Here is a 56,834-nt window from a genome sequence, read left to right as displayed (position 1 = left end):
AGCAGGTTAAGCGCGAATTGCCGCTCGTCTGGCTTCAACTGGTCGATTAAGAATTTTACCAGTTTGTTGCCGGTCAGCCCGCTGGGGCTGAGTGAGTGTGAGAACGTCGCGTTAAAAACGAAGGTGTGGCCGCACTCAACCTCTGAACAGGCACAGTATAAATCGGCCAGTTTCTTGTCTTTCCAGTCAGATTTACGAATGATGGCCGGTGACCCGCATTCTGGACAATTAATTTTAAAAATGCGCATGTTTACTACCCCGCACGCCAGCGCCAACAATGGGGATGATTTTAGCTCATTTGTGCTCATTTCTCGCCCTTTTCAGCGTCAATTACTGGGATTTCAACGTCAAAATTTAGATGCAGGTGCGCGGGGATCTCCTTGTCGCTGTTAATCCCGTTCATAAATTTGCGCTGGAGCGGGATAACTTCATCTTTGCGGTAGGTATTACGGGCCGTTTCGGGATTGCCCATGACCGCGCCGTTGGCGGGAATAATTCCCGCCAGCCCAGCCGGGAAGCGGTGCGCGGTGAAAATATCCTGTGCGGTAATGCCTTTCACGTTGGCAAACTCATCCTTTGCACTGACCTCACCAACCGGCAAAAGCTTTAACCCCTCCGCGCTACCGTTAGGAATATTCACAAACATATTGCGGAAGTTACCCAACCCTTTTGACTGCTCAATCTTTTCTTTAATTTCCGCTTCCACCTCGCCGGTGATGTTGGCGTCGTTGGCATACAGGATGAAGCCCATGTGTGCGCCGTTGTGGTAATAGCGACGACGGAAAATGGTTGATTCGCTGTTAAGCAACACCGAGTGGATGCCGCCAATATAATCCGGCAGGCCGTAAACCTGTTGGCGTGGGTCATACATTTTAAAAAACACCACGTCGCGCGGGTCATAAATCAGCGCAGGCCCTTCCTGCAACACCACGAAATCCCCATCCTTTCGACAACGCAGATAGAGCGACGGCAACGGCAGAAGGTCGATAACCTGCCCGAAGGCGTTACGAATTTTCAAGACGGCCACGTCGCCAAACAGCAGATAATCAAACGCCATTTGCTCAACCTGATCCGTTGTCAGCCCGCCGCCCAGGTAGCCACCGGCCACCATATTGCGTCGAGCGTACAGCACGCCGCCGTGCTGGCCGTTGAGGTTCGGCAACTGCGCCAGCGCCAAACGGTCAATAGGTTGCCGCCAGTGGTCATAGTCGTTGTCGTACCAGATGTTGTGATAGTCGGTACCGGTGGTAAGTATGGGTTCCGGTTCGCGTAAAACGATCTGTAACGCCCACCATTGAACGCAACACCCCAAGGCCGACACCGTTCGGCCTTTTTTGCGTTCGTCTTACCACGGCCCGCAGCGCTCACAGAAACGCGCAGACGGAAGCGCATACCAGACGGAAACGGCGCTACACCGCACCCGCCTGCACTATTTGGATCATAAAAATTTTGCAAAGGAATTTTTGCGCAAACCCTACCGCCAGCCCGCGCAGCGTCTGGGGTTGTGGCTTCGGTAAGGTTTTGCACACGTCGCCAACTTTTGCAGCCGTTTGCAAAAATCAGGGGCAACGCAAAAACTAACCGATTGTTTAAGTTGATGTTTTAAAAGGATCTCCGGTGCTTTCCGTTTGGATCGCATCGGTATCAGAGCAGGTTTCAAAAATTACTGAGGGATTACGGGAAGCCTTGCGGCGCAAGGGCTGGCGGGGATTTTCACAGTGCAGTGGGTTTTGCAAAATATCGCGCGTTTGGATCCGTTACCGATCTCACTAACCGTTATGAATATTTCGTTATCCGTGGTCATTTGGCTGTAATCCGTGATGATTTTCGCCTGCACGTCAAAAGAGAAAAGCCCGCGAAATGCGGGCCTTATATCGAAGTGTGGTCGCGTTGTGGACAGCGTTGATAAAAATCCTTTTACATCAACATAATATTCTCTTGACCTTCCCCTGACTGGAAGGTCTAAGCTTCCTGCAACACATCATGTTCAAGGAGTAACATCATGGCTCTTCCATCTAGCTCCACCCTATCCACGCGTCTGAGTTTGCCGGTCGAAGGGATGACCTGCGCCTCCTGCGTTGGCCGCGTTGAGCGGGCATTAAAAGCCGTGCCCGGCGTGGAGACTGCGGCAGTAAATCTTGCCACTGAACGTGCCGATATTACCTTCAGCGAACAGGCTGACCCGCAGGCGGCGATTAAAGCGATTGAAAATGCGGGGTATGAGGTTCGCGAAGAAACCACCGAACTGGCTATCGAAGAGATGACCTGCGCGTCCTGCGTCGGTCGGGTGGAAAAGGCTTTCCGCAAACTGCCGGGAGTGCTGGAAGCGAGTGTCAATCTGGCGACCGAACGCGCGCAGGTACGCCATCTGGCGGGCGTGGTGACCATCCGCGACCTTGAAAATGCCGTCGAACAGGCGGGTTATAAATCACATCGCTTATCGGAGAAAACGGCCGATTCGGCTGACCAGGACAGCGAACGCCGGGAAAACGAGGCCAAGTCGCTGCGTCGTTCGCTGCTGATTGCCTTCGTGCTCACCCTGCCGGTATTTATCCTTGAGATGGGGTCGCACCTGATCCCGCCAATGCATCACTGGGTGATGACCACTATTGGCGAGCAGAACAGCTGGTATCTGCAGTTTGTACTCGCCACGCTGGTGCTGTTTGGCCCCGGCCTGCGCTTCTTTCGCAAAGGGATCCCGGCGCTGTTGCGCGCTGGCCCTGATATGAACTCGCTGGTTTCGGTGGGGACGGCGGCGGCTTACGGCTACTCGGTGATTGCGACCTTTGTGCCACAAATTCTGCCGCAGGGCACGGCGAACGTCTATTTCGAAGCCGCCACGGTTATCGTCACGCTGATCCTGCTTGGCCGCACGCTAGAGGCCCGCGCTAAGGGCCGCACTTCACAAGCGATTAAACGTTTAGTTGGCCTGCAGGCCAAAACGGCACGCGTCGAGCGTCAGGGCGAAACCCTTGAAATCCCTCTCGATCGGGTCACCACCGGCGACATCGTGCTGGTGCGTCCCGGCGAGAAGATCCCGGTCGATGGCGAAGTGGTGGAAGGCTCCTCCTACGTAGATGAAAGCATGATCACCGGCGAGCCCGTACCGGTCTCGAAAAATGCCGGAGCCGAGGTGGTTGGCGGCACAATTAACAAAACGGGTGCCTTTAGTTTCCGCGTCACCAAGGTCGGTTCCAACACCGTGCTGGCGCAAATTATTCGTCTGGTAGAGGAAGCTCAAGGCTCGAAACTGCCGATCCAGGCGCTGGTTGATAAAGTCACCATGTGGTTCGTTCCGGCTGTCATGGCGGCGGCGCTGGTCACCTTCCTGCTCTGGCTGTTCCTCGGCCCGACGCCTGCCCTGACCTTCGCGCTGGTTAACGCCGTGGCGGTGCTGATCATCGCCTGCCCTTGCGCCATGGGATTGGCAACGCCGACCTCCATCATGGTCGGCACTGGCCGGGCGGCCGAACTGGGCGTACTGTTCCGCAAAGGGGAAGCCTTGCAGGCATTGCGCGACGTGAGCGTGATCGCCCTCGACAAAACCGGCACCCTGACCAAAGGCCGCCCTGAGCTGACCGACCTCGAGCCAGCCGCAGGTTTTGAGTATGACGAAGTTCTGTCACTGGTCGCCGCCGTGGAAACGCGCTCCGAGCACCCTATCGCCGAGGCTATCGTCGCCGCCGCCAAGCAGCGTGATATCAAACTTGCCGCCATAGAGAGCTTCGAGGCGACGCCGGGCTTTGGTGTCTCCGCCAAAGTAGATGGCCGCACCATTTCGGTCGGTGCCGACCGGTTTATGACCCAACTGGGGCTGGACGTGGCGGGCTTCCAGTCCACCGCAAAACGCCTTGGCGAGCAGGGAAAAAGTCCGCTGTACGCCGCCATCGATGGGCGTTTAGCGGCAGTGATTGCCGTGGCTGACCCTATCAAGGAGAGCACCCCGGAGGCCATAAAAGCTCTGCACGCGCTGGGTCTGAAAGTGGCGATGATCACCGGGGATAATGCGGCAACGGCAGCGGCCATTGCCAAACAACTGGGGATTGATGAAGTGGCCGCCGAAGTCCTGCCGGACGGCAAAGTCGCCGCCCTGAAGCAATTCCGCACCGGCGGCGCGCGCGTGGCCTTTGTCGGCGATGGTATCAATGACGCCCCGGCGCTGGCCGAGGCCGACGTCGGTCTGGCAATTGGCACCGGCACCGACGTCGCCATTGAGGCAGCCGACGTGGTGTTGATGTCAGGCGACCTGCGCGGCGTGCCGAATGCTATCGCGCTCAGTCAAGCCACCATTCGCAACATCAAGCAGAACCTGTTCTGGGCATTTGCCTATAACGTGGTGCTGATTCCGGTCGCGGCAGGCGCGCTCTATCCCGTCAATGGCACCCTGCTGTCGCCTATCTTTGCCGCTGCCGCGATGGCGCTTTCCAGCGTGTTTGTACTCGGCAACGCCCTGCGGCTGAAAGGCTTCCGGGCACCGATGGCGGTGGAAGGCTCGAAAGACGCGCGGTAAGGCAATTCAGCTTTAAAAAGGGCTTCTTCCTATTTTGCGGGAGAAGCCTGCTCCCTCATTTTCAGATCTTTATCCAACTGGATGCCCAGCGTGCGCATTAACTCTCGAGCACTCATCCCAACCTAACCCAAGGATTTGCCCCTAAGATTGATGTGGATAGCCCTTTAAACACGAAGACAAAATCCCGCCCCGCTCCCGCTCTTGGGCCCTGCTGCTACAAAACGCGCTGACATTCGTCGAGGTAATCCGTATTATACGCGGCACACTTATGCGTGATGCATAACCAGAATCTCGCGGGATAGGCGTTTGGCCTGTGCTGCCCATGAACGAATCGGTCACAAAATAAAATGTTAGATAACGCAACTGCCAACAAGAAAGAACAGTACAACCTCAACAAGCTGCAAAAGCGTCTGCGCCGCGATGTCGGTAAGGCGATTGCGGATTTCGGTATGATTGAGGAAGGCGATCGCATTATGGTTTGCCTGTCCGGCGGCAAGGACAGCTACACCATGCTGGATATTCTGCGCAATTTGCAGCAGAGCGCGCCGGTGAATTTTGAACTGATCGCGGTGAACCTTGACCAGAAACAACCGGGCTTCCCGGCGCACATTCTGCCTGAGTACCTTGAGCAGCAGGGTGTGGAATATAAGATTGTCACCGAAGACACCTACTCCATCGTTAAGGATAAGATCCCAGAGGGCAAAACCACCTGCTCACTCTGCTCGCGTCTGCGTCGCGGAATTTTGTATCGCACCGCCACCGAGCTGGGCTGTACCAAGATTGCCCTTGGCCACCACCGCGATGACATCTTACAGACCCTGTTCCTCAATATGTTCTACGGCGGCAAGCTGAAAGGTATGCCACCAAAACTGATGAGCGACGACGGCAAACACATCGTTATTCGCCCGCTGGCCTACTGCCGCGAAAAGGATATTGAGCGTTTTGCCATTGCGCGCGAGTACCCAATCATCCCTTGTAACCTGTGCGGATCGCAGCCGAACCTGCAACGTCAGGTGATTGGCGACATGCTCAAAGACTGGGACAAGAAGTATCCAGGCCGTATCGAAACCATGTTTAGCGCGATGCAAAACGTGGTGCCCTCCCACCTTAACGACACCAGCCTGTTTGATTTTAAAGGCATTAAGCATGGTGACGCCGTGGTGGATGGCGGAGATTTAGCCTTTGACCGTGAAGATATTCCGATGCAGCCGGTTGGCTGGCAGCCGGAAGAAGATGACAATGCTGCGCCGATGGAGCGCCTGCAGGTGCTGGAAATTAAGTCATTCTAAGCCATAAAAATAGCCGTAACTCGAATTCGCCCGCCTCATCTTGATGCGGGCTTTTTTATCGCTGCCGCTAGGCCAGCGTGAACAGCCGCTGCCAGTTATAGCTGCACAGCACCAGTCGCACTGGAAGCTGGACTTGGCCAAAATCCAGGTGCTGGAAGCGTTTAAAGGTTTCGCGGATCTCCGGCGACACCACGTCGGCGCTGTAGCGCATCAGGGTACTGTGCCAAAACAGCTGCGGGATATCGCCAGAGGGATAACGCGCCCTGACCTTCTCGCGCCACGGGGAGTCCAGCAAAACATCGGCCAGACGCTGGCGCACTCGCAGGCTTTTCTCATCGGGGATGCCCGCCAGCAGAATCTGATTGGGCAGCGCCACCAGCCGCAGTTGGCTGATATGCATCACGTGGTCGGCACAGCACTGGGTGAAAATCGCCTGAAGCTGCTCAATGCTCTCGACCTCTTGCGGGCTATCGTAAATATCGCGGGTGATGGGGAAGAAGCTAAAATGCACCCCCTGCGGCGGATTGACGTCCACCAGCGGGTCACTCTGCGCCACCTGATTGAGCGCCATCAGCAGCTCTAACAGTGAATCACACAGATGCGGCCGGTTGCCGCTGGACACCGCCAGCCTGGTCGGATGGTAAAAAGGGGTCTCGATGGGAGTGCCGCGGCCAGCCGAGGTTTCCCACAATGCCAGCGAGTTATTAGTGACCTTCTCATATGCCTGATGAATAGCATCCTTCGACTGCATGGTATTTTCCTGCACAGTAATCGTTTTTCTTGCACGACAGGCGTCGCATAACCCACCGTCCGACTAACAAATCATCAAACGCTGGCAAAAATCCCCAAAAGGTTGAGCGAAATCAACATAAGGCCCGCTCAACAGGTTCAGTATCTATTTCGCAGGTGAATGCAACGTCAAGCGATGGGCGTTGTGCTCCATATTGTCTTATTTACTTATTTTAGAATTAAGCGAGTACACTTTAATTCGAACAGCGCCGGTCTTATGACCGGCTTTTTTTTGTCTTTTTTCAGCCACTTCCCGCTATAACCACTTACTCTTCTTAAGCCACCAGGCCACGCCAAGTACCAGAATCAGCAGCGACAGGCAGAAGATACCGAAGCCGTAAGGCGAGGTATTACCCGGGATGCCGCCGAGGTTGACCCCAAACAGCCCGGTGAGGAAAGTGGTAGGCAGAAACACCATCGCCAGCATCGACATGGTATAGGTGCGGCGATTCAGCGCGTCGGCCATCAGCGAGCCAATTTCATCCGCCAGCACGGCGGTACGGGCGATGTTGGCGTCTAAATCGTCCAATCCGCGCCCCAGTCGGTCGGCAATCTCCTGCATGCGGCGGCGCTCGTCGTCATTCATCCACGGCAGGCGCTCACTGGCTAACCGGGCGAAAACGTCGCGCTGCGGAGACATGTAGCGGCGCAGCACAATCAGCTGTTTACGCAAGAGTGCCATCTGCCCACGCTCTGGCACCTGCTGGTCCATCAGGTCATCTTCGATATCGATAATTTTGTCATGCAGATCTTCAATGAAATCACTGGTGTGATCGGTCATCGCATCGCACATCTCCACCAGCCAGCTGCCGGTGTCGGTCGGCCCCGTGCCGTGCTGCATGTCGTTAATCAGCTCATCCATCGACAAGATTTTGCGATGGCGAGTGGAGACAATCATTTTGTCAGTGAGGTAAACGCGAATGGTCACCAGCTGGTCGGGTCTGGAATTGGCGTTAAGATTGATGCCGCGCAGGGTGATCAGCGTCCCCTCGCCCATGCGCACCACTTTCGGGCGAATGCTTTCCCCCGCCAGCGCTTCACGCACGTTATCAGGCAAGACGGGCGTGCTGTTAATCCACTGTTCGCTGGCCGGGAGTGTGTAATCCAGATGCAGCCAGCAAGGCTGTTGGTCACTGGCGACACATTGGGTATTGATTTCACTTACACCGCCTTTGCCGTCGAGCTGGTAGGCGTACACCGCATCAGAAACCTGGAGTTCTTTACCCTTAATCACTTCCACGACATTCCTCGCTGTTGTCTTTATTGACTTTTATGCTGTTAATTCTAACGCTCGCCGCTGGGGATGGCTATTTCTGCAAACTTTGGCACCACCTCACGGATCATGGCGATGAAAGTGCGCAGCCTGGCGGGATAGTAGCTGGAATAGGGATAAACCAGATACACCGGCAGCGCCACGGCTTCCCACTCCGGCAGGACATGCACCAGTTCGCCGCAGGCCAAATCGTCGGCCACAATCCACGACGACACCATCGCCACGCCCAGCCCCGAAAGCGCCGACATGCGCAAGGCGTTGAGGCTATCTGTCGCCATTCTTGGCCGGATATTCAGATGCTGCATCGAGCCGTCCGCGCCGTGGCGCAGCACCACTTCATTGCGGTAAAACAGGCTCAAGGCCACCCAAGGTGCCTGAGCCAACTCCTCGAGCTGGCTCACCGGATGCTTCTCCAGCAGCGACGGCGCGGCTACCACAATGCGCGGGATTTCCGCTAACAGCACTTTGATGGTCGCAGGATCATTGTCATGCCCGACCTGAATAACACAATCCACGTCCTCGGCGATGAAATCTGGTCGGGTGTCATTCAGGATCCAGTCAACGGTGACGTGCGGATAGCGTTGCAGATAGCGCGTCAGAGGCTCAATCAGCTGGTTTTGTCCAAACGCGTGGGGCGCGCGCACCCGCAGCCTGCCCACCGGCTCGGCGTCGCCCACCCGCAGTTCGTCCTCCAGCGCCGCCCAGCGCTCAAGCAGCTGTTTGGCCTGCTCGTAGCAGCGTTCGCCATCGTCGGTGAGTTTCATGGCGTGGGTGCTGCGCAGGATTAACGTCACCCCAAGCATGCGCTCCAGCGTCTGCAACCGGCGGCTCACCGTGGGTTGGCTGGTATTAAGCTGTAAGGCCGCCGCGGATAAGTTTCCACTCTCGACGATACGAACAAAAGTTCGCATCAGGTCTATACGGTCTGTTCCGGAAGAATTCATCATGTTCATACGTTAAGTGTATAACAGTTTTACCTGTTAGCTGGCTACCACTTGCCTTTCTAATCATTAAGAATGCCGATCAAATTCACCGTTGAGAAAATAGCATGTCTGATACTTCGCTTATCGCGTCCTCGCCGAGTGCCGAATCTTTGCCACTTTCGGCCAAAATGATCTTCACCCTAGCCACGGCCGGTGGCCTGTCGGTGGCCTCGATTTATTACAGCCAGCCTATGCTGGGTCTGATGGGTAACGGCGTTGGCGCGTCGGAAGCCAGCATCGGCATGGTGCCGATGTTGACTCAGGCGGGCTACGCCCTGGGGATTTTATTGCTGCTGCCGCTGGGCGATCGTTATGACCGTCGTGCGATTATCCTGCTGAAAAGCCTGTTTTTAACCTTGGCTTTGCTGCTGTGTAGTCTCGTGCCCTCCATTCACGGCCTGCTGTTTGCCAGTCTGGTGACCGGGGTTGCGGCCACCATGACGCAGGACATTGTCCCGGCCACGGCGGCGCTGGCTCCAGAGGCCCAGCGAGGGAAAACCGTGGGCACCGTGATGTCCGGCATCTTGATTGGGATTTTGCTATCGAGAGTAGTCAGCGGCTTTGTGGCGGAATATTACGGTTGGCGAGTGATGTACCAACTGGCGGCTTTCAGCATTGCGCTGATTGGCATTGCGCTATGGCGGATCCTGCCGCGCTTCACGCCGGGCGCGCGTCTGGGCTATGGCACCTTGCTGTTATCCATGTATCACCTGTGGCATCGCTACCCGACGCTGCGCCGCGCGGCGATTGCTCAGGGGTTGCTGTCGATGGCGTTCAGCGCCTTCTGGTCAACGCTGGCGATCATGCTGCATGACACTTATCACCTTGGCAGTGCGGTAGCCGGAGCCTTCGGCTTAGCCGGAGCAGCAGGCGCATTGGCCGCGCCGCTGGCCGGCGCCATTGCGGATAAATCGGGTCCGTCGCGGGTCACGCAGCTGGGTTCTGGAATTGTGATGCTGTCGTTCGCGGCGATGTTCCTACTGCCGCTGCTGTCGACAAATGCCCAACTGGTGCTGATCGTTCTCAGTGCGATCGGCTTTGACTTGGGCGTACAGGCCACGCTGGTTTCCCACCAAAGTATTGTGTTTGGGCTGGAACCGGCGGCGCGCGGCAGGCTCAACGCCGTGCTGTTCACCATCATGTTTATCGGCATGGCGGTGGGATCTTCGCTGGGCAGTATTGCGCTGCAAAGCGGCGGTTGGTCAGCCGTGGTGCTGGTCGCCACCCTCGCCGCCGCTGCCAGTCTTTGGGTGCGATTGAGAAGCCATCACCTGCATAACTAAATCTTCAAAAAACAGCGCTTTTATGCGCAAAACCTCCCAAGGCTATATATTTCGGTATATAGCCTTTTTTTGGCAATTCTTAGAACCATGATGGATTTGTGAATGCGATCGACTCTGTAATACTGCCCCGAATAGCGCACTGAAACTTAAGGGAAATCCCTGAGTTTTCAAGCACCGGCAGGGCAGTATGGGAAGTGAAAACGCATTATGATCCAACTCGAAAATATCAATAAGACCTATCCGGGCAACGCCCAGCACGCCATTCACTCGCTGAGTATCACCATTAATGATGGCGAGTTCTGCACCTTTGTCGGTCCCAGCGGCTGTGGCAAAACCACCACGCTGCGCATGATAAATCGTCTGGATATTCCCGACAGCGGCGAGGTCTATGTTCAGGGCCAGCCGCTGTCGACTGCCGATATTATTCAAGTACGGCGCAAAATCGGTTTTGTGATGCAAAGCCCGGCGCTGTTCCCCCATCGCACCGTGGCGGAGAACATTGCCACCGTGCCGCGCCTGCTCGGCTGGGACAAGCGCACTATCGCCCGCCGTATCGACGAGCTGGTGGCGCTGATGTCCCTCGACCCTTTTGTGCTCAAACGCTACCCCCACCAGCTCTCTGGCGGGCAGCAGAGCCGGGTGTCAATCGCCCGCGCGCTGGCCGCCGACCCGCCGGTGCTGTTGATGGATGAGCCTTTCGCCGCCATCGATCCCGTGGTCAGAGATAAGCTGCAAGGCGAGCTGCTCGAGCTTCAGGGGCGGCTGCGTAAAACCATTATTCTGGTCACCCATGACATTAATGAAGCCATTCGTTTGGGGGACCGCATTGCCATCTTCCAACAGGGTGGGCGTCTGGCGCAGTTCGACACGCCGGACAATATTCTCTCCTTCCCGGCCAGCGATTTTGTCCGCGATTTCATCGGCCCGGAGCCGAATCTCAAACGCCTCGGCATGATGCGCGTCGGCGACTTGCCGCACCACGGCGTCTCTCTGTTAACCCAGAACGGGCAGCCGCTGACCGGGGAATATCCCCTGCTCGGCCAGCCACGTGCTCTGGTGCTGGATAACAAGCGCCGACCACTCTACTGGCAGGAGAATGGCCAGCAAGTTGCGGTACAGGTCGCGGAGGAGCACCACTCATTGCGCAAAGCCTACAGCGATTTGCTGGAGGTGCCGCAGGGCGTGCTGGTGCGCGTGGCGGCCGACGGCACCTACGCCGGAGCCATCGACACCAGTTTGCTGAGTCAGGCGTTAAGCCATCATCAGGAGCTGCACACCCATGATTGAATGGCAGTGGATATCCGATAATTCGGCGATGATTGGCGAACTGACGCTGCAACATCTGCAAATGGTGCTGCTCTCTTTGGCGCTCGGCACCGGCATCACCGCGCTCATGCTGCTGGTTTCTATTGCCTGGCCCGCGGTGGCTGGCCCGCTGATTTCAGTCAGCGGCGTGCTGTTTACCATTCCCTCGCTGGCGCTGTTTATCCTGCTGCTGCCGTGGACCGGGCTGTCGATGACCACCTCGGTGATTGGCCTGACCCTCTATTCACTGCTGATCCTGCTGCGTAACGTGCTGGCGGGCATGCAGAAGCTCCCCGCTGAAGTGCTGGAGTCGGCCCGCGCCCTTGGCTATACGCGCTTTGGTCGCTTTATCGACATCGAAATCTTCCTGATCCTGCCTTCTCTGTTTGCCGGGCTGCGCGTGGCCTCGGTGACGCTGGTCGGGCTGGTGATCGTCACCGCGCTGATTGGGCAAGGCGGTCTGGGGCAGCTAATGATCCTCGGCTTCAACCAAAACTTCCTGACGCCCATTCTGGTCAGCCTGTTGCTCAGTCTAGTGCTGTCGCTGACTCTCGATTTTGCGATAACCCACCTCGGCTATCGCCTGACAGGGTGGACGCGCTGATGAACATCATTACTGAAACCTGGCACTGGTTCTTGCAGGCTGACCACTGGTCCGGCGATTTGGGTATCTGGCAACGCTTTGGGCAGCACCTCTATTACGTGCTGGTCAGTCTGGTGATTGCCGTGCTGATCGCCCAGCCGCTGGGTATTCTGTTTGGTTACTGGAAGCGCGGCGGTTTTCTGGTTATCAACCTGTTTAACATCGGCCAGGCCTTCCCCTCGCTGGGCATTATTCTGCTGTGCATCATGCTGTTTGGCTTTACCGACGTGCCGGTGTTTATCGCGCTGGTGGCGCTGGCTATTCCGCCGATGCTGACCAACACCTATGTGGGCATCAGCAATGCCGACCAAACCCTGTGCGACGCCGCCAAAGCCATGGGCATGACGCCGTTACAGAGCCTGCTGCAAGTGCGCATCCCGCTGGCGATGCCGCTAATTTTCGCCGGTATTCGCACTTCGCTGTTGCAGCTGATCGCTACGGCGGTGGTCGCCGCCTACGCCGGGCTGGACGGGCTGGGGCGTTTTCTGATCGACGGGCTGGGCCAGCGCGACTTTCCTCAGGTCGTGGCGGGTTCTCTGGTGATTTCACTGCTGGCGATTATCTGCGAGCTGCTGATGTCTCTGGTGGCGAAACGCTGGCTGCACTTTTCGGTTTCAAACGCGGGTTAGCCGCCTGCACCTAGTTCCACAAAAGCATTCACAACAACATCCACCCATAAAAGAGAAGACAATGATGATGATAAAAAATTGGTTGTCCGCAACAGGTAAAGGTTTCCGGCTGAGTCTGTTAGCCGCTGGGATGGCAAGCGCAGCCTTCGCGGCCCACGCCGAGACGGTAACTATCGGCGGCGCCAACTACTCCGAGCAAACCATTCTGGCTAACATCTATGCCAGCGCCCTAAAACAGCAAGGGATTGAGGTGAAAACGCGCCTGAACTTGGGTAACCGCGAAATCATTATTCCGGCGCTGAAATCTGGCGAGCTGGACGTGGTGCCGGAGTATCTCGGCGCGCTGCTCAACTACTACCACGGCGGCAGCAAGGCCACCACCGAGCAGGAAGTCTCTGACGAGCTGAAGCAGACGCTGCCCGCCGACTTGCAGCTGCTCAACGCCTCTCCGGCCAGTTCTATTACGGCTTGGGCGGTGCGCGCGGAAACCGCCAAGAAATACAACCTGAAAACCCTGTCTGATTTGGCAAAAGTCGCCCCTGAGCTGGTGGTCGGCGGCCCGCCAGAAGTGGCCACCCGCGCCCTTGGTCTGCCGGGTCTGGAGCGGGTGTATGGCATCAAATTTAAATCTTTCAAATCGCTGGATATCGCCGGGCCTCTGAGCCGTCTGGCGCTTAATTCGCGCAAAATTGACGTGGCGACCATCATCTCCACTCAAGGCGATTTGGCGAAAGAGAACTGGGTGGTGCTGGAGGACGATAAGCACGAGCAGCCCGCGCAGAATCTGGTGCCGCTGATCCATAAAGGCGCGGTGTCGCCAAAAGTGGAAGAGGTGCTGAACAACGTTTCTGCGCACCTGACCACCCAAGACATTATCCAACTGAACAAGCAGGTGGACGTGGATCATAAAGATCCGGCCAAGGTCGCCGAGCAGTGGGTTAAAGACAAACTGGCGGCGAAATAGCGCCGTCCGCGGGCCAGGGACGGCCCTCATCTTCACAGCGAGTAGCCGACATGTCGCAACAAACCGCCATATTCAATCTGTTTTTCTTCAATCCTCAGGGGGATTATCGTTTCTCATGGCGCCACCCCGACGCGCCGGGAAAAGAGATCTTCACGCTGAAATATTTCGCCGATCTGGCTCGCAAAGCCGAGGCGGCGACGCTGGACAACATTTTCATCGCCGACCACGTGGCCGTCTGGGACACCGTGCCAAGCGGCATGGCCCACTACGCCAATCCGCGCCTGGAGCCGATCACCCTGCTCGCCGCGCTCTCGGCCGTCACCGAGCACATTGGCCTGATGGCCACCGCGTCCACCTCCTACAACGAGCCTTACAATCTGGCCCGCTATTTTGCCTCGCTGGACTTTCTCAGCGAGGGCCGCGCCAGCTGGAACGTGGTCACCTCGTGGCTGCCAGAAGAAGCCGCTAACTACGGCTTAGAGCAGCTGCCGAAGCATGACACGCGCTATCAGCGCGCCGCCGAATTTATCGATGTCGTACGCAAACTCTGGGACTCGTGGCAGGATGACGCGGTGCTGATTGACAAGCAGAGCGGCTATTTCACTGACCCGCAAAAAGTGCATCAGTTGAACCATGAAGGAGAATTCTTCAGGGTGCGCGGCCCGCTCAACCTGCCGCGCCCGCCGCAGGGCCACCCTATTGTGGTACAGGCGGGCTCTTCGGAATCCGGCAAACAGCTGGCCGCTGCGCAGGCTGATATTCACTTTGTGTTTATGCGTGATATCGAAAAGGGGCTGATTTACCGCGCCGACATGGACCGCCGCCTGCGCGAAAACGGCCGCGATCCGGCGCATTTCAAAATCCTCGGCGGCGTGCTGCCGGTGGTGGTCAACAGTGAAGAAGAGAAACAGCAGCGCCAGGGGCTGATCGAATCGCTAATGAACGACCAGATGGCGCTCGACCTGCTCAGCACCTATCTGCGTATGGATCTGAGCGTGTACGATCCTCACGCCCCGCTGCCGCCGTTGCCGGATGAGCAGGACTTCGATGGCCTGCGCACCGCGCTGAGCATCATTCGCGGCTACGACAAGAAGCTGACGGTGCTGGAGCTGGGCCGCCTGCTGCTGCAAAGCTCCGACAGCTGGCTAGTGCTGGGAACTGCCGAAGAGGTAGCCGACAAACTGACCGAGGCCTTCCACGCCGGTGCCGTCGACGGCTATAACCTGATGTTCCCCTTCCTGCCGGTGGATCTTGACAACTTTATCGAGCAGGTCGCGCCCCTGCTGAAAGCCCGTGGCGTGATGAAACAGGCCTACCAGCCCGGAACCCTGCGTGAAAAGCTGGGACTGCCGCCGGTGGTTAATCAGTTCGCTAAACCTCAGTAAGTCTTCGAATAGAAAGCAAAAAGGCCCGACATGGGCCTTTTTTATCACCAGAGTGTAGTTCACTCCTCCTGCGCCTGTTCCTGCTGCTCAACCCGTCCGTGAGGGAAATAGGTATTGATTTCCACCTTGATGGGTTTAATCAGGTGTTCACGCATCAGCTCGCCATAGCCGTTGACCAGAAAACCCTGATTACGCGCCAGATAGTCAGCTTTATTGGCGCGGTAGACCTGCGGCAAGCCGTACCACGGCACGCGCGGCAGGTCGTGATGCACCGAGTGGTAGTTGAGATTAAGGAACAGCAGCCGCCAAAACCAGCCCGCCTCGTTGATCACCGTGCGGGCTTCGGGATCCTCCGCCGCGCGGTGCTCGAAGAAAGATCGCACTTTGGTCATCGCCAGCATCGGCCACGTCACTGCCAGCAGATAGTAGATCACCCCAAAGTCGTGCTTCACCAGCCAGCCCAGCACCGGAATCAGTAACAGCAGATGCACCGACCACATCGCCATCGATGCCGGGCGGCGATAGCGAAAAGAGTGCCAAATATTGACGAAGGTAAAACGCATGGTTAGCAACGGCGTTAACAGCAGTCGCCCCGGAAAGGTATTGCGCAGTCGCACCAGCTGGCGCTGTAGGCCGTTAAAATGGTGCCATCGGCGCTCGGTAAAATAGTAACTCTCGGGGTCGGTTTCCGGCACGGTGAGATCTTCATCAAAATGGTGCTTAAGGTGCAGGTCGCGATAGGTGCCGTAAGGGTACCAGATGGAAAATGGCAGCAGGCCGAACAGCTGGTTAAGCCGGGGGAAACGGGTCGGATGGCCGTGCAGCAGCTCGTGCTGTAGAGACATATACCAGGTGCTGAACCAGATAAGCAGCAGGGTCGCGGGTAGCCGCCCCAGTGTCTGCCAGTAGGCCACGGTAACAAACCAGCCGCTATAAATGGTGATGATCAGCAGCCAGGTTGGCAGCTCCGTGCGCCACAACCAGCTGCGATGCAGCGCCTGCACCGCCTCGCGCTGCTGCTCATTTATATAAACCGATGCCCTTCCACTCATGATGATCCACTGGCAAATGTGATGAATTAATCAGCCAGAGATTAATCAGCGAGGGGGAAACCACAAGTGATTTGAATTGCTAAGCTTAGTCACTGAATTGCTTAGAAGAATCCCCCGTAAATGCATGGTTTTACGGGGGTGAAAATAGCGGGGAAAATCCGTGCTGAATTCTCGACTACGCAGCTTTGAAAGCTTTGAGCTTTTTCGAGAAATAGAGATAAATAATGGTCAGAATATAGATCAGCTCGGCGCCCAGCATTTGCGGGTAGAACTCTTTGGGGATCGCCTTGCCGCTGAAGATGATGCCAATAATCGACATATCGAGCAGGATGACTATCGCCACCAGCCCCATCAGCAGGTTAATCGCTTTCACGCCCCCGCCGCGCGTGTTCATTTTAAATACCACGTACGCCACGATCAGCAGCTGTAGCGCCACGATATACACCGTCGGCCCCGATGCCTTCATGACAAAATCCCAGCCAGAAAGCATTTTTAAAACCAAGAATACCGCCAAAACCATCGCTAGTATCGGGCGCTTGGCTTTACTCACTTCTTCCATTTTCTAACTCCGTTTTATTATGTTCTCGTTCATCACCATAAAGAGAAAAGAGCACCATCATGACAGGGTGCTCTTCTTTGCTGCGTTAGCCGCTATGAGCCAAATATCAGTGCTTAATAATGTACATCTCTTGACTGTAAGCCACGTCTTCCGGGTTGGTGATCGGATAGCCTTTCACCCAAGGTTTGATCAGGCGGCCGTTGGTGTACTGGTAGATCGGCGCGATCGGAGCCTGCTCGGCGATGATCTGCTCGGCCCGGTTGTAGTCGTCGTTGCGGCGCGCGTCGTTGGTTTCACGGCTGGCGTCACTCACGGCTTTGTCGTAATCGGCGTTACTGAATTTGCTGATGTTACTGTTGTGGGTAGAGGTCAGCAGCGACAGGAAGGTGGAGGCTTCATTGTAGTCGCCGACCCAAGAGGCGCGGATCACGTCGAAGTTGCCGGTATTGCGGCTGTCGATGTAGGTTTTCCACTCCTGATTGACCAGCTTGACGTCGGCCCCCAGGGTTTTCTTCCACATTGAGGCCACGGCGATAGCAATCTTCTGGTGGCTCTCAGAGGTGTTGTACAGCAGGGTAAGCTTTAGCGGCTTGTTAGGGCCATAGCCCGCCGCCGCCAGCAGCCCTTTAGCCTGCGAGTCCAGCTCTGCCTGCGAGTATTGCTGGAGAATACTTTTGCTCGGCTTGAAGCCGTTAGTGACGTCTGGCGTGAAGTGATAGGCCGGGATCTCGCCGGTGCCCAAGACTTTCTCTGCAATAATTTTACGGTCGATGCTGTAGGACAGGGCCTGACGCACGCGCGGGTCATCGGTCGGCGCGCGCTTGGTGTTAAACGCGTAGTAGTAAGTCCCCAGCTGGAATGGCGTGTAAACCTGCCCCGGAATGTCCTTCAGCAGCTTCTGATACTGGTCTTTCGGGAAAGATTCGGTGATGTCGATATCATCGGCCAGATAGCGTTTGGTGGCATTGGACTCTTTGTTAATCGGCACAAAGGTCACTTTGGTCAGCACCGTATGGGCGTGATCCCAGTAGTGCGGATTCGGCTCGAGCACCAGCTTTTCATTCACCACGCGGTCTTTCAGCACGAAAGCGCCGTTACCCACCATATTGCCGGGCTTGGTCCAGTCTTCACCATATTTCTCAACTGTGGCCTGATGTACCGGGAACAGGCTGAAATTCGCCAGCAGGCTGACGAAGTAAGGCACCGGGCGGTCAAGCTGCACTTTCAGCTGGGTGTCGCTGACAGCGGTCACGCCGAGCTTATCCACCGGCATTTTGCCCGCAATAATGGCGTCAGCGTTTTGAATCCCGGCGAGGCCAGCAAACCATGCGCCGGTGGACAGCCCTTTCGGGTCCACCAGTCGACGCCAGCTATAAACGAAATCTTTCGCAGTGACAGGGTCACCGTTTGACCAGCGCGCGTCTTTGCGCAGATTGAAGACGAAGGTTTGGTTGTCCTGCGTGTGCCAGCTTTCGGCGACGCCCGGCACGCTTTTGCCATTGGCATCCTGATTGACTAACCCTTCGAACAGGTCGCGCACCACCTGAGCTTCAGGCAGGCCAATGACCTTGGTCGGGTCAAGCGAGGCGGGTTCATCTTTGATATGGCGGACAATTTCTTGCTTATCGGTCAACTGGGTCCCGGCCGGAACCTGCGCGGCGCTTGCGGTTCCTAGTGACAGCGCCACTAAACCGGCGCAAAGCGAATAAGCGAAGAGATGAGACTGTTTTCCCTGAGGCATGGTCGACTCCCGACAAGCAATTGATTTAATGATGTTACTGAGTTGTACCATTCATTGAATTCATACCCTATAAAAATTCGTTACAGATTTGTCTTGGCGCACAAAACTTCGGCAAGCCGGCGCAGTTTGCAGAAAAAAGGTGATTCGCGCCCTGCTGTCGACAATAAAACTACATTCAACGGGCAAACTGCGGTAAAAAAAGTTATTCAAACCTCTAATAACGGAACTGTTATGAGCGCCTTAATTCCCCGTCCCCTGCGCGGAAAACTCAGTAATCTTGGATTGCCCTACGGCAAGTCGCTGCTTGGCGCGCCGCTGATCTATTTTCCAGCGGCCCAGCCCGATGCCAGTACCGGGCTGATTCTGGCGGGGACTCACGGCGATGAAACCGCCGCCGTGGTCTCGCTCTCCTGCGCGCTGCGCTCGATTAAACCCGAGCAGCTGCGCCATCACGTGGTGTTGGCGGTGAACCCTGACGGCTGCCAGCTGGGGCTGCGCGCCAATGCCAACGGGGTAGATCTCAATCGCAACTTCCCCAGCGCTAACTGGAAAAGCGGCGACACGGTTTATCGCTGGAACAGCGCGGTGCAGGAGCGTGACGTAGTGTTGTCGACTGGAGAAAAGGCTGGCTCAGAGCTGGAAACGCAGGCGCTGTGCCATTTGATCCACCAGCTTGCTCCGAAGTGGGTAGTGACGTTTCACGAGCCGCTGGCCTGCATTGAAGACCCGCACACTTCGCCGCTGGGGGCTTGGCTGGCTAACGCCTTCAGCCTGCCGCTGGTGACCAGCGTGGGTTACGCCACGCCCGGCTCTTTCGGCAGCTGGTGCGAGGACCTGGGGTTGCACTGTATTACGGCGGAATACCCGCCGGTGTCGGCGGACCACGCCAGTGAAGTCTACCTACAGGCGCTGATCGACCTGCTCACCGGCGCGGCGGACGAGCCTTAACTTTTTTACTGGGCGGAGCCTGCGAGGTCAATCACTCCGCAGTGGAAAGCCAGCGGCGGATCGACGTCCTGCGCGAGCCAGGTTGGGCCGTCGAGGTCAACAAACTTCGCCCCGGCGGCCAGCGGCAGCGCGGCGCGCACCGCCCGTGACGTACACAACATGCAGCCCAGCATGATGTCAAAACCTAGCGCATGGGCCCCTGACGCCAGCCTTAGCGCCTCGGTCAAGCCGCCGGTTTTATCCAGCTTGATGTTGACCATCTCATAGCGACCTTGCAGCGCCTCCAGCCCTTCCAGCGTGTGACAGCTTTCATCGGCACAAATTGGCAGCGGATGGATGAAGTTCTCCAGCGCGGAGTCCTGCCCGGCGGGAAGTGGCTGCTCAAGCATCATGACGCCTAAATCCGCCAGCAGCTGGCAACGCGACGCCAGCCCTTCGCTCTGCCACGACTCATTGGCATCAACGATTAACGTCGCGTGCGGCACGGCGCTGCGGATCGCCACCATGCGCTCGGCAATCATGCGATCGTCGAGTTTCACCTTCAGCAGGGTTGCGCCATTCTTCTGGTGAGTCAGCGCCGCGGCGGCCATCGCCTCGGGCGTATCCACGCTTAGGGTCTGGGCCATGCTGATGGAGGAAAGCGGCTCAATGCCGGTGAGATCCCAAAGGCTGCGCCCGGTCTGCTGACTCTCCAAATTCCACAGCGCGCAGTCGAGGGCGTTGCGCGCCGCTCCGGCGGGCAGCAGGCGCTGTAGCTCGTCGCGGCTGGCGCCCTGCTCGATAGCGGGCAGCACGCTGGCTATCTGCTCCATGACGCTGGTTTCGCTTTCGCCATAGCGCGGATAAGGGGTGCATTCGCCGACGCCGCGCACGCCATTGTGTTCAATTTCTACCGTGACCACTCTCGCCTCGGTTCGACTCCCGCGTGAAATGACAAAGGCCGTGTGTAACGGCCAGGCTTCTGGATAAAAGCGCACACTTCTCATAACGGCTCCCAATTTTCCTCTGCCACCTTCGGCCCATGCTCAAAGGTTTAACACCGCGTCTCTTTTTCCAAAGTAGTTGAAATTGGCGCTTTTCAGCAAGTCACAAAATGACCTGAAGTTAATTTGGATCAGTAACTTGGGATATCGCGCACAGCCCGCGCGGCTTCGCCCAAAACTTCGACGGGAAAACAATTATTTAGCAAACTTTATATATCCAATTCACAATTGTTATCCTAAACTGAGGGCCGTTTGTCTCATCTGTACAAAGGAAAATATTATGACCCAGACAGTACATTTTCAGAGCAACCCGGTTAGCGTTGCTGGCCAAATCCCACAGGTCGGCGATAACGTTAAGCCTTTTACTTTAGTCGCAAAAGATCTCTCTGATGTCAGCCTGAGCAGTTTTGTAGGTAAACGCAAGGTGCTGAACATCTTCCCAAGCATTGATACCGGCGTTTGTGCGGCTTCCGTGCGTAAATTCAACCAGTTGGCGGGCGAAGTAGACAACACCGTGGTGCTGTGTATTTCTTCCGACCTGCCGTTCGCGCAGTCACGCTTCTGCGGCGCGGAAGGCCTGTCTAACGTCGTGACCCTCTCCACCCTGCGTGGCGGCGAGTTCAAGAATGACTACGGCGTGGCGATCACCGATGGCCCATTGGCGGGTCTGACTGCCCGTGCCGTTATCGTTCTGGATGGTCAGGACAACGTGCTGCACAGTGAGCTGGTTAACGAAATCACCACTGAACCTAATTACGAAGCTGCCCTGGCCGTACTGAAATAGTCCGCCCTGGCCTAAGGCTTACAAGACAAAGCCCTGCGTTTGCAGGGCTTTTTTATGGTTTTGTTAAAGCTGAATACGGCGATTATTCGTCGCTGCCGTCGGGCTTGCGGCTGCTCAGACCGTACTCGCGCAGCTTGTTGGCAATCGCGGTGTGGGAGACGCCAAGGCGTTTCGCCAGCTTACGTGTACTTGGATAAGTGCGATAAAGCCGGGTTAACACCGAACGCTCAAAACGCTTACTGATGTCGTCCAGCGAGCCGTTCAGCGCCTCTTCCCCCAGCGCCACTTCGGCATCAAAGTCAGGCAGAACCACGTCCTGCGGGCGCAGCTCGCCGCCTTCTAACTGGGTTAACGCCCGGTAAATGGCGTTTTTCAGTTGGCGAACGTTGCCCGGCCAGCCGTAGTGCGTGAGGTAATTGGCCAGTTGGGAAGAGAGCTTCGGACGCGGCATCCCCTGCTCGTCGGAGAAACGCGCCACGAACAGCTCGGTGAGCGGCATCACGTCGGCCTGACGTTCGCGCAGCGGCGGCAGCGTCACGGTCAGCACGTTGAGGCGATAATAGAGATCCTCGCGGAATTCGCCGCGCTGTACCAGCTCCACCAGATTCTTCTGGGTGGCGCACATCACGCGCACATCCACTTTCACCTCATGCTCTTCACCCACGCGACGGAAAGTGCCGTCATTGAGGAAGCGCAGCAGCTTGATCTGCATTCTTGGCGACATTTCGCCGATTTCATCCAGCAACACCGAGCCGCCGTTAGCCTGCTCGAAGAAGCCTTTTTTGCCTTCTACCGCGTTTGGGTAAGCCCCGGCGGCGTAGCCAAATAGCTCACTCTCCACCACTTCGTCCGGCAGCGAGGCGCAGTTCAGGCCCAGGAACGGCTTCTTGCCGCGTGCGCTGCGCAGATGGCAGGCGTGGGCCAGTAAATCCTTGCCGGTGCCGGTATCGCCAACAATCAGCAGCGGCGCATCGAGCATCGCCAGCTTGCGCGCCTGCTCCAACACCTGACGCATTTTGCTGCTCACCGCCACAATGTGGTCAAACTCGCTGTCATCGTTAACGGTTAAGTCTTGCAGCTGGCGGCCCATGCGCGCCGTGGATTTGAGCATCACCACCGCGCCGACCATTTCGCTGGCCTGCTGCTCGTCGTTCAGCTCAATCGGCGTCAGGTCCATCAGGAAATCCTGACTGCGGATAACCACGCGCTCGGAGTGCGGGCGGCTGGATTCATTCTCCAGCCAGCGGGTAATGTTATAGCCGGTGATCAGGCTGGCGGCGGGCTGTTGGCGAATTTTATCTTCGTCCATTTCAAACAGCGCCAGCGCGGCCGGGTTGGCAAGATCAACCTTGCCTTTCATATCGATGGAGAACACAGGTTCTGGCATGGAAACCAGCAAGGCGCGCAGCGCACGGTGCTCGCGCTCGGAGGGCATAAACGCCACGGTGCGGACATCCGTCACACCGTCGATGCGCCGAATTTCGGCCATCAGCGCACGGAAAGTGTCAAAATCCAGTTGGGAGAAATTAAGGTAAATACGACCACTGGCCGCAATCTCAATGCCGCGCAGATCAATGCTACGCAGAACCAATAAATCGAGTAACTCTCGGGCAAGACCCAAGCGGTCTTCGCAAAAAACTTCCAGACGCATCAGTGTTGACCTTTTTCTGCCGGTGCGGAAATCGCTGGTGAGAATAATACTCTCTCAAGTACAGCGGAAGAAGAGACTGTCACAAAATGTTGACAGAAAAATGTAATAATTAGCAGAAAAATCTTATGCCAAGGGTCAATAACCTTCAAATTTTGAAAATATGTTCAAAAGTCGAGCAGCACCGCCCTCGTACCATTGGCAAAAATTATCTGCTAACATCGGCTGCTGATTTCACCGTCTAAAATGGTTCCCGACTATGAAGTTCGTCTCCTTTAATATCAACGGATTGCGCGCACGTCCGCACCAACTCGCCGCCCTTATCGAGCAACATCAGCCAGACGTTATCGGCCTGCAAGAAACCAAAGTGCATGACGATATGTTCCCGCTGGAAGAGGTTAGCCAGCACGGCTACCACGTTTTCTATCACGGCCAAAAAGGTCACTACGGCGTGGCGATGCTCACCAAGCAGGAGCCGGTTGCCGTGCGCCGCGGCTTCCCGGGCGACGAAGAGGACGCCCAGCGCCGCATCATCATGGCGGATATCGAAACCCCGCAAGGTCTGCTGACCGTGATCAACGGCTACTTCCCGCAGGGTGAGAGCCGTGACCACCCGACCAAATTCCCCGCCAAAGCGCGTTTCTATCAGGACTTGCAGGATTACCTGACGAATCACCTGTCGGTGCAAAATCCGGTGCTGGTGATGGGCGACGTGAATATCAGCCCAACCGATTTAGATATCGGCATTGGTGAAGACAGCCGCAAACGCTGGCTGCGCACCGGCAAGTGCTCCTTCTTGCCAGAAGAGCGCGAGTGGATGGATCGCCTGAAAGGCTGGGGCTTGGTGGATACTTTCCGCTTCGCCAACCCAGAGGTGAACGATCGGTTCTCGTGGTTCGACTATCGCTCAAAAGGCTTTGACGAAAATCGCGGCCTGCGCATTGACCTGCTGTTAGCCAGCACCCCGCTGGCGGCGCGCTGCATCGCCACAGGCATCGATTACGACATTCGTGGGATGGAGAAGCCTTCCGACCACGCGCCGGTGTGGGCCGAATTCGACCTGAAATGACCGACAAGACGGCTTTGCCGATAGTGGACGTGGTGGCGGCGATCATTGAGCGGGATGGCAACATTCTGCTGGCTCGCCGCGACGGGTCCAGCGATCAGGCAGGCCTGTGGGAGTTCCCCGGTGGCAAAGTGGAAGCCGGGGAAACTCAGCCACAGGCGTTGATTCGTGAGTTGCAGGAAGAGATGGCCATCGATGTACAGGTGGAAGCATGGGTTGCCAGCCACGACACTCCCCAGTCGGCGCGGATCATACGCCTGCACGCCTGGCGCGTTTCGGCTTTCCATGGTGACATTACGTTACGTTGTCACTCGGAATATGTTTGGGTGACGCCGCAACAGGCGTTTAGCTACGCGCTGGCTCCGGCCGATGTTCCCTTGCTGGAAGTCTACTGCGCTACGCTGTCAGGCTAGATGAATAAAACGAAGGGCGCCCTCTCGGCGCCCTTTTGCTTTGACTTATGGCTTGCGAAGCGGCCTGCATTACTTCTTCATCCGTTCCCATTTCAAATCGTTAGTGCCCACCACCTGCGGGTCGCGCACGCACTGCAATACAATGCTGTCTGCTGTTACCACCGCCCCTTCGGTGTAGCTTTTGTTATTGTAAATGCAGCAGTTATGACAGGTCGGCGCGCTGTTTTGATTGGCATTGGCGCTGTTCTCCCACACCTGCGGCGGCAGGGGTACCACGATATCTGCACCATTGCCGATGCCAGGACGATTGGCCATCGCGGGCGCGGCCAGCAGCAGCGAACTGCCCAACACGGCCATTATCAGTTTATTCATCATGGGTCGCTTCCTTACCTTTTGGCGGTGCCTTACGGCGTTTAGGGGCGCTCTTCGCGCCTTTGGCACCTGTCGCCGCCTTGCCCGTTCCCGCCGGTTTGGACGGAATACTGCGAAACGCCGAGGATACCCTTGTGGTTTTCGCCTGAATAATCAGGTTCTGTAAGGTCGCTACCAGAGGTTGCATAAAGTCCTGGTAGCGGCAATTTTTCTCACTGATGCGAGTCAGCGTCGACTCCCAGTCGGCGGTCATATCCGGGCGCCCGGCGATGTCCGGCAGCGAGTGGATCAGCGCCCGGCCAGTGTCGCTAGAGTGAATATAGCGCCCCTTCTTGTAGAGAAACTCGCGGCGGAACAGCAGCTCGATAATCCCCGCGCGGGTGGCTTCAGTGCCCAAGCCGTCGGTAGCGCGCAGGATTTTCTTCAATGCCTTGTCCTGCACGAAACGGGCGATCCCGGTCATGGCCGAGAGCAGCGTGGCGTCGGTAAAAGGCCGTGGCGGCTGGGTTTGCCGCTCGACCACTTCACCCCGTTCGCACAATAGCTCATCGCCCTTGGCGACCACTGGCAGCGGCGTGCCCTCGTTCTCTTCGTCACGCTCTTTGCTGCCCAACAGGGTGCGCCAGCCCGCCTCAGCCAGAAAACGCGCCTTGGCGATAAACTTGCCGCCGGCGATATCCAAATCAATCACGCATTTGCGGAATACGGCGTCCGGGCAGAACTGCATCAAGTATTGCCGCGCCACCAAATTATAGATTTTCTGCTCGTCGTCGGTGAGATTCACCTTGCTGCTGCGCGCCGTCGGAATAATCGCGTGGTGAGCATCGACCTTTTTGTCATCCCAGCAGCGATTGCGTTTGTCGACATCTACCACCGGCTGCGGCAGTAAATCGGGTTGGTGGATGCTGATGGCGTTGAGTACCGCGTGTCGTCCGGCAAAATGCTCTTCAGGCAGGTATCGGCTATCCGAGCGCGGATACGTAATCAATTTGTGCGTTTCATACAGCCGCTGGCAAATATCGAGGATTTGCTGGGCGCTGAGACCAAAGGCTTTCGAACCCTCAATCTGTAATGAGGAGAGAGAAAACGGCAGCGGCGCGGTGTCGTTTTCGCGCTTATCGTTGTACCCGGTGACCAGTGCGGGCTGGCCCGCAATGCGCGCCACCACGTGGTCGGCCAGCGGGCGGTGCAGCAGGCGGCCCTCTTCATCCTGATAAGGCTCGCAGGACTCGCTCGGCTGCCACAGCGCCACAAAACGCTCATCCAGCGGCGTCACGATGTGGGCTTTGACTTCGAAATAATCTTTGGGAACGAAGTTCTCAATCTCTTCGTCGCGGCGCACCACCAGCCCGAGCACCGGCGTCTGCACCCGTCCGACGGAGAGCACGCCGTTATAGCCTGCGTTGCGCCCCAAAATGGTATAGGCGCGGGTCATATTGATGCCATAAAGCCAGTCGGCGCGGGAGCGCGCCAGAGCCGAGACGCAGAGCGGAATAAAGTCGCGATTATCGCGCAGGCGCTCAACGGCGCGTTCGACGGCCTGCGGGTTGAGGTCGTTTATCAGGCAGCGTTGCACGCTTTGGCGTTTTTCCGGCGTCAGTTCGAGGTAGTCCAGCACCTCGTCCACCAGCAGTTGCCCTTCGCGATCCGGGTCACCCGCGTGGATAACCTGAGTGGCTTCCAGCAGCAGTTTTTTAATCACATTCAGCTGCTTAGCGACCGAAGAGCGCGGCTGAAGCTGCCATTTTTCGGGGATGATCGGCAAGTCGTTGAGGTTCCAGCGCGCATAGCGGCTGTCGTAGGCATCGGGCTGCGCCTGCTCCAGCAAGTGGCCGACGCACCAGGTAACGACCTGATCGTTGCCGCAGGCGATAAAACCGTCGCCGCGACGATGAGGTTTTGGCAAAACGTCAGCGATAGCGCGAGCCAGGCTGGGCTTTTCGGCAATAAATAAACGCATCAGGCAGCATCCTTAACTGTCGGATTGGGTAAAACCGTTTTTATCGCCCTGAGTCTCATCGTCCATCCTTTGTTCACAGCATCGTTGGGGGTGCAGGTAGGACTATGTTAGCCGTTGGCGGAGGAATTGGTAAGTCACGAAGGGGTCGAGAGTAGAATGGTCGCTCACAAAGTCAGCGAAATACCGGTTTATCGGAATAATGCCCGCTAAACCGGCGAATTTCAGAGCAGCGAATGGCGGTTTATCTGCCACTGCAGCCCATTACAGATAAGAGACGAAAGCGCTGCTGTCGGCCGGGATCACCTGAGTGCTGGACTTCAGCTGCGGCGTGCCGAGGTAGAGGAAGCCGACGATTTTGTCGGTTGGTCCACATTTGAACGCGGCGCGAACGTCTGGGTGATCGGTCCACGCGCCGGTGCGCCAGATGCCGTTAAAGCCCTGAGCCAGCGCGGCCATTTGCATCGCCTGCACCGCACAGCCGGCAGAAACCACCTGCTCCCACTCTGGCACTTTGGCGCTCTCTTTGCAGTTGGCGATAATGGTGATGATTTGCGGCGCACGCAGCGGTGCCTGAGTGGCTTTTTCAATCGCCTTCTCATCGGCACCGTCTTTGATGGCGGCGGCGCGCAGCAGTTCGCTAAAGCGCGTTAGGCCGTCGTTTTCGGCGATAACAAACTTCCACGGCTGCAAGGCTCCGTGGTCAGGGGCGCGCATACCCGCATTAATGATGTTTTGCAGTGCCTCGCCCGCCGGGGCTGGAGCCGCCAAGCGTGAAGCCGAACGGCGATTCAACAATAAGTCTAGAGCGTCCATTTAAATCTCCCTAAGCGCTTTTGATAATGATAGGCATTTACCTAACGTTAACATAAGCAGTCAGCCTTTTGCTAACCACAGATTTCGCCATAGCACCGCGTGATTACTGCCCCTTTGCCAAATTCTGACATGATTTAAAGCTGACATTTCTCCGGCGGGTCATTAGGATAGCGATACTTTTCCCGTCTTGTTGGAGAGACCATGCGCACATTGTGGCGAATAATCGCCGGTTTTTTTAAGTGGACCTGGCGTCTTCTTAATTTCGTCAGAGAGTTCATCCTCAACGTATTCCTCATCCTGCTCATTTTGCTGTGTGTCGGAGTCTATTTCTCATTCCAATCCAAACCTGCGGATACCACCACTAAGGGTGCCCTGCTGGTTGATTTAAGTGGAACCGTGGTGGATAAGCCGTCGGTGAACAACAAGGTTCGCCAGTGGGGACGCGAGCTGCTGGGTACTTCCAGCAACCGCCTACAGGAAAACTCACTGTTTGATTTGGTCGACACCATTCGTCAGGCCAAAGATGACAAAAACATCACCGGCATGGTGCTGCAACTGAGTGATTTCACCGGCACGGACCAGACGTCGCTGAACTATATCGGTAAAGCCCTGCGCGAATTCCGCGACAGCGGCAAGCCGATTTACGCCATCAATGACAGCTATGACCAGTCGCAATACTATCTGGCGAGCTATGCCAACAAGATCTACCTGTCGCCACAGGGCGCGGTGGATTTACACGGTTTCGCCACCAATAACCTCTACTACAAGTCGCTGCTCGACAAGCTGAAGGTCACCACCAATATCTTCCGCGTGGGGACCTACAAGTCGGCGGTTGAGCCGTTGATTCGCGATGACATGTCCCCTGCCGCGCGTGAAGCCGACAGCCGTTGGATTGGCGCACTGTGGAACAACTACCTCAATACCGTGTCGGCTAACCGCCAAATCACCCCTGAGCAGCTGTTCCCTGGCGCGGCTGGCGTTCTGGCCGGTATGCAGCAGACCGGCGGCGATATGGCGCAGTACGCGCTGAAAGCTAAGCTGGTTGATACTCTGGCTTCGCGCAATGAAGCGGACAACGACATGGTGAAAGCCTTCGGCTGGAACAAGCAGGCCAAAGACTTTAACTACACCAGCATCTACGACTACTCCACCAAGTCGAAGCCGGATAATAACGATCCGCAAATCGCGGTTATCTTCGCTAACGGTGCAATTAACGATGGTGAAGAGCAAGCCGGTGCAGTGGGTGGCGACACCACCGCTCAGCAAATTCGCGATGCGCGCCTTGATCCAAAAATCAAAGCCATCGTGTTCCGCGTAAACAGCCCGGGCGGCAGCGTCAGCGCCTCTGAAGTGATCCGCTCTGAACTGGCAGCAGCGCGCGCGGCGGGCAAACCTGTAGTGGTTTCCATGGGTGGCATGGCGGCATCGGGAGGCTACTGGATCTCAACGCCAGCGAACTACATTATTGCCAGCCCAAGCACGCTGACCGGCTCGATCGGTATTTTCGGGGTAATTAACACCTACCAAAATACCCTCGACAACTTTGGCGTGCATACCGACGGCGTGGCGACATCGCCGCTGGCCGACGTTGCCGCGACCAAAGCCCTGCCGCCGGAGTTCTCGCAGATGATGCAGTTGAACATCGAGAACGGCTACAAAACCTTCATCGGTTTAGTGGCAAAAGCGCGTAATAAAACCCCTGAGCAGATCGACCAGATTGCCCAAGGCCACGTCTGGATTGGTTCTGATGCCAAAAATGACGGTCTGGTGGACCAACTGGGTGATTTCGATGATGCCGTGAAGAAAGCCGCCGAGCTGGCGAAACTGCCAAAATGGCAGCTGAACTGGTACGTCAACGAGCCAAGCTTCACCGATCTGGTGTTCTCACAGGTGAGCGCCTCGGCGCACGCCATGCTGCCAGCGGCGGTTCAGGCTTACCTGCCTGCGCCGGTGACCAAAATGGCGCTGGAGTTGAAATCTCAGGCTGATTTGTTCAATAACATGAACGATCCGCAAAACCGCTACGCGCTGTGCCTGACCTGCGGCGACGTGAAATAAGTTTCTCCTCGCCCTGCCAAAAGCCCGTGCTTAACCGCCGGGCTTTTTTATTTTTGAGACAAACACCTTGTTGCCCTTATACTTCCAGCCATCGCGTTTTGTATTTCTGAAAAGCTCTATATTCCGAAAGCAATCTTTCTAAAAAAACAAAGAATCCTGTCATGACCAAAAAATCAATTTATGTCGCCTACACCGGCGGTACCATCGGTATGCAACGCTCTGAAAACGGCTATATCCCGGTCTCCGGCCACCTGCAGCGCCAGCTGGCGCTGATGCCTGAGTTCCACCGCCCGGAGATGCCTGAGTTCACTATTCAAGAATACGCGCCGCTGATGGACTCCTCCGACATGACGCCGGAAGACTGGCAGCACATCGCCGACGATATTCTAGCCCATTACGATGAGTACGACGGGTTCGTTATCCTGCACGGCACGGATACCATGGCGTTCACCGCCTCGGCGCTCTCCTTTATGCTGGAGAACCTCGGCAAGCCGGTCATTGTGACAGGGTCACAAATTCCGCTGGAGGCTCTGCGCTCTGATGGCCAAATTAACCTGCTGAATTCGCTGTATATCGCGGCGAACCACCCGGTAAATGAAGTCTCGCTGTTCTTCAACAATCGCCTCTATCGCGGCAACCGCAGCACCAAGGCCCATGCCGACGGCTTCGACGCCTTTGCGTCGCCAAATCTTGCGCCGCTACTGGAGGCCGGGATCCACATTCGCCGTCTGTCTACGCCTTCTATCCCGCCCGCCACTGGCCCGCTGAAGGTGCATGACATCACACCGCAGCCGATTGGCGTGGTGACGATTTATCCGGGGATCTCTGCCGAAGTGGTAGAAAACTTCCTGATGCAGCCGGTGAAGGCCTTGATCCTGCGCTCCTACGGCGTGGGTAATGCGCCGCAGAAAGGCGACTTGCTGAAAGTGCTGAAAGACGCCTCCGAGCGCGGCATCGTGGTGGTTAACCTCACCCAGTGTATCTCCGGCCGTGTGGATATGGGTGGCTATGCCACCGGCAACGCGCTGGCGCACTCCGGCGTGATCAGCGGCTTTGATATGACCGTGGAAGCCACGCTGACCAAACTGCATTACCTGCTGAGCCAGCCGCTGTCGGCTGAGGAAATCCGTGTCTTGATGCAGCAAAACCTGCGCGGTGAACTGACCGAATAACAGGAGTGCCCGATGAAAACCGCATTATTGTTGATCGACCTGCAAAATGATTTCTGCCCCGGCGGCGCGCTGGCGGTGCAGGAAGGCGATGCCACGATTAGCGTGGCGAATCAGGCTATTGAGACCTGTAAGTCACAGGGCATTGCCGTGGTGGCGTCGCAGGACTGGCACCCGCAGGCCCACGGCAGCTTTGCCATAAACGCCAATGAAGAGCCGTGGACGCTGGGTGAACTCGACGGCCTGCCGCAGGTGTGGTGGCCGGTACACTGCGTCCAGGGCCAGCGCGGCGCGGAATTCCACCCGCAGCTTGATAGCCAGCAATTCGATCACGTGGTGCGCAAAGGTCAAAACGTCGCTATCGATAGCTATAGCGCGTTTTTCGATAATGCTCATCGCGCCGCCACCGGATTACACCAATGGTTGCAAGAAAAGCAGGTGCAACGCCTGATTGTCATGGGACTAGCGACGGATTACTGCGTCAAATTTACCGTGCTGGACGCGCTACAGCTGGGCTATGAAGTGGCTTTGTTGGCCGAAGGCTGCCGAGGGGTGAATCTTAACCCGCAGGATAGCCAGCAGGCGATTGATGAGATGCAGCAGGCCGGGGCTGAGCTTATTACCCTCGCTGATCTGAGCTAATACCTCTGACCACCAGACATGACAAAGGGCACATTTGCGCCCTTTTCTTATTGCTCATAGTGCTGCGCGCTTATTCCGGTTTGATGCGGATTAAGGCTTCCTGAGCAAACTGCTGCTTCAGCTCCTGCTTGCTCTTGGTGACGATTTGGCCGTCAGTGCCAATGCTCATGTGCTGGGCATCGGTGTTGTGGCGGGCCTGATAGAGCATCACCATTTGCAGACTGTTCTCTTTCTGCTCCGGCGTCAGCTTCACGCCGTCCGGCCACTTCCCCAATTCCACGGCTTGCGCCAGTCGCTGGTAAATCTCCGGCGTCATCACGCCGACCAAATCATTAATTTCCATCAACCGCTCTCTCGTCTTGGCTAATTATTCATCGGGTGGTGAATAATGGCTGAATCGATTTTGTCGTTTAAATTACACCGCAGCTTTAACGGGTGTTTATCCCACCATTTAGCCCGCTGTTTTGTCGCCGTTTTCACCATCGATAAAGCTCATCGAGGCCGAGTTTACACAGTAACGGTCACCGGTTGGCTCTGGGCCGTCTGGAAAAACGTGCCCCAAATGGGCGTCGCAGTTGGAGCAGCGGATTTCCACCCTTTCCATATTGTGAGAATTATCAGTCAGATACGTGATGGCGTCGTGGGTCACTGGCTGATAGAAACTCGGCCAGCCGCAGCCGGAGTCATATTTGGTATCGGAGTAGAAAAGCGGCGAATTGCACACCAGACAGTGATAGATCCCATCACGTTTATTGTGCAGTAATTTACCGGTATACGGGCGTTCGGTACCGCGCTCTTGCGTCACATAATGCTGGATTTCAGTGAGTTGTACTGAAGAAGATGGATCTTTGGATTCATTGGCCATGGTTGTCATTCTCTGCCAGATAGGAAAATCAACTAAAATAACAGCTTATTATAACAATAAATTAACAACGAGTCTGCACGTTTTGGCTTAAACTGTATGCCATCGGCGTTGGGCCAAAGGGCAATGTGATGCAGATCACATATTTGTACTCGATGCACTTTATATTCGGCGAAATGGCCCCCATGTCTTTTCTAGCCGATTAGAAAACGGAATGTGCAATATCCGAGCAAAAGTGAGTCTCAGCTTTGACTTACAGCAAGTATTGACACGATTCCGCTTGACGCTTAGGAAGGTTTTTGTAATTTTACAACCAACCTTTTATTCACTAAATAATAGCTGGTGGAATATATGACTATCAAAGTAGGTATCAACGGTTTTGGCCGTATCGGTCGCATTGTTTTTCGTGCTGCTCAAGAACGTTCTGACATCGAGATCGTAGCAATCAACGATCTGTTAGACGCTGACTACATGGCATACATGCTGAAGTACGACTCAACCCACGGCCGTTTCGACGGTACCGTTGAAGTTAAAGACGGTCATCTGGTTGTAAATGGCAAAACCATCCGTGTTACTGCTGAGCGTGATCCAGCTAACCTGAAATGGAACGAAGTTAACGTTGACGTTGTTGCTGAAGCAACCGGTCTGTTCCTGACCGACGAAACTGCACGTAAACACATCGCAGCTGGCGCTAAGAAAGTTGTTCTGACTGGTCCATCTAAAGATGACACCCCAATGTTCGTTATGGGCGTTAACCATAAAGAATACGCAGGTCAGGAAATCGTTTCTAACGCTTCTTGTACTACTAACTGCCTGGCACCACTGGCTAAAGTTATCAACGACAAGTTCGGTATCGTTGAAGCGCTGATGACCACTGTTCACGCAACTACCGCTACTCAGAAAACCGTTGATGGCCCGTCTCACAAAGACTGGCGCGGCGGCCGCGGCGCATCTCAGAACATCATCCCTTCTTCTACCGGTGCAGCTAAAGCTGTAGGTAAAGTTATCCCTGCTCTGAACGGCAAACTGACTGGTATGGCGTTCCGCGTTCCAACCACCAACGTTTCTGTTGTTGACCTGACTGCACGTCTGGAAAAACCAGCTTCTTACAAAGAAATTTGTGAAGCGATCAAAGCCGCTGCTGAAGGCGAGCTGAAAGGCGTTCTGGGCTACACCGAAGATGAAGTGGTTTCTACCGATTTCAACGGCGAAAAACTGACTTCAGTATTCGATGCTAAAGCAGGTATCGCTCTGAACGACAACTTTGTGAAACTGGTTTCTTGGTACGATAACGAAACTGGCTACTCAAACAAAGTTCTGGACCTGATTTCTCATATCTCCAAATAATTGGCTGATGTGAAGAAATGATTGAAGGGCGACGCTAAGTCGCCCTTTTGCTTTCTGCCGATCAAGGATTCAACTCATGACCGCAAAACTCTTTACTCTACCCGTCTTAAAACAAATCACGCCGGCAATCAGCCAGCGTCAGATTGATGAATTACCGGTTCTGGTTATCACCCATCCTAAATTACGCGCAGCCATCACCTTACAAGGTGCTCATTTGGTGGCGTGGCAGCCTGAAGGCGAAGAACCTATTATCTGGCTGAGCAAAGAAACCGCGTTCAAGCCTGGCGTGGCTATTCGCGGCGGCGTGCCAATCTGCTGGCCTTGGTTCGGCCCGGCGGGTAAACCTTCGCACGGCTTTGCGCGCAATTTGGCGTGGGAACTGACTTCTCATAGTGAAAATGAGCAAGGCGTCGAGCTGGCTCTGACGTTGAAAGACAGCGCAGAAACCCGCGAACTCTGGCCACACGAGTTCCAGCTGACCGCCAAATTCACCCTCGGCGAGACCTGTCACATTGAGCTGGAGTCCACCGGTGATTTCGAAACCACCAGCGCCCTGCACGCCTACTTCAACATTGGCGACATCGACAAAGTAAAAGTGACCGGCCTCGGCCAGCCTTTCATCGACAAAGTGAATGGCGGGAAAGAATCTGAGCTGCAGGGCGATTTGACCTTCAACGGCCAGGTTGACCGCATCTTCACCCAGCCACAGGCCACCAGCCTGATCGTGGATTCAGCATTCAACCGCACGCTGGTGGTAGAACATCACCACAATAGCGACGTGATTGCCTGGAACCCGGGTGTGGAATTGTCCACCAGCATGAAAGATATGGCGGATGACAGCTACAAGACCATGGTGTGTGTGGAAACCGGCTGCGTCACGCAGGCGCAGAAGAGCACCGCGTCTAAACCAGCCAAACTGGCTGTAACTATTAGTAAAAAATAGTGCCCTGACTTTTTGTCGCACTGCAGATGTGCAAATGGGGCGAATCGCCCCATTTTGTAGCAAACTACGCCCCATTTTGGGGCGTGTCTGTTTTTAGAAGCTGTAAGTCACACCGGTCCACAACATCCCTGAGTAGGATTTATCCACCATCGGGCTGTCTTTCACTTCGCTATCCAGACGGATGTAACGGCCCATGAAGAAGGCCTGCCAGTCTTTGTTGAAGTTATATTTGGCAGACAACTCCAAATACGGGCTGAAGCTGTCATCCGGCGAGTAGCTGCTCAGGCCGCTACGGCGTGATTCGTTGCTGTTAATACCGTAGTAGTATTGGTTTTCGTTACTGCTGCTCCACTGCACACCAATACCCGGTACCAGCGCCCAATTGTCCTGGTGGAAGGTGTAGAGGTAAGCCAGATCAGCCACCATGCCATCACTGTTATCCAGCACGTCGCCGTTGAAGGTGGTACGGATAGTACCCCAGTCTTCGATATGTGAATAAGCCAGACCCGCCATCAATGTCCCACGGCGTTTATCTAAACGCTTCATCTGGGAATCATCAGAATCGTCAGGCTTAAAGCCGAACGGAATGTAAGTCGCGGTCAGGCTGAATTTGTTCTGATCGTCTTTCCACAGGTAATAACCGGCAGTCAGCGTGTGGAAATAAAAATCATCGCCTTCATAACTGATGATCGGAACTGGGAGAACTTTAGTGTCATACCCTTTATACGGATTTACGTCGACTAATGCTGATGCACCCAGCGACCATGTCCCCGCCGCAGCGGCGTGGCTAAACAGGACGGCTGCGGTTGCGATGGACAATGTTTTGAAATGCGAAATTTTCATTGTTATTAATTCCCTTAATTTAAAAACCGCCAGTAGTGTAAGCGAAGAATAATCGCTTCGCTTAGCATTTACAGTTGTCGTGAATAACTTACGCAGAAAAACCAAGGCGATCGCATAATTTATATGCAAAGTATGAAATAAAAATGACTAAACGCGAGGCATTACCCGCGCAGCCCACGTCCTACAAGGCTTCAAAGTAGAATGCCCTGAAGTGAGTCATTGATATGTCTTAAAAAATGGGATCTGAGGAGAGGAAATTTTTGTAATGCCAAACTACGCTTATTTATAGATGAAAGACTTCATCTGAGGCACTTCCCGACCCGCTGGTTCACGGCAGTCGCAATAATTTAAATCTGTTCGTGTGAAAAATGGGTTTCTGCAAGTTGGCATAAGGGTTGCTGCACTGAGATGGAGAGCTTTTTTCCGGGAGCTGTTTTTGATTTCCAACGCTCTCATTAACCTGTGCTATATCCAACGTCATTGAAGTCTCGGTTTCAATTGCCGCGGATAAATTAACGAAGGACGGGCAACGTATGAACATATTTGACCATTATCGCCAGCGTTATGAAGCTGCCAAGGACGAAGAGTTCACACTTCAGGAATTCCTTACCATTGCGAAGCAAGACAAAAGTGCTTACGTCAATGCCGCGGAACGCCTGTTGATGGCGATCGGTGAACCAGTGATGGTAGACACCGCGCTAGAACCACGCCTGTCGCGTTTATTCTCCAACCGGGTTGTTGCTCGTTACCCCGCGTTCGAAGAGTTTTACGGTATGGAAGAAGCTATCGAACAGATCGTTTCCTACCTAAAACATGCCGCTCAAGGTTTGGAAGAAAAGAAACAAATCCTCTATTTATTAGGCCCGGTGGGGGGTGGTAAATCCTCCCTCGCAGAACGGCTGAAAGCGCTGATGCAGCGCGTGCCTATCTACGTTCTGAGTGCCAACGGCGAGCGCAGCCCGGTGAATGATCACCCGCTGTGCCTGTTTAATCCGCAAGAAGATGCGACCATTCTTGAAAAAGAATACAACATCCCGACTCGCTATCTCGGCACCATCATGTCGCCGTGGGCCGCCAAACGCCTGCACGAATTCGGCGGTGATATCACCAAATTCAGAGTGGTCAAAGTCTGGCCATCCATTCTCGAACAAATTGCTATCGCCAAAACTGAACCTGGCGATGAGAACAACCAGGACATCTCCGCGCTGGTGGGTAAAGTGGACATCCGTAAGCTGGAAAACCACGCGCAAAACGACCCCGACGCCTATGGCTATTCCGGTGCTTTGTGCCGCGCTAACCAGGGTGTGATGGAATTCGTAGAGATGTTCAAAGCGCCAATCAAAGTGCTGCACCCGTTACTGACTGCCACGCAGGAAGGTAACTATAACGGCACCGAAGGCATCTCCGCCCTGCCGTTCAACGGCATCATTTTGGCTCACTCCAACGAGTCAGAATGGGTGACATTCCGCAACAATAAGAACAATGAGGCGTTCCTCGACCGCGTTTATATTGTCAAAGTACCTTATTGCCTGCGGGTGTCCGAAGAGATCAAGATTTACGACAAGCTGTTGAGCAACAGTGAGCTGGTGCACGCCCCTTGCGCGCCGGGAACGCTGGAAACGCTGGCGCGCTTCTCGATCCTCTCTCGCCTGAAAGTGCCTGAAAACTCGAGCAGTTACTCGAAAATGCGCGTCTATGATGGCGAAAGCCTGAAAGATACCGACCCGAAAGCCAAGTCTTATCAGGAATACCGTGACTACGCCGGTGTGGATGAAGGGATGAACGGCCTGTCGACACGCTTTGCGTTTAAAATCCTGTCGCGCGTCTTTAACTTCGACCACGCGGAAGTCGCCGCTAACCCAGTCCACCTGTTCTATGTCCTTGAGCAGCAGATTGAGCGCGAGCAGTTCCCGCAGGACGTGGCGGAAAAATACCTCGAGCACCTGAAAGGCTACTTGATCCCGAAATACGCTGAGTTTATCGGCAAAGAGATACAGACGGCTTACCTTGAGTCCTACTCGGAATACGGACAGAACATTTTCGACCGTTATGTCACCTATGCCGACTTCTGGATCCAAGATCAGGAGTATCGCGACCCGGATACCGGCCAACTGTTTGACCGCGAGTCACTGAATGCCGAACTGGAGAAAATCGAAAAACCAGCCGGGATCAGTAACCCGAAAGACTTCCGTAACGAGATAGTCAACTTCGTGTTGCGCGCCAGAGCACAGAACAGCGGCCGTAATCCGAACTGGACCAGCTACGAGAAACTGCGCACGGTTATCGAGAAAAAAATGTTCTCGAATACTGAGGAATTACTGCCGGTTATCTCATTCAATGCCAAAACGTCGACCGATGAACAGAAAAAACACGATGACTTTGTCGACCGAATGATGGAGAAAGGATATACACGCAAGCAGGTTCGCCTGTTGTGTGAATGGTATCTGCGCGTGAGAAAATCTTCGTAACAGAGGATCGTTGGCAACGTCGTTTGGGGGAAATATGACGTACTTTATTGACCGTCGACTGAATGGCAAGAATAAAAGCGCGGTTAACCGCCAGCGCTTTTTACGCCGCTATAAGTCGCAAATCAAACAGTCGATTGCCGAGGCCATCAACAAGCGTTCGGTTACCGACGTAAACAGCGGGGAGTCCGTTTCGATCCCCAATGAAGATATCAACGAGCCTATGTTTCATCAGGGTCGCGGCGGCTTGCGCCACCGCGTTCACCCCGGCAACGATCACTTTGTGCAGAATGACCGCATCGAACGACCGCAAGGGGGCGGTGGCGGCGGCAGCGGCCAAGGTGACGCCAGCAAGGACGGTGAAGGCCAGGATGAGTTCTCCTTCCAGATTTCGAAAGACGAGTATCTTGACCTGTTGTTCGAAGACTTAGCCCTGCCGAATTTGCAGAAAAACCAGTTCCGGCAGATGACCGAGTACAAAACGCACCGCGCGGGTTTTACCTCAAACGGTGTCCCGGCCAATATCAGTGTTGTTCGCTCTTTGCAGAACTCCCTCGCCCGCCGCACGGCGATGACCGCAGGGAAAAAACGGGAGTTGCGCGAGCTGGAGTCCACGCTGACGGAAGTCGAAAACAGCGAGCCCGCGCAACTGTTAGAAGAAGAACGGCTGCGCAAGGAGATTGCGGAGCTACGGCAGAAAATCGCCAGAACGCCGTTCATCGATACCTTTGATTTACGCTACAAGAACTACGAGCGGCGCCCTGAGCCTTCCAGCCAGGCGGTGATGTTCTGCTTGATGGACGTCTCCGGCTCCATGGATCAGGCGACCAAAGATATGGCCAAGCGTTTCTATATTCTGCTCTATCTGTTCCTGAGCAGAACCTATAAAAACGTCGATGTAGTCTATATCCGCCACCATACTCAGGCCAAAGAAGTGGATGAACAGGAGTTTTTCTACTCGCAGGAGACTGGCGGGACTATTGTATCCAGCGCGTTGAAGTTAATGGACGAAGTTATTCAGGAGCGTTACGACCCGGCGGCGTGGAATATTTACGCAGCGCAGGCGTCTGACGGCGATAACTGGGCCGATGACTCACCGCTGTGCCACCAAATATTGGCACAGAAGCTGCTACCTATGGTGCGTTATTATAGCTATATCGAGATAACCCGGCGGGCTCATCAAACGCTGTGGCGCGAATATGAAGTATTGCAGCAGAAGTTTGGTAATTTCGCCATGCAACATATTCGCGAGCCGGAGGATATTTACCCGGTATTCCGCGAGCTGTTCCATAAGCAAGTTCAAGAAAATTAAGCGCGTTATACTTAAGCTGCCTAATAAAACGGCCAGTTAATTGATTTAACTGGCCGTTTTCTATTTCGCCTAACCGTTAAAGAATATAATGACTTAACTGATACTTGGCAGAATAATAGCGGCCAAAATGCCAATCATCACCAACCATTTCAACGAATAATAGGTTTTACGGCTACGCGCTTTTAAGGCCTGCCCGCCGTTACGCAATGCATAGACATACTTGAATATCTTATTAATAAAACCGGTGCGGTCCTGCTCATCGTTAGGCGAACTGGCGGCTGACATCAGCGTGCTGCCAACCCAATGGTTAACGCGCTGCGCCCACGGCCACTTCATTTTGCGCTCTACGTCGCAGAAAAGAATAATGCGCGTTTCGTCAGTCTTGTTTTCCGCCCAGTGAACAAAGGTTTCATCGAAAATCACCGGTTTGCCGTCGCGCCAGCTGTGCTTGATGCCGTCCACCTCGATAAAGCAGCGGTCATCATTTGGCGTCATCAGGCCAAGGTGATAACGCACGGAACCGGCATAGGGGTCACGGTGTTTACCCAAATAGCTGCCCGACGGCAACTCGGCGAACATCGCGGCTTTAACAGAAGGAATGCTGTTTAACAGTTCCACCGTCTTCGGGCAGAGGTTTTCCGCCGACGGATGGCTGTCGCCGTACCACTTCAAATAGAAGCGTTTCCAGCCGCGTTTAAAGAAAGTATTAAAGCCTGCGTCGTTATTGGTCTGTGCTGCTTTAATATGGTCTTGCAGGCGCACGGCCTCATCACGAATAGTTTGCCAGTTATCGGTTAAACGCTGTAATTCCGGGAAATCTTCCGCCGGGAAATAAGGTTTCGATGGCAGTGCAGAAAAGCCGGTCATAAACATATTTACCGGCCCCATAAAAGTCGAGTGATCGAGTAGTTGGCGCGAAAACTTCTGTTTAACCTTGCCGCGCGAATGCGCATAAATAAAGCTAATCACAAAAATGGTAAGAATAATAATGGCCGTCATAGGGTCCATCCTCTACGAATTATAAATATGACCATATTATAAATCAGATTTATTCTAAATTTGTAGTTACAATTTTATGCTATTTGTGCCTTTTAGGTACAGTTCCTAATGAGTTTAAACAGTAATTAAACCAGCTGTTGTTTTCTGAGATAAGCCGCACTCGCAATCAAATAAACCCAGTTATTACATGGGTATTTGCGGCTATTATTGGCAGTTAGCCTGATTGCAGATAATAAAAAAGCCAGTCGATTGCTCCGCTGGCTTTTAAAACTCAAACTATTAACGACTTAATAAACTGGGGTAGCTTATTAATAGCGAACTTATAAGCCGTAAACCAAATTGATTGAGGTCACAGTGTCGGTTTTATCCGGCGCACTGGCTGGTGGTTTGGTGTTGTAAGTCACGTCGTAAGCCAGTTTCAGAGAAAAATGATTGTTGATAGCAACCGTCAACGCCGTCTCTGAGTTATAGGTGGTTTCGTCGTTCGCTAACACTGACAGGCCCTGAGTGAACTTAGCCGTGTCGCTAATTTTGTAGCTGTAAGCGCCAGAGGCGTAAGCCAATGCACGGGTAGAGTTACCGCCCTGCTCGAACTCATCGTGACGAACACCCGGACCGGCTTCCAGGTTCAGCGTGTGTACCGGACCACTCCAGATCTGACGACCGTAACCGACTGCACCGACATCGCGCGCGCGATAGCCGTTATAGCGGTCACTCAGCCAGCTGCCCTGACCGAACACATAATTATTGTCATCCAGGTTGTAGCGGCTACGTGCGCCAGCCTGATATTTCTCGGATGAACGCACACCGGAAGAAGAGGTGTTGCGAGCTGAACCCCAGATACTGTTAGCCGTATTGGTGTTGAACCACGTCATGGTGGTGTCAGCGCTCAGAGATGAGTTAGTAGTGTTACCGGTTTGCGCGGTATAACCCGCCTGAATATTGCCTTCAAACGGCTTTTTCGCCGTAGCAGGATCATCCAGCGCGGTGAAAATAGTGGTGTCTGCCAGACTTGAAATACTGAACAGCGCAGCTCCGCAAACTACCGCGCAAGCTGGTAAACGACGAACAACCCGAAAAAACATTTTGCTTCCCCAATCGACTTAAGGCAAATAGTGCCAGGTGGCCCAAGGTAATTTGCCTTTGGAACCCCTACACATAGAGATAACTGCATATCGAAATAACTTTGCCGTTCATTTAGGTCCTTTAAGCAAAGCTGGCAAATCCCTTCAATAGCGCACGAACTGATACATACTTGGACAAAACCCGCAATGAATATACAGCACAAAAGTGCTGATATCCTTTTTTAGCGGGACTTTTTAGACTGTTCCGAGTGACAAATATTTCCTGAAATAGAACCAAACGTAATCATTACAATTTGTTTCCATATTCCGGGCTTGCGCCCTTGAAATCTGTTTTAACTCGCTTCCCTTTTCGGGCGTTCAATTTTTCCTACTACAAGAATGCACAGATTTCGGCCGAACCGAATGCGCTGTCTTGTCCTTTTGAACGAGGCGAGTTAGCTTTAGACCTGTTGAAAATATCTTATTGCGCCGCGAGTTCCTCGACGGCTGCCTTCAGGAGGAGTGGTCATGGCTTTACAACAAGAAATCATTCAGGCTTTGCACGTCAAACCGCAAATAGACGCGGCACAAGAAGTTCGCACCAGCGTCGATTTTCTAAAAAGTTATTTGCTGGCCCATCCCTTTATTAAATCTTTGGTACTGGGCATCAGCGGCGGGCAGGATTCTACTCTTACCGGTAAACTTTGCCAAACGGCAATTAGTGAATTACGTGCGGAAACCTCAGATGAGAGCTATCAGTTCATCGCCGTGCGTCTGCCTTATGGCGTGCAGGCCGATGAATCAGACTGCATTGACGCCATCGATTTTATCAAACCCGATCAGGTATTGACGGTAAATATCAAAAATGCGGTATTAGCCAGCGAAGCGACTTTGCGCGAAATCGGTATCGAATTAAGCGATTTCATCAAAGGGAATGAGAAGGCGCGTGAACGTATGAAGGCGCAATACAGCATCGCCGGGATGAAAAAAGGCGTGGTGGTCGGCACCGACCACGCGGCAGAGGCCGTGACCGGCTTCTTCACCAAGTACGGCGACGGCGGCACTGACATCAACCCTATCTTCCGCCTGAACAAGCGTCAGGGCAAAGCCCTGCTCAAGCATCTCGGCTGCCCAGAGCATCTTTATACCAAAGCCCCGACCGCCGATTTGGAAGAGAACCGCCCTTCGCTGCCGGACGAAGTCGCGCTGGGCGTCACCTATGAGCTGATTGACGACTATCTGGAAGGCAAAACCATTGACCAGAAAGCCGCGTCAACCATCGAGGGCTGGTATCTGCGCACCGAGCATAAACGCCAGCCGCCGGTTACCGTGTTTGATGATTTCTGGAAAAAGAAATAAGACTTCTATTACGACCAACTCTCTGACGGACACCCTGGGGTGTCCGTTTTTTTATCCAGCAATCCCTCTATAATTGTTTAACAATTCCTTTCCATCGCGGGATGAAATCATTACCCTTAGCCTCCCTTCGAACACGGACTGTGATGTTTTATATGCAAAAATTCCTTTTCCTGCTGTTAACGCTGGTCCTGCTTGGACCACTGGGGATTGATCTCTATCTCCCTGCTATCCCGGCGATTGCCAAGGGATTGAACAGCGCAGAAACCATTATCCAATCTTCTATTTCGCTGTTTATTTTAGTGATGGGGCTGGGGCAACTGATTGCCGGGCCATTGGTTGACCGCTACGGCCGCCGCCCGATCGCCATTATTGGCGTGATCGTCTATTTGGTTGGCGCCATTGTCGCCGCCACGGCGGAGACGGCGTTTATGTTTATGTTCTCCCGCGTGATTCAGGGGCTGGCGGTCTGCTGTACCTCGGTGGTGGTGTTTAGCAGCGTGCGCGACCGAATGAGTGGCGATGACGCGGCCCGCGCCTACGGCTTCCTCAACGGCACGCTGAACATCATTCCGGCGCTGGCGCCGCTGATTGGCGGCCTGATTGCCCAGTTCTTTGGCTGGCGCGCACCGTTCTGGGCGTTGTGTGGCTATAGCCTGCTGATTCTGGTTCTGGTGCTGTTTAAGCTACCGGAGACGCGCCCTGCCGACACCCAGTCAGGCGGCCTGCCGTTCAAACAGTACGCCCGGATCTTGTTCAACAAACGCTTCATCACCTTCGCCGCGGTCAACGCCGGAGCGATGGGCATGGCCCTGACCTACGTCTCTCTGGCTCCGACGGTGCTGATGAGCCAGGCGGGACTGACGCCGTTCGAGTTTTCGCTGGTCTTCGGCGCAAACGGATTTTGGATCATGGCGGTCAGCTTTATCGCTAACCGTATTATTCAGAAGGTGGGACGCCCGGTCTGTCTGGCTTCCGGCGCGTTATTGATGTTCCTCGGCTGTGCGGGATTACTGGCGGGCTTAACCCTTATCGCCCCGGAACAGCAGCACGCCACTTGGCTGTATATGCTGCCCGTCGCCAGCGCCTGCGCCGGTTTAGCTTTCCTGATTGGGCCAGCCACCAGCTACGCGCTGGAGCCGTTTTCCAATGAAGCGGGCGTGGCCTCGGCATTGGTGGGTTCTGTACAGATGGCGGGAGGCGCGCTGTTTGGCTTTATCGCCATGGCGTTGCCGCTGCAGCCGAAACTGAGTTTGGCACTGGTGATGCTGGCGGGAGGCTGTCTGGCGCTGTTAGCACGTCGCGCCAGTAAGAAATCAGCGGGCCGCTTGACCCGCCTTGGTTAATAAGAAACTTATGTCACTCGATTCAGTCAACTAACCTGACCGGGACTCTTGGCGCTAAGGCTGACAACAGCTCATAGCCCAGGGTTCCGGCCACGGTCGCCACATCGTCAACCGGCAGGTTGGCTCCCCACAGCTCCACCTTCGACCCTATGGCGGCATGCGGGCATGGCGTTAGGTCGACCATAATCATATCCATCGACACTGTGCCAACGGTTTGCGTCATCACCCCATCCACCCATACCGGCGTGCCGCTCGGCGCGTGGCGCGGATAACCGTCGGCATAGCCACAGGCGATGATGCCAATGCGCTGCTCGCTCGCCGCGCGATAGCGGCCGCTGTAGCCCACGCGGTCGCCCGCCCGCAACTGCTGGGTGGCGATAATTTCGGTGCTCAGGGTCATCACCGGTTTCAGCCCGCTGTCGGCGATATCCCGCCATTTGCCACTCGGCGACGCGCCGTAGAGAATAATGCCCGGACGGACCCAGTCATAATGGGTTTCGGGGTACCACAGCGTCGCCGCCGAGTTAGCCAGCGATCTTGGGCCTGAGATGTTCTCCCCGGCGGCAAGGATCTGTGTCATCTGCCCCTCGACGCCTTCCGGGCCGTCGGCGTGAGCAAAGTGGCTCATCAGGGTAATTTCGCCGACCTGCGGCAAAGCCTTCAGCGCGTGCCACGCGGCCTCAACCTTTTCCGGCATGAAGCCCAGTCGGTTCATGCCGCTGTTAATCTTCAAATAAACATTGATTGGCGCGCCAGGCTTGGCCCGCTTGATGGCGTCAATCTGCCAGTCGCTGTGCACAGCGGTGGTCAGGCAATATTGGTCAATCGCCTCGAGATCGGCCGGTGAGAAGAAGCCTTCCAGCAGCAGAATCGGCCCCTGCCAGCCCGACTCGCGCAGCAAAACGGCTTCTTTAAAATCGAGCAAACCAAAGCCGTCAGTGGCCGATAGGCCTTTCAGTACATGCTCAACGCCGTGGCCATAAGCATTGGCTTTGACCACCGACCAGACTTTACTGCGTGGCGCGAAACGGCGGATAACCTGCAAATTATTGGATAACGCAGAAAGTGACAACGTAGCGGAAATCGGACGTGGCATACAGTCTCCAGAGGCGAATCAATGAGCCGGTCTTCCAATAACGCCTGCTGACCGGCTCAACATTGAATGGGCTATTAGCCGATAGGATGCATTTTATGAATGTTTGGATGCGTCGCGGCGAAGTCCGGGCTGTAACGCTCTACGGCTAAATCGTCGGCCGGAATAGCCGGGGTCACGCCGGTGATAATGTCCGACAGCAGCTGGCCGGAGCCACAGGCCATGGTCCACCCGAGCGTACCGTGGCCGGTATTCAGGTAGAGATTTTTCAGGCGCGTTTTACCGACGATCGGCGTGCCGTCTGGGGTCATTGGGCGCAGGCCGGTCCAGAAGGAAGCTTGCTCGACGTTGCCGCCGTTCGGGTAGAGGTCGCGCACCACCATCTCCAGCGTTTCGCGGCGAGCCTTCGCCAGCTGGGTGTTGAAGCCGACGATTTCCGCCATGCCGCCGACGCGAATACGGTCGTCAAAACGGGTGATAGCGATTTTGTAGGTTTCATCCAGCACGGTGGAGAATGGCGCGGAGGCCGGGTCAGTGATTGGAATAGTCAGCGAGTAGCCCTTCAACGGATAGACCGGGATCGAGACTAAATCTTGCAACAGGGCCGTCGAGTAGGAGCCGAAAGCCACTACATAGGCGTCGCCTTTGACCACTTCCGCGCCGCACTGCACGCCAGTGACCTGACCATTTTCCACCAGCAGCTTGTCGACGCTGCGGTTAAATTCAAATACTACGCCCGCCTGACGCGCCATTTCAGCCAGTTGACGAGTAAACAGCTGGCAGTCACCGGTTTCATCATTCGGCAAGCGCAGGCCGCCGGTAAGCTTATGCGCCACCTGAGCCAAAGCAGGTTCAACCGTCGCCAGCTGGCTGGATTCCAGCAGTTGGTAAGGCACGCCCGCCTCTTCCAGCACGGCAATGTCTTTCGACGCACTTTCGAACTGCTGGGCGGTGCGGAACAGCTGTAATGTCCCGCCCTGACGGCCTTCGTACTGAATACCGGTCTCTTCGCGCAGTGCTTTCAGGCAGTCACGGCTATACTCTGCCAGTCTTACCATGCGGCTTTTATTGGTCTGGTAGTGGTCCATGTTGCAGTTACGCAGCATCTGCCACATCCATTTCAGCTGGAAGCTACTGCCGTCGAGGCGGATCGCCAGCGGCGCGTGGCGCTGGAACATCCACTTAATCGCCTTTAATGGCACGCCTGGCGCAGCCCAAGGGGCAGCATAACCGGGAGAGATTTGCCCGGCATTCCCCGCGCTAGTCTCTTCCGCCGGTCCGGCTTGTCTGTCAATGACCGTCACCTGATGTCCGGCCTTTGCCAAATACCAGGCACTGGCAACACCAACCACTCCACTGCCCAAAATAACCACGCGCATACTCGACTCCAATCAAAGGCAATATAAAGCATAATATTCTGTGAGACGGAAACTAACCTGACAGCGGCCAATTGCCAACACCTGCGGCGAAAACCGCGATGGATTTCACAATTATTTATCCTGTATCTACCTCTATTTTTCAACAGTCACATAAAAATAACAATATCCCCCAACCCCGCGCCCTATGCTGTTCAAAGCAGCGGCATATTGCGGCAGTCGCGATAAACCATCACTTTCAGCACGAGCAGTTAACCCGAGATTCTTTTTGTTATTTAAAACCAAACAAAAGGCAATTTTGCAGAACAATCCTCTAAAGATTGAGTTATGGGAAATATTGTCTGAATTCATCGTAGCGATTGACTGTTTTATGCCATAAGCGTTTGATGAAGCTGTCGGCTTGATAGCAATAATTCATGCTTATTAAACCAGCGCTATCTGCATAACCAACAGATTGAGCTACGATTATCTATGGGCGCACAAATTTCGTAATAAACAGTTCTGAATCAAACACTCTGTTGCGTCCGTAACTGAATGAGGGTGCGGCTTATGACGACAAAGACCCAAGATTTTAAAATGGCAGACCAGCGTCTGAGCGATGGACCGGACTGGACGTTTGATCTATTGCAGACCTATCTCGAAGAGATTGACCGGGTCGCGAAGTCTTACCGACTTGATACTTATCCGCATCAAATTGAAGTCATCACCTCCGAACAAATGATGGATGCGTATTCAAGCATTGGCATGCCTATCAACTATACACACTGGTCGTTTGGTAAGAAATTTATCGAAACCGAGCAGCGCTATAAGCAGGGGCAGCAGGGTCTGGCTTACGAAATCGTCATCAACTCCAACCCTTGTATCGCCTATTTGATGGAAGAGAACACCATGACCATGCAAGCGCTGGTGATGGCGCATGCCTGCTATGGGCACAACTCGTTCTTCAAAAATAACTACCTGTTCCGCAGCTGGACCGACGCCAGCTCAATTGTCGATTACCTGCTGTTTGCACGCCGTTACATCAGCCAGTGCGAGGAGCGTTACGGCGTAGAGGAAGTTGAGCGCCTGCTCGACTCTTGCCACGCGTTGATGAATTACGGCGTCGATCGCTACAAGCGCCCACAGAAAATCTCACTGCAAGAAGAGAAAGCGCGTCAGGAAAGTCGCGAGGCTTACCTGCAAAGTCAGGTTAACTCGCTGTGGAAGACGCTGCCGCGTAAAGACAGCGTGGACGCGCCCGAGCAGGCCCGCCGTTTCCCTTCCGAGCCGCAGGAAAACATTCTCTATTTCATGGAGAAAAATGCCCCGCTACTCGAACCGTGGCAGCGCGAGATCCTGCGCATCGTGCGTAAAATCAGCCAATATTTCTATCCGCAGAAACAGACTCAGGTGATGAACGAGGGCTGGGCGACCTTCTGGCACTACACCATCCTCAATCATCTGTATGACGAAGGTAAAGTGTCGGACAAATTCATTCTGGAATTCCTGCACAGCCACACCAACGTGGTGTTCCAGCCGCCGTATAATAGCCCGTACTACAGCGGCATAAACCCTTACGCGCTGGGCTTCGCCATGTTCCAGGACCTCAAGCGAATCTGTCAGTCGCCAACGGAAGAGGACAGGTATTGGTTCCCGGACATCGCCGGTTCAGACTGGCTCGACACGCTGCATTTTGCGATGCGCGATTTTAAAGACGAAAGCTTTATTAGCCAGTTCTTGTCGCCAAAAGTGATGCGCGACTTCAAGCTGTTTACCGTGCTCGACGATGACCGAAATAATTATCTGGAAATCGCCGCTATTCACAATGAAGAGGGATATCGGGCGATACGCGAGGAGTTATCAGCGCAGTATAACCTGAGCCATCATGAGCCGAATATTCAAGTGTGGAACGTGGATTTGCGCGGCGACCGCTCGCTGACCCTGCGCTATATTCCGCAGGATCGCGCCCCGCTGGATAAAAGCCGTCGCGAAGTGATGAAGCACATTCATCGCCTATGGGGCTTTGACGTGTTTATGGAGCAGTTAAATGAGGACGGCAGCGTCGAGCTTCTTGAACGCTGCCCGCCAAGGCCAGCGCCGCTTTAACGGTTCATCTCATCCACCACTGGCTCTCAGCCAGCAAAAAGGGCGCCTAGGCGCCCTTTTCTTTTACTGCGACTAACTGCTGTCTACAGCGAGATTAGCGTTTCTTGTCGGTCAAATCGCCCGGCATGGTGCTTTGCATGCTGTGCCAAATTTCACCACTTTGGCGGCCATATTCGCGCACGCAGTCAACCACCTGATCGTAGCTCTTCTCTTCGCAAATGCGCGACAGGCGCTGATAAAAGGCAATCGCCAGTTTACGGGCTTCAGAGTTGGAGAAGTAATAACGGCCAACTCGGGTGTATAAACCGCGTAAACCATTAATAATCAAACCATAAATCGGGTTGCCGGAAGCGAAAGCCAAACCACGGAAAATGCCGTAATCCAGCTCCATAAAGGCTTCAGCATTGTCAGAAACTTCATGCGCCTTAGCCAGAACTTGCTGAGTCTCTTCCGGGTTTTTGCGCATCGCGCGGCGGATAAAAATCGTCGCAATGTTGGTGCGAACCGACAACAGGTTATCAATCAACTGCGGGACGCTGGCGTGGTCCAAACGGGCTAGCGTTTCTAGGATATTCAGCCCTGACGTTTCCCAGAAGTTATTCACTTTGGTCGGTTTGCCGTGCTGAATGGTCAGCCAGCCGTCACGCGCAAGCCGTTGTAAAACCTCACGCAATGTGGTGCGCGTCACGCCAATTAACTCTGAAAGTTCGCGTTCGGCGGGAAGAATTGATCCCGGCGGGAAGCGGCTGTTCCAGATACTTTCTATAATGTACTCTTCGGCGAAACCGGCAGGACTCTGCGCCTTAATAACCATGGTGTTTACATTCCGTTTAGGACTTTTATTGGCGATATAATTCTGCTCATCATACCAGACGTAAATGGCATGTTATAGCGGCCTTTCCGAACTTATAGTGAAACTGTGCATAGGCCGTCAAAATTTTCCGATATTTAAGCAGTAATCACCTTATTTATGCAATTTGACTCGCATTGCTGAGTGGAATTACCTAGCCTAGTCAGTTGATTTTGCTGCATTACAAAAATGGAGACGTCCTTACCATGGACATGACTTTTCGACGCGCGTTCGTCAAAAACTTCCTCGGCCAGTCCCCCGATTGGTATAAATTAACCATTATTGGCTTCCTAATTCTTAACCCTATTATTTATTTTCTGGTGAGTCCTTTTCTTGCCGGCTGGCTGTTAGTCGTTGAGTTTATTTTCACGCTTGGCATGGCGTTAAAGTGCTACCCATTACAGCCCGGCGGCCTGCTGGCGATTGAAGCCGTGATGATCGGCATGACCAGTGCGGAGAGAATTAAAGAGCAGGTATTTTCCAATCTGGAAGTAATTTTGCTGCTGATCTTTATGGTCGCAGGCATCTACTTTATGAAGCAGTTGCTGCTCTTCGTGTTCACCAAGCTGCTGCTCAACATTCGCAGCAAAACCGCCCTTTCTCTCTCCTTCTGCCTGGCGGCGGCCTTTCTCTCCGCCTTCCTCGACGCCTTAACCGTGGTGGCGGTGGTGATCAGCGTCTCAGTCGGGTTCTACTCTATTTACCACCGCGTCGCCTCCAACGCCGGGGATCAGGCAGATGTCAACGATGACACTGGCTTCACTGACTCCCAGCAGCATCAGCAGACGCTGGAACAGTTCCGCGCCTTCTTGCGCAGCCTGATGATGCACGCGGGCGTCGGCACCGCGCTGGGCGGCGTGATGACCATGGTTGGCGAGCCGCAAAACCTGATTATTGCTAAATCGGCGGGCTGGCAGTTCGCCGACTTCGCCCTGCGCGTCTCGCCGGTGTCGGTCCCGGTGTTCTTCTGCGGGCTGCTGGTCTGTTTTATGGTGGAGCGCTTCAAGGTGTTTGGCTATGGCGCGGCCCTTCCCGCCAACGTGTTTGATATTCTGAAAAAGTACGATCTGCAAAACGCCGCCAAAAGGGATAAGCAGGAGCGGATTAAACTCGCGGTACAGGCGGTGATTGGCGTCTGGCTGATTATCGCCCTGGCCTTTCATCTGGCGGAAGTGGGCCTGATTGGCCTGTCGGTGATTATCTTCGCGACCGCCCTGTGCGGCGTGACCGATGAACATGCCATCGGCAAAGCTTTTCAGGATGCGCTGCCCTTCACCGCCTTGCTGACGGTCTTTTTCGCGGTGGTGGCGGTGATCATCGAGCAGCATCTCTTTAGCCCGATCATCCACTTTGTGTTACGCGCCGAGCCAGCCAACCAGCTGTCGCTGTTCTATCTATTTAACGGCCTGCTCTCATCGGTGTCCGATAACGTGTTTGTCGGCACGGTCTATATCAATGAAGCCAAAACGGCGTTGGAGAATGGCGTCATCTCACTGGAGCAGTTCCAACTGCTGGCGGTCGCCATTAATACCGGCACCAATTTGCCGTCGGTGGCGACACCCAACGGTCAGGCCGCCTTCCTGTTCCTGCTCACGTCAGCTTTAGCCCCGCTGATTCGCCTGTCTTACGGGCGGATGGTGTGGATGGCACTGCCTTATACTGTGGTGATGACCCTGGTCGGCTGGCTTTGTGTGCAATATCTGTTACCGGATTTAACCCAGTGGTTTATCGATATGCATTGGATAACTCTGCCTAATATCAAAGAAATTCTGCCTTAAGCGTGCGGGGATAAAGAAAAGATATCGGCGGTAAAAATGTTCAGGCATTCTGTGAAATGTAAACACTCTGACAGAATGAAAAAGTGTGTGTTTTTACTGCTATTTTTTACATGAATTTTAATTCGGCAGGCTGGCAGCAAATGTGAATTCGTTTACACTGCTTGGCAGTTGCTTACTGCATGGAAACAAAACTATGTTGCAATATCTAAACCGCTGCTCCCAAGGGCGCGGTGCATGGCTGCTGTTAGCGTTAACTGCGCTGGTGTTAGAACTGGTTGCTCTTTATTTCCAACACGTCATGTTATTACAACCTTGCGTAATGTGTATTTATGAGCGTTGCGCACTGTTTGGCGTATTGGGTGCCGGAATTGTTGGTGCTATCGCACCTTCGACCTGGTTGCGCTATGCCGGTATTTTGATTTGGATTTACAGCGCCTACGAAGGGATCCGCCTGTCATGGGAACACACCATGATTCAGCTTCATCCTTCTCCGTTCGCCACCTGTGACTTCGCCGCCCGCTTCCCAAGCTGGTTGCCTCTCGACAAATGGTTGCCGTCCGTGTTCGTTGCTACCGGCGACTGTGCAGAGAAACAGTGGGAATTCCTGACGCTGGGTATGCCACAGTGGTTAGTGGTGGTGTTCAGCGTGTTTATGGTTATCGCTCTGCTGGTATTAATCGCGCAGTTCGTTAAACCAAAACGCCGTGACCTGTTCACTCGCTAATAACCCCATTCTGCATTAACGAAAAAGGCGCCTAAGGCGCCTTTTTTATTGCATGCGATATGACGCGAAAGTTTACTTGGTGCGCCACAAACGCAGTTGGCCGTACCAGCCGCTGTCAGTTTCATACTCCTGCGGAGTACCATCAGCCTGAATCACGGCTTCAGCCGAACGACCGGTCAGAGTACAAGCCAGGCTCACCTTCACATCTCTTTTGCCGTTGATCAGGTTAAGGTCGACGTATTCGTTAAACTGCAAAGCCGCTACCACTTTATTGTCCACGCGCACGTACAGCGGACAGGTTCTCTCGAAAGGCACCAGCGTCCACTGGTCGGCACGGTGCAGTCTCACCCGCGTTTTGCCCTTGTCCGCTTGCGGATCAACTTCTGCTTTGAGTCTCGGGTCAGTCTGGGTGATCACATCGGATTGAATCACCTGCGGCGCTGCCTGGTAGGGATTTTTCGCACAACCGGCGAGCATCAGCACGGCCAATGCGATAAAGGTTTTATTCATTTTGGTTTTCCTGAATTGACGAACCAATTGATATACAAAAAATTGATAGTCGAATCATAGCAGCGAGGAGAGCGAAGGCAATGTATCAAACGCGGATCACCGCTTTTTCACAAAATTCTGCCAGAAAAAGCGCCAATCGCCGATTTCTTGAGCAAGCATTATTTTAACGATACCTACAAAAAAAACACCTATCACTCAGCGTTTTAGTTGTTTACTAATTGATTAGCTTTAGACATAATCGCCGTCCACTTCATGTAGCAATGATTGGTAGGGCCCTGAGCTGTTTTCGAACACTCGGGGCCTTTTCTTTTTGGGTTTCCCTCCCCTTTGAATCCTCTTACTTCAGCTTCAGCAATGGCATGTCCTAAAGGCACGCACCCGCACGATGGCACGGGTTCTCACCATAAAGGTGGTATCTGCTATTAAGAATGTTTAGTTTGATAAACAGAAAACCCGCTTTATGGGCGGGTTTTGCATAATGGCTTTGAGGCTGGAAAATATGGTTCTTACTTCGCCCAGCTAGGCTTATTCATAATAGGCGGCGGCGAATTAACGAAGTGTCATGAAGTAAGGTTGAATCAAGGTTAAATCAGAGTATTACCGTAAACATGGCACCTACGATTGACGTAGTAACGCCGGTTTGCGGTAATTTTTTGCCCCGTATATGCCCCCATACCTATCACTCACTCACCAGCTTGAAATCATCCAGGCTATCATCAAACACATCCCTCCCCTCGGCAGCGCTCTGAATTGAAAGCCAATACTGAATCCCTTGGCTCAATGATACGGGATACTCAAGCGCGAACTTGTAGAATCCAACCATAACCTCGCCGAACCAGTAGCCGCCTCCATAGCACTTTTCTCGCTGAAAGAAGACATACTGGCCCGGAGCGATGTATGGCTCATACTCCCCGCGATAGACAATGATGTAGTGATCTACTTTTTCACCCATAATGTCCTCCAAAATACTGTTTATATATACAGCATTTGTTTTTTTAAAATGATCAAGTAATGATCTACATGGAGTTAGGTGTTAAACTCTGCCAAACACAAAATCTTCGAAATTTTTCATATGTTTAATCTATTCACTAAATACCTAACTGTTGGCGTTATAAACACCGCAATACACTGGGCTGCTTTCTCAATTGCTGTTTATCTTTTTTCGGTTAATCAGGCCGCGGCTAACTTTATTGCGTTTGCAACTGCTGTCACCTTCTCATTCTTTGCCAATGCTAGTTTTACTTTCAATGCCAAGCCTAAACCAACACGCTACCTTCTTTTTGTGTCTTTCATGGGCGTTTTGAGCATTCTTGTGGGCAAGATTTCTGATTATTATCATATTGAGCCAATTATAACGCTTATAGAGTTTTCAGTTGTTAGCCTGGTTTTAGGTTTTATTTATTCAAAATACGTTGTCTTTAGGGAAGATAAATGAAAATTTCTCTGGTAGTTCCTGTCTTCAATGAAGAGGACGCTATACCCATTTTTTACAAATCAGTAAGAGAGTTTGAAGGGGTTAAGCAACATGAGGTTGAGATAATCTTCATCAATGATGGAAGCAAGGACGCGACGGAATCTATTATCAATGCAATTTCGATTTCCGATCCTCTTGTTAAGTCTATAAGCTTTACCCGTAATTTTGGTAAAGAACCTGCACTTTTTGCTGGACTTGAATATGCGACAGGGGATGCGGTAATCCCCATTGACGTTGACTTGCAGGACCCTATAGAAGTTATTCCTCAGATGATTGATAGATGGAATAACGGTGCTGATGTCGTTCTGGCGAAAAGAATAGATCGAACAAGTGATGGTCATCTTAAGCGAAAATCAGCTGAGATGTTCTATAAGTTGCACAATAAAATAAGCAACCCAAAGATCGAGGAGAACGTCGGCGATTTTAGGCTTATGTCACGTGGCACAGTAGATAACATAAAGCAGCTACCGGAAAGAAACCTGTTCATGAAAGGAGTTCTTAGTTGGGTTGGTGGAAATGTAGAGATTGTCGAATATGCAAGGGCTGAGCGAGTCGCTGGCACAACAAAGTTCAATGGGTGGAAACTTTGGAATCTGGCACTTGAGGGTATCACTTCTTTCTCGACATTCCCACTTAGAGTATGGACGTACATTGGCCTTTTTATTTCAGCCATTTCGTTTATTTATGGTGCGTGGATGGTTATAGATACATTAGTTTGGGGCAATGCAGTTCGTGGATACCCTTCTATAATTGTGTCTATTTTGTTTTTGGGTGGGGTGCAGTTGATTGGGATTGGTGTGCTAGGTGAATACATAGGCAGGATTTATATAGAAACAAAGGAACGTCCGAGATTTGTTTTAAAGAAGGGATTAAATAGTGATAAACAATAAAGACAGGAACATCATAGTATTATTAGTGATATATCTAGTTGCACTTTCGTGCAATTTAGTTATGCCACTTCTTTCTGATGACTTCACGTATCAAAAACTTGGTCTAAACCTTGCGGTAAAATTCAACCATTACCTTGGATGGAGCGGTCGAGTTGTAGCTGATTTTATCAGTTCAGCAATCCTGCAGGCACCAGATAGAAACTTAATGTCTTTTGTGAATGCGATTCCGGTTGTTGCTATTATATGGCTAGCGTCTTTGGTGTATAAAAATGATGTTAAGTCAATTAGCTCTTCGGCTCTAGCATCTACGTTTGTTGCATATATCGTTCTAAATCCGGCTCTTGGGCAAACTACTTTTTGGATTGTTGGATCAGCAAACTATCTTTGGACTTCTATGTTGTGTCTTGGATATATCCTGCTTTCCTACAGAGTATTTGAAGGAAAAAAAGACAATATTATTTTCGCTTTAATTCTTTCGCTGATAGCAGGGTGTACCAATGAAAGCTCTAGTGCGACGCTTGTTGGATTTAGTGCACTAGCAGTACTTTATGCATGGTTTAAAGAAAGGCATTATTTCTACCGATTATCTAGTATGTTTGTTGCCTTCTGCATTGGTGCTGCAGTACTAATACTTGCTCCGGGAAATCAGGCTAGAATGACAGCCCCTGATTTCGCTAGTTGGAGAGAAATGAACTTCTTCGGTCATCTCAAGCTGCACCTATTTGAGCGACTCCCTGATACTAGCTTTCCAGTTTCATACTCATTGGTAGTAATCGCCATTCTTATAGCCATAAGCATGATGACTAAATCAAACATCAGCAAGGTTGATTATTTAAAATATGTCACTATTCCAGTGATAATATCCTTTTCAATGGCTTTAATTATGTTTATGTCTCCATATTTCCCACCGCGGGCACTAAACATGTCATTAATTGTCAACCTTATACCAATAGGTTTTTTGCTTAGTCGAATTGATTTTAAGATCAGAGTTTTTATTGCTATAGCTTCTGTGATACTACTTACATATCTCATTCCTGACATATATATAAACCTTTCAAAGGGTTTAATTTAAAATAAAGGCCACGCAATGGTGGCCTTTTTAATTTCACACAATGCCCTTAAACGCTATGCTATCAAGAGCAAGCCATGCCCCGCCTGTCATTCCGAATACAGAAATAGCCCCGCCAGTATCAACAATAATTCTACAAATTCCCCCACAAGCCTTAGCGACTTTACTGGTCTTGCGCTGGGTTGGAGTGTATAGAACACAGTTCCGTTAGCCGGAGCTACCCCTCCAGTCCAGTTAAGTAGCCCTGAAAGCTGAATATTTCCGTCTGAATCTCTTGACCAGGTCGGCGTGTCGGTGCCTGTTCCTAGAGTTACTGATGCACCAGCCGCTCCCTGCATTGGCTTGGGTCGCATATTCATAGTAGCCAATGGCGAATACACGCCTCGGAGTGCATTGTAGAAAGCTCTAGCCATCAGATAGTTCGTGTTTGCTGTTGGATGAATATTATCTCCAACTGTTGAGTCTTTATTGCTAAGTGCTGCGTTGGTTATGAAATCACTGAAAACCGGCCCAATAATCTGGTTTATCTCAATGAATTTAACTCCTTTATCAGCACACATACGCCGAATTCCTGTTCGGTGATACTTTCCCTGATCTGCTCGTCGCGTGTCCTGCCCCCCGCCACCTGACTGCGCCTGACCGTAAAACATGCTCGGACATGCCACAATCACCTTGTGGCCAGAGTTAACGGCCTTGTTGATCTGTAGTGGTCAACAAAAACTGGCCACGGCTTTAGAGTTTTTCCAGAACAATCGTTCTGATTCATTCGGCGTCAGACCTCCATTATATTGATGAGGTCTGATCTGGCTGTAATATCCTGTGATGTAATTTGTTATCGCCATGCTGGCTTCGCTAAAATTTACGTATCCATTATCAGGCACCCACTCTGTTTTCAGGCTTCTGAATAACCGTTCCATTGGGCTGTTATCCCAGCAATTTCCCCGGCGACTCAGGCTTTGCTTTATCTGATATCTCCACAGTAACTGCCTGAAATACCTGCTGGTATAGTGACTTCCTTGATCCGAGTGATACAGTAAATTAGCCGGCTTTCCCCGTGCTTCCCACGCCATCGACAGGGCTTTACCTGTCAGTGCTGAATCAGGGAAAAATGACATCGCCCAGCCAACCGGTTTACGGGAAAACAAATCGAGTACAACAGCCAGATAAGCCCAGCGTTTTCCCGTCCA

At 53.5% G+C, this 56,834-nt stretch carries 52 protein-coding genes (1 of these 52 running past the window's edge); 27 read left to right on the top strand and 25 right to left on the bottom strand.

Annotation, left to right across the window (positions count from 1 at the left end):
* Together ACT3RR_RS10070 and ACT3RR_RS10065 are read right to left on the bottom strand one after the other, a co-directional pair.
* Window positions 1–248, bottom strand: partial view of an ogr/Delta-like zinc finger family protein gene (locus ACT3RR_RS10070; protein WP_496200223.1) — the 5' portion only. 19 nt of this gene lie to the left of the window's left edge; 248 of the gene's 267 nt are visible here — the first part of the coding sequence; it begins with the start codon at window positions 246–248; its stop codon lies off the left edge, out of view.
* 56 nt (window positions 249–304) lie between these two features.
* Window positions 305–1,312: a phage portal protein gene (locus ACT3RR_RS10065; protein ID WP_496200222.1), complete on the bottom strand. Its 1,008-nt coding sequence runs from the start codon at window positions 1,310–1,312 to the stop codon at window positions 305–307.
* A 690-nt stretch (window positions 1,313–2,002) separates the two neighbouring features.
* Here ACT3RR_RS10065 and ACT3RR_RS10060 point away from each other — a divergent pair.
* Entirely contained in the window at window positions 2,003–4,510 is a 2,508-nt protein-coding gene (locus tag ACT3RR_RS10060) for a heavy metal translocating P-type ATPase (RefSeq protein WP_496200221.1), read from the top strand.
* Window positions 4,511–4,857: 347 nt separating this feature from the next.
* Entirely contained in the window at window positions 4,858–5,799 is a 942-nt protein-coding gene (gene ttcA / locus ACT3RR_RS10055) for a tRNA 2-thiocytidine(32) synthetase TtcA (RefSeq protein ID WP_353502106.1), read from the top strand.
* Window positions 5,800–5,866: 67 nt separating this feature from the next.
* Here the strand turns inward: ttcA and ACT3RR_RS10050 are convergent, their stop codons facing one another.
* The 3 genes from ACT3RR_RS10050 to ACT3RR_RS10040 all read right to left on the bottom strand — a co-directional run bounded on the left by ACT3RR_RS10050 (window position 5,867) and on the right by ACT3RR_RS10040 (window position 8,808).
* Window positions 5,867–6,550 (bottom strand): hypothetical protein, encoded by a 684-nt coding sequence (locus ACT3RR_RS10050; protein WP_496200220.1) that lies wholly within the window; start codon window positions 6,548–6,550, stop codon window positions 5,867–5,869.
* Between the two features lie 294 nt (window positions 6,551–6,844).
* Window positions 6,845–7,828 (bottom strand): zinc transporter ZntB, encoded by a 984-nt coding sequence (gene zntB / locus ACT3RR_RS10045; protein WP_353502108.1) that lies wholly within the window; start codon window positions 7,826–7,828, stop codon window positions 6,845–6,847.
* 44 nt (window positions 7,829–7,872) lie between these two features.
* Complete coding sequence (locus ACT3RR_RS10040) at window positions 7,873–8,808, bottom strand: LysR family transcriptional regulator (RefSeq protein ID WP_496200219.1); 936 nt, start codon at window positions 8,806–8,808, stop codon at window positions 7,873–7,875.
* Window positions 8,809–8,909: 101 nt separating this feature from the next.
* On the opposite strand from ACT3RR_RS10040, the gene ACT3RR_RS10035 reads away from it, so the two are divergent.
* From ACT3RR_RS10035 to ACT3RR_RS10010, 6 genes are all read left to right on the top strand, one after another.
* Window positions 8,910–10,127, top strand: coding sequence for an MFS transporter (locus ACT3RR_RS10035; RefSeq protein ID WP_485900586.1), 1,218 nt, complete (start codon window positions 8,910–8,912; stop codon window positions 10,125–10,127).
* A 207-nt stretch (window positions 10,128–10,334) separates the two neighbouring features.
* Window positions 10,335–11,414 (top strand): ABC transporter ATP-binding protein, encoded by a 1,080-nt coding sequence (locus tag ACT3RR_RS10030; RefSeq protein ID WP_496200218.1) that lies wholly within the window; start codon window positions 10,335–10,337, stop codon window positions 11,412–11,414.
* On the top strand, window positions 11,407–12,036 hold the full coding sequence (locus ACT3RR_RS10025; protein WP_396130649.1) for an ABC transporter permease: 630 nt from the start codon (window positions 11,407–11,409) through the stop codon (window positions 12,034–12,036). The genes ACT3RR_RS10030 and ACT3RR_RS10025 overlap by 8 nt, the downstream gene beginning before the upstream one ends.
* Window positions 12,036–12,704, top strand: coding sequence for an ABC transporter permease (locus tag ACT3RR_RS10020; RefSeq protein WP_353502113.1), 669 nt, complete (start codon window positions 12,036–12,038; stop codon window positions 12,702–12,704). The genes ACT3RR_RS10025 and ACT3RR_RS10020 overlap by 1 nt, the downstream gene beginning before the upstream one ends.
* A 64-nt stretch (window positions 12,705–12,768) precedes the next feature.
* Entirely contained in the window at window positions 12,769–13,668 is a 900-nt protein-coding gene (locus ACT3RR_RS10015) for an ABC transporter substrate-binding protein (RefSeq protein ID WP_496200361.1), read from the top strand.
* 50 nt (window positions 13,669–13,718) lie between these two features.
* Complete coding sequence (locus ACT3RR_RS10010) at window positions 13,719–15,053, top strand: LLM class flavin-dependent oxidoreductase (protein ID WP_496200217.1); 1,335 nt, start codon at window positions 13,719–13,721, stop codon at window positions 15,051–15,053.
* A 59-nt stretch (window positions 15,054–15,112) separates the two neighbouring features.
* Here the strand turns inward: ACT3RR_RS10010 and ACT3RR_RS10005 are convergent, their stop codons facing one another.
* The 3 genes from ACT3RR_RS10005 to ACT3RR_RS09995 all read right to left on the bottom strand — a co-directional run bounded on the left by ACT3RR_RS10005 (window position 15,113) and on the right by ACT3RR_RS09995 (window position 18,405).
* Window positions 15,113–16,105, bottom strand: a complete 993-nt coding sequence (locus tag ACT3RR_RS10005) for a fatty acid desaturase (protein ID WP_496200216.1) — start codon at window positions 16,103–16,105, stop codon at window positions 15,113–15,115.
* A 175-nt stretch (window positions 16,106–16,280) separates the two neighbouring features.
* The gene (locus ACT3RR_RS10000; RefSeq protein ID WP_353502116.1) at window positions 16,281–16,664 is read right to left on the bottom strand and encodes a hypothetical protein; all 384 of its coding nucleotides are present in this window, start codon (window positions 16,662–16,664) and stop codon (window positions 16,281–16,283) included.
* A 106-nt stretch (window positions 16,665–16,770) separates the two neighbouring features.
* Window positions 16,771–18,405, bottom strand: coding sequence for a peptide ABC transporter substrate-binding protein (locus ACT3RR_RS09995; RefSeq protein WP_496200215.1), 1,635 nt, complete (start codon window positions 18,403–18,405; stop codon window positions 16,771–16,773).
* Window positions 18,406–18,636: 231 nt separating this feature from the next.
* On the opposite strand from ACT3RR_RS09995, the gene mpaA reads away from it, so the two are divergent.
* Window positions 18,637–19,353, top strand: coding sequence for a murein tripeptide amidase MpaA (gene mpaA, locus ACT3RR_RS09990; RefSeq protein ID WP_496200214.1), 717 nt, complete (start codon window positions 18,637–18,639; stop codon window positions 19,351–19,353).
* Window positions 19,354–19,358: 5 nt separating this feature from the next.
* Here the strand turns inward: mpaA and ycjG are convergent, their stop codons facing one another.
* Entirely contained in the window at window positions 19,359–20,339 is a 981-nt protein-coding gene (gene ycjG, locus ACT3RR_RS09985) for an L-Ala-D/L-Glu epimerase (RefSeq protein ID WP_396130643.1), read from the bottom strand.
* A gap of 277 nt (window positions 20,340–20,616) precedes the next feature.
* On the opposite strand from ycjG, the gene tpx reads away from it, so the two are divergent.
* Entirely contained in the window at window positions 20,617–21,120 is a 504-nt protein-coding gene (tpx, locus tag ACT3RR_RS09980; protein WP_396130642.1) for a thiol peroxidase, read from the top strand.
* A gap of 82 nt (window positions 21,121–21,202) precedes the next feature.
* Here the strand turns inward: tpx and tyrR are convergent, their stop codons facing one another.
* Window positions 21,203–22,771 (bottom strand): transcriptional regulator TyrR, encoded by a 1,569-nt coding sequence (tyrR, locus tag ACT3RR_RS09975; RefSeq protein ID WP_396130641.1) that lies wholly within the window; start codon window positions 22,769–22,771, stop codon window positions 21,203–21,205.
* 256 nt (window positions 22,772–23,027) lie between these two features.
* Here tyrR and xthA point away from each other — a divergent pair, with 256 nt between their 5' ends.
* Together xthA and ACT3RR_RS09965 are read left to right on the top strand one after the other, a co-directional pair.
* Window positions 23,028–23,837, top strand: coding sequence for an exodeoxyribonuclease III (gene xthA, locus ACT3RR_RS09970; RefSeq protein WP_353502123.1), 810 nt, complete (start codon window positions 23,028–23,030; stop codon window positions 23,835–23,837).
* Window positions 23,834–24,247, top strand: a complete 414-nt coding sequence (locus tag ACT3RR_RS09965; protein WP_496200213.1) for a pyrimidine (deoxy)nucleoside triphosphate diphosphatase — start codon at window positions 23,834–23,836, stop codon at window positions 24,245–24,247. The genes xthA and ACT3RR_RS09965 overlap by 4 nt, the downstream gene beginning before the upstream one ends.
* 69 nt (window positions 24,248–24,316) lie before the next feature.
* Here the strand turns inward: ACT3RR_RS09965 and ACT3RR_RS09960 are convergent, their stop codons facing one another.
* From ACT3RR_RS09960 to ACT3RR_RS09950, 3 genes are all read right to left on the bottom strand, one after another.
* Window positions 24,317–24,622 (bottom strand): DUF1496 domain-containing protein, encoded by a 306-nt coding sequence (locus ACT3RR_RS09960; RefSeq protein WP_353502125.1) that lies wholly within the window; start codon window positions 24,620–24,622, stop codon window positions 24,317–24,319.
* The gene (locus ACT3RR_RS09955) at window positions 24,612–26,579 is read right to left on the bottom strand and encodes a DNA topoisomerase III (protein WP_353502126.1); all 1,968 of its coding nucleotides are present in this window, start codon (window positions 26,577–26,579) and stop codon (window positions 24,612–24,614) included. The genes ACT3RR_RS09960 and ACT3RR_RS09955 overlap by 11 nt, the downstream gene beginning before the upstream one ends.
* 261 nt (window positions 26,580–26,840) lie before the next feature.
* Window positions 26,841–27,392 carry an NAD(P)H nitroreductase gene (locus ACT3RR_RS09950; protein ID WP_353502127.1) on the bottom strand — a complete coding sequence of 184 codons (552 nt, stop codon included), beginning with the start codon at window positions 27,390–27,392 and terminating at the stop codon, window positions 26,841–26,843.
* A 201-nt stretch (window positions 27,393–27,593) separates the two neighbouring features.
* Between ACT3RR_RS09950 and sppA the strand changes: the two genes are divergently transcribed.
* The 3 genes from sppA to pncA all read left to right on the top strand — a co-directional run bounded on the left by sppA (window position 27,594) and on the right by pncA (window position 31,261).
* Window positions 27,594–29,450, top strand: coding sequence for a signal peptide peptidase SppA (gene sppA, locus ACT3RR_RS09945; RefSeq protein WP_353502128.1), 1,857 nt, complete (start codon window positions 27,594–27,596; stop codon window positions 29,448–29,450).
* 161 nt (window positions 29,451–29,611) lie between these two features.
* Window positions 29,612–30,622, top strand: coding sequence for an asparaginase (gene ansA, locus ACT3RR_RS09940; RefSeq protein ID WP_353502129.1), 1,011 nt, complete (start codon window positions 29,612–29,614; stop codon window positions 30,620–30,622).
* 12 nt (window positions 30,623–30,634) lie between these two features.
* Complete coding sequence (gene pncA / locus ACT3RR_RS09935; RefSeq protein ID WP_496200212.1) at window positions 30,635–31,261, top strand: bifunctional nicotinamidase/pyrazinamidase; 627 nt, start codon at window positions 30,635–30,637, stop codon at window positions 31,259–31,261.
* 70 nt (window positions 31,262–31,331) lie between these two features.
* On the opposite strand, the gene ACT3RR_RS09930 is transcribed toward pncA, so the two are convergent.
* Together ACT3RR_RS09930 and msrB are read right to left on the bottom strand one after the other, a co-directional pair.
* Window positions 31,332–31,604, bottom strand: a complete 273-nt coding sequence (locus tag ACT3RR_RS09930) for a YeaC family protein (protein ID WP_396130637.1) — start codon at window positions 31,602–31,604, stop codon at window positions 31,332–31,334.
* 108 nt (window positions 31,605–31,712) lie between these two features.
* Complete coding sequence (gene msrB / locus ACT3RR_RS09925) at window positions 31,713–32,126, bottom strand: peptide-methionine (R)-S-oxide reductase MsrB (protein WP_353502132.1); 414 nt, start codon at window positions 32,124–32,126, stop codon at window positions 31,713–31,715.
* Window positions 32,127–32,474: 348 nt separating this feature from the next.
* On the opposite strand from msrB, the gene gapA reads away from it, so the two are divergent.
* Both gapA and ACT3RR_RS09915 read left to right on the top strand, forming a co-directional pair.
* The gene (gene gapA, locus ACT3RR_RS09920) at window positions 32,475–33,470 is read left to right on the top strand and encodes a glyceraldehyde-3-phosphate dehydrogenase (protein WP_154147643.1); all 996 of its coding nucleotides are present in this window, start codon (window positions 32,475–32,477) and stop codon (window positions 33,468–33,470) included.
* 76 nt (window positions 33,471–33,546) lie between these two features.
* The gene (locus ACT3RR_RS09915; protein WP_396130636.1) at window positions 33,547–34,413 is read left to right on the top strand and encodes a D-hexose-6-phosphate mutarotase; all 867 of its coding nucleotides are present in this window, start codon (window positions 33,547–33,549) and stop codon (window positions 34,411–34,413) included.
* Window positions 34,414–34,506: 93 nt separating this feature from the next.
* On the opposite strand, the gene ACT3RR_RS09910 is transcribed toward ACT3RR_RS09915, so the two are convergent.
* On the bottom strand, window positions 34,507–35,256 hold the full coding sequence (locus ACT3RR_RS09910) for a MipA/OmpV family protein (RefSeq protein WP_353502134.1): 750 nt from the start codon (window positions 35,254–35,256) through the stop codon (window positions 34,507–34,509).
* A 533-nt stretch (window positions 35,257–35,789) separates the two neighbouring features.
* On the opposite strand from ACT3RR_RS09910, the gene yeaG reads away from it, so the two are divergent.
* Together yeaG and ACT3RR_RS09900 are read left to right on the top strand one after the other, a co-directional pair.
* Window positions 35,790–37,724, top strand: a complete 1,935-nt coding sequence (gene yeaG / locus ACT3RR_RS09905) for a protein kinase YeaG (protein ID WP_353502135.1) — start codon at window positions 35,790–35,792, stop codon at window positions 37,722–37,724.
* 34 nt (window positions 37,725–37,758) lie between these two features.
* Complete coding sequence (locus ACT3RR_RS09900) at window positions 37,759–39,033, top strand: YeaH/YhbH family protein (protein ID WP_353502136.1); 1,275 nt, start codon at window positions 37,759–37,761, stop codon at window positions 39,031–39,033.
* 93 nt (window positions 39,034–39,126) lie between these two features.
* On the opposite strand, the gene lpxO is transcribed toward ACT3RR_RS09900, so the two are convergent.
* Complete coding sequence (gene lpxO, locus ACT3RR_RS09895; protein ID WP_496200211.1) at window positions 39,127–40,032, bottom strand: lipid A hydroxylase LpxO; 906 nt, start codon at window positions 40,030–40,032, stop codon at window positions 39,127–39,129.
* A 320-nt stretch (window positions 40,033–40,352) separates the two neighbouring features.
* A complete protein-coding gene (locus ACT3RR_RS09890) occupies window positions 40,353–41,117 on the bottom strand; it encodes a DUF481 domain-containing protein (RefSeq protein WP_353502138.1) in 765 nt (254 codons plus the stop codon).
* Between the two features lie 507 nt (window positions 41,118–41,624).
* Here ACT3RR_RS09890 and nadE point away from each other — a divergent pair.
* Window positions 41,625–42,455: an NAD(+) synthase gene (nadE, locus tag ACT3RR_RS09885; RefSeq protein WP_353502139.1), complete on the top strand. Its 831-nt coding sequence runs from the start codon at window positions 41,625–41,627 to the stop codon at window positions 42,453–42,455.
* 152 nt (window positions 42,456–42,607) lie between these two features.
* The gene (locus ACT3RR_RS09880) at window positions 42,608–43,798 is read left to right on the top strand and encodes a multidrug effflux MFS transporter (RefSeq protein WP_496200210.1); all 1,191 of its coding nucleotides are present in this window, start codon (window positions 42,608–42,610) and stop codon (window positions 43,796–43,798) included.
* Window positions 43,799–43,820: 22 nt separating this feature from the next.
* Here the strand turns inward: ACT3RR_RS09880 and dadX are convergent, their stop codons facing one another.
* Window positions 43,821–44,894 (bottom strand): catabolic alanine racemase DadX, encoded by a 1,074-nt coding sequence (gene dadX, locus ACT3RR_RS09875; protein WP_496200209.1) that lies wholly within the window; start codon window positions 44,892–44,894, stop codon window positions 43,821–43,823.
* A 74-nt stretch (window positions 44,895–44,968) separates the two neighbouring features.
* Window positions 44,969–46,270: a D-amino acid dehydrogenase gene (locus tag ACT3RR_RS09870; RefSeq protein WP_353502142.1), complete on the bottom strand. Its 1,302-nt coding sequence runs from the start codon at window positions 46,268–46,270 to the stop codon at window positions 44,969–44,971.
* A gap of 546 nt (window positions 46,271–46,816) precedes the next feature.
* On the opposite strand from ACT3RR_RS09870, the gene ACT3RR_RS09865 reads away from it, so the two are divergent.
* Window positions 46,817–48,352 (top strand): SpoVR family protein, encoded by a 1,536-nt coding sequence (locus ACT3RR_RS09865; protein WP_353502143.1) that lies wholly within the window; start codon window positions 46,817–46,819, stop codon window positions 48,350–48,352.
* Window positions 48,353–48,446: 94 nt separating this feature from the next.
* Here ACT3RR_RS09865 and fadR read toward each other — a convergent pair whose 3' ends face one another.
* Window positions 48,447–49,166 (bottom strand): fatty acid metabolism transcriptional regulator FadR, encoded by a 720-nt coding sequence (fadR, locus tag ACT3RR_RS09860; RefSeq protein WP_353502144.1) that lies wholly within the window; start codon window positions 49,164–49,166, stop codon window positions 48,447–48,449.
* A 242-nt stretch (window positions 49,167–49,408) separates the two neighbouring features.
* Here fadR and nhaB point away from each other — a divergent pair, with 242 nt between their 5' ends.
* On the top strand, window positions 49,409–50,980 hold the full coding sequence (nhaB, locus tag ACT3RR_RS09855; protein WP_496200208.1) for a sodium/proton antiporter NhaB: 1,572 nt from the start codon (window positions 49,409–49,411) through the stop codon (window positions 50,978–50,980).
* 193 nt (window positions 50,981–51,173) lie between these two features.
* On the top strand, window positions 51,174–51,704 hold the full coding sequence (gene dsbB / locus ACT3RR_RS09850) for a disulfide bond formation protein DsbB (protein ID WP_034790680.1): 531 nt from the start codon (window positions 51,174–51,176) through the stop codon (window positions 51,702–51,704).
* A gap of 72 nt (window positions 51,705–51,776) precedes the next feature.
* Here the strand turns inward: dsbB and ACT3RR_RS09845 are convergent, their stop codons facing one another.
* Together ACT3RR_RS09845 and ACT3RR_RS09840 are read right to left on the bottom strand one after the other, a co-directional pair.
* The gene (locus tag ACT3RR_RS09845; RefSeq protein WP_353502146.1) at window positions 51,777–52,214 is read right to left on the bottom strand and encodes a hypothetical protein; all 438 of its coding nucleotides are present in this window, start codon (window positions 52,212–52,214) and stop codon (window positions 51,777–51,779) included.
* A gap of 679 nt (window positions 52,215–52,893) precedes the next feature.
* The gene (locus tag ACT3RR_RS09840; RefSeq protein WP_496200207.1) at window positions 52,894–53,166 is read right to left on the bottom strand and encodes a hypothetical protein; all 273 of its coding nucleotides are present in this window, start codon (window positions 53,164–53,166) and stop codon (window positions 52,894–52,896) included.
* Window positions 53,167–53,286: 120 nt separating this feature from the next.
* On the opposite strand from ACT3RR_RS09840, the gene ACT3RR_RS09835 reads away from it, so the two are divergent.
* From ACT3RR_RS09835 to ACT3RR_RS09825, 3 genes are read left to right on the top strand one after another with little or no spacing between them, the layout of a single operon-like run.
* Window positions 53,287–53,649, top strand: a complete 363-nt coding sequence (locus tag ACT3RR_RS09835; protein WP_496200360.1) for a GtrA family protein — start codon at window positions 53,287–53,289, stop codon at window positions 53,647–53,649.
* Window positions 53,646–54,578, top strand: coding sequence for a glycosyltransferase family 2 protein (locus ACT3RR_RS09830; protein WP_496200206.1), 933 nt, complete (start codon window positions 53,646–53,648; stop codon window positions 54,576–54,578). Before ACT3RR_RS09835 ends, ACT3RR_RS09830 begins: the two co-directional genes overlap by 4 nt.
* Window positions 54,565–55,650 (top strand): DUF6056 family protein, encoded by a 1,086-nt coding sequence (locus tag ACT3RR_RS09825; RefSeq protein ID WP_496200205.1) that lies wholly within the window; start codon window positions 54,565–54,567, stop codon window positions 55,648–55,650. The genes ACT3RR_RS09830 and ACT3RR_RS09825 overlap by 14 nt, the downstream gene beginning before the upstream one ends.
* 86 nt (window positions 55,651–55,736) lie before the next feature.
* Here the strand turns inward: ACT3RR_RS09825 and ACT3RR_RS09820 are convergent, their stop codons facing one another.
* Both ACT3RR_RS09820 and ACT3RR_RS09815 read right to left on the bottom strand, forming a co-directional pair.
* On the bottom strand, window positions 55,737–56,207 hold the full coding sequence (locus ACT3RR_RS09820) for a hypothetical protein (protein ID WP_496200204.1): 471 nt from the start codon (window positions 56,205–56,207) through the stop codon (window positions 55,737–55,739).
* Between the two features lie 150 nt (window positions 56,208–56,357).
* The coding region (locus ACT3RR_RS09815) for an IS3 family transposase (RefSeq protein ID WP_496200203.1) at window positions 56,358–56,834 on the bottom strand (477 nt) is incomplete at its 5' end.

Source organism: Ewingella sp. AOP8-B2-18 (assembly GCF_052376015.1).
GTDB lineage: Bacteria > Pseudomonadota > Gammaproteobacteria > Enterobacterales > Enterobacteriaceae > Ewingella > Ewingella allii.
The sequence above is the reverse complement of the archived record's forward strand: the minus strand, read 5'-3'. Positions and strand labels throughout refer to the sequence as shown.

Excerpts from the sequence above, each read along its gene's own strand:
- ACT3RR_RS10060 (WP_496200221.1), top strand. The coding sequence starts at position 2,003 with ATGGCTCTTCCATCTAGCTCCACCCTATCCACGCGTCTGAGTTTGCCG.
- ttcA (WP_353502106.1), top strand. The coding sequence starts at position 4,858 with ATGTTAGATAACGCAACTGCCAACAAGAAAGAACAGTACAACCTCAAC.
- ACT3RR_RS10050 (WP_496200220.1), bottom strand. The coding sequence starts at position 6,550 with ATGCAGTCGAAGGATGCTATTCATCAGGCATATGAGAAGGTCACTAAT.
- ACT3RR_RS10040 (WP_496200219.1), bottom strand. The coding sequence starts at position 8,808 with ATGATGAATTCTTCCGGAACAGACCGTATAGACCTGATGCGAACTTTT.
- ACT3RR_RS10035 (WP_485900586.1), top strand. The coding sequence starts at position 8,910 with ATGTCTGATACTTCGCTTATCGCGTCCTCGCCGAGTGCCGAATCTTTG.
- ACT3RR_RS10030 (WP_496200218.1), top strand. The coding sequence starts at position 10,335 with ATGATCCAACTCGAAAATATCAATAAGACCTATCCGGGCAACGCCCAG.
- ACT3RR_RS10025 (WP_396130649.1), top strand. The coding sequence starts at position 11,407 with ATGATTGAATGGCAGTGGATATCCGATAATTCGGCGATGATTGGCGAA.
- ACT3RR_RS10020 (WP_353502113.1), top strand. The coding sequence starts at position 12,036 with ATGAACATCATTACTGAAACCTGGCACTGGTTCTTGCAGGCTGACCAC.
- ACT3RR_RS10015 (WP_496200361.1), top strand. The coding sequence starts at position 12,769 with ATGATGATAAAAAATTGGTTGTCCGCAACAGGTAAAGGTTTCCGGCTG.
- ACT3RR_RS10010 (WP_496200217.1), top strand. The coding sequence starts at position 13,719 with ATGTCGCAACAAACCGCCATATTCAATCTGTTTTTCTTCAATCCTCAG.
- ACT3RR_RS10005 (WP_496200216.1), bottom strand. The coding sequence starts at position 16,105 with ATGAGTGGAAGGGCATCGGTTTATATAAATGAGCAGCAGCGCGAGGCG.
- ACT3RR_RS10000 (WP_353502116.1), bottom strand. The coding sequence starts at position 16,664 with ATGGAAGAAGTGAGTAAAGCCAAGCGCCCGATACTAGCGATGGTTTTG.
- ACT3RR_RS09995 (WP_496200215.1), bottom strand. The coding sequence starts at position 18,405 with ATGCCTCAGGGAAAACAGTCTCATCTCTTCGCTTATTCGCTTTGCGCC.
- mpaA (WP_496200214.1), top strand. The coding sequence starts at position 18,637 with ATGAGCGCCTTAATTCCCCGTCCCCTGCGCGGAAAACTCAGTAATCTT.
- ycjG (WP_396130643.1), bottom strand. The coding sequence starts at position 20,339 with ATGAGAAGTGTGCGCTTTTATCCAGAAGCCTGGCCGTTACACACGGCC.
- tpx (WP_396130642.1), top strand. The coding sequence starts at position 20,617 with ATGACCCAGACAGTACATTTTCAGAGCAACCCGGTTAGCGTTGCTGGC.
- tyrR (WP_396130641.1), bottom strand. The coding sequence starts at position 22,771 with ATGCGTCTGGAAGTTTTTTGCGAAGACCGCTTGGGTCTTGCCCGAGAG.
- xthA (WP_353502123.1), top strand. The coding sequence starts at position 23,028 with ATGAAGTTCGTCTCCTTTAATATCAACGGATTGCGCGCACGTCCGCAC.
- ACT3RR_RS09965 (WP_496200213.1), top strand. The coding sequence starts at position 23,834 with ATGACCGACAAGACGGCTTTGCCGATAGTGGACGTGGTGGCGGCGATC.
- ACT3RR_RS09960 (WP_353502125.1), bottom strand. The coding sequence starts at position 24,622 with ATGATGAATAAACTGATAATGGCCGTGTTGGGCAGTTCGCTGCTGCTG.
- ACT3RR_RS09955 (WP_353502126.1), bottom strand. The coding sequence starts at position 26,579 with ATGCGTTTATTTATTGCCGAAAAGCCCAGCCTGGCTCGCGCTATCGCT.
- ACT3RR_RS09950 (WP_353502127.1), bottom strand. The coding sequence starts at position 27,392 with ATGGACGCTCTAGACTTATTGTTGAATCGCCGTTCGGCTTCACGCTTG.
- sppA (WP_353502128.1), top strand. The coding sequence starts at position 27,594 with ATGCGCACATTGTGGCGAATAATCGCCGGTTTTTTTAAGTGGACCTGG.
- ansA (WP_353502129.1), top strand. The coding sequence starts at position 29,612 with ATGACCAAAAAATCAATTTATGTCGCCTACACCGGCGGTACCATCGGT.
- pncA (WP_496200212.1), top strand. The coding sequence starts at position 30,635 with ATGAAAACCGCATTATTGTTGATCGACCTGCAAAATGATTTCTGCCCC.
- ACT3RR_RS09930 (WP_396130637.1), bottom strand. The coding sequence starts at position 31,604 with ATGGAAATTAATGATTTGGTCGGCGTGATGACGCCGGAGATTTACCAG.
- msrB (WP_353502132.1), bottom strand. The coding sequence starts at position 32,126 with ATGGCCAATGAATCCAAAGATCCATCTTCTTCAGTACAACTCACTGAA.
- gapA (WP_154147643.1), top strand. The coding sequence starts at position 32,475 with ATGACTATCAAAGTAGGTATCAACGGTTTTGGCCGTATCGGTCGCATT.
- ACT3RR_RS09915 (WP_396130636.1), top strand. The coding sequence starts at position 33,547 with ATGACCGCAAAACTCTTTACTCTACCCGTCTTAAAACAAATCACGCCG.
- ACT3RR_RS09910 (WP_353502134.1), bottom strand. The coding sequence starts at position 35,256 with ATGAAAATTTCGCATTTCAAAACATTGTCCATCGCAACCGCAGCCGTC.
- yeaG (WP_353502135.1), top strand. The coding sequence starts at position 35,790 with ATGAACATATTTGACCATTATCGCCAGCGTTATGAAGCTGCCAAGGAC.
- ACT3RR_RS09900 (WP_353502136.1), top strand. The coding sequence starts at position 37,759 with ATGACGTACTTTATTGACCGTCGACTGAATGGCAAGAATAAAAGCGCG.
- lpxO (WP_496200211.1), bottom strand. The coding sequence starts at position 40,032 with ATGACGGCCATTATTATTCTTACCATTTTTGTGATTAGCTTTATTTAT.
- ACT3RR_RS09890 (WP_353502138.1), bottom strand. The coding sequence starts at position 41,117 with ATGTTTTTTCGGGTTGTTCGTCGTTTACCAGCTTGCGCGGTAGTTTGC.
- nadE (WP_353502139.1), top strand. The coding sequence starts at position 41,625 with ATGGCTTTACAACAAGAAATCATTCAGGCTTTGCACGTCAAACCGCAA.
- ACT3RR_RS09880 (WP_496200210.1), top strand. The coding sequence starts at position 42,608 with ATGCAAAAATTCCTTTTCCTGCTGTTAACGCTGGTCCTGCTTGGACCA.
- dadX (WP_496200209.1), bottom strand. The coding sequence starts at position 44,894 with ATGCCACGTCCGATTTCCGCTACGTTGTCACTTTCTGCGTTATCCAAT.
- ACT3RR_RS09870 (WP_353502142.1), bottom strand. The coding sequence starts at position 46,270 with ATGCGCGTGGTTATTTTGGGCAGTGGAGTGGTTGGTGTTGCCAGTGCC.
- ACT3RR_RS09865 (WP_353502143.1), top strand. The coding sequence starts at position 46,817 with ATGACGACAAAGACCCAAGATTTTAAAATGGCAGACCAGCGTCTGAGC.
- fadR (WP_353502144.1), bottom strand. The coding sequence starts at position 49,166 with ATGGTTATTAAGGCGCAGAGTCCTGCCGGTTTCGCCGAAGAGTACATT.
- nhaB (WP_496200208.1), top strand. The coding sequence starts at position 49,409 with ATGGACATGACTTTTCGACGCGCGTTCGTCAAAAACTTCCTCGGCCAG.
- dsbB (WP_034790680.1), top strand. The coding sequence starts at position 51,174 with ATGTTGCAATATCTAAACCGCTGCTCCCAAGGGCGCGGTGCATGGCTG.
- ACT3RR_RS09845 (WP_353502146.1), bottom strand. The coding sequence starts at position 52,214 with ATGAATAAAACCTTTATCGCATTGGCCGTGCTGATGCTCGCCGGTTGT.
- ACT3RR_RS09840 (WP_496200207.1), bottom strand. The coding sequence starts at position 53,166 with ATGGGTGAAAAAGTAGATCACTACATCATTGTCTATCGCGGGGAGTAT.
- ACT3RR_RS09835 (WP_496200360.1), top strand. The coding sequence starts at position 53,287 with ATGTTTAATCTATTCACTAAATACCTAACTGTTGGCGTTATAAACACC.
- ACT3RR_RS09830 (WP_496200206.1), top strand. The coding sequence starts at position 53,646 with ATGAAAATTTCTCTGGTAGTTCCTGTCTTCAATGAAGAGGACGCTATA.
- ACT3RR_RS09820 (WP_496200204.1), bottom strand. The coding sequence starts at position 56,207 with ATGTGTGCTGATAAAGGAGTTAAATTCATTGAGATAAACCAGATTATT.